This window comes from Stenotrophomonas genospecies 3 (assembly GCF_054473855.1).
The window spans coordinates 228,822-279,831 of record NZ_JBTMUR010000004.1 but is presented as its reverse complement, the minus strand read 5'-3'; the positions used below and the strand labels follow the sequence as shown (position 1 = coordinate 279,831).

The window sequence follows — 51,010 nt, the reverse complement described above, 5'->3', positions numbered from 1 at the left end:
GTTGGCGCACACCTGCCGACCAAGGTCGGCATCTACCCAACACATCCACGCAGGGCGTGGATCTACTGCACCCGCAAGATCAGTAGCGCCACGCCATGCGTGGCTTGGGGCTACCGGTAGTCGCCAACCTTGGTTGGCGCACACCTGCCGACCAAGGTCGGCATCTACCCAACACATCCACGCAGGGCCTGAATCTACTGCACCCGCAAGATCAGTAGAGCCACGCCATGCGTGGCTGGGGTTTACCGGTAGTCGCCAACCTTGGTTGGCGCACACCTGCCGACCAAGGTCGGCATCTACCCAACATATCCACGCATGGCGTGGATCTACTGCATCCGCAAGATCAGTAGAGCCACGCCATGCGTGGCTTGGGGCTACCGGTAGTCGCCAACCTTGGTTGGCGCACACCTGCCGACCAAGGTCGGCATCTACCCAACACATCCACGCAGGGCGTGGATCTACTGCACCCGCAAGATCAGTAGAGCCACGCCATGCGTGGCTGGGGGCCTACCGGTAGTCGCCAACCTTGGTTGGCGTGCGTGCCGACCAAGGTCGGCATCTACCAGGCGCATCCACGCATGGCGTGGATCTACTGGGTAAGCAGCAGGCCCAGCCGCAGCGGCTGACGCATGTCGGCTGGTGGCGCGGCCTGCAACGGCGCGGACTGCAATGTCGCGCGCAGGTCGGCGTCGATCTGGGCGTCGCCCAGGCTGTCGAATTCGAGTTTCGAAATGCGGCCATCCGCCGCGATCCACACGCTCACCGGCAACGGCGTCGGTGCATCAGGGTGTGCCTGCAGCCATTCCAGCACGCGCTGCGCCTGCGGGTTCTGCTCCTGCTGCAGGCGCTGCTGCAACTGGCCGCCCACGGCGGCGGCATAGGCCATCCAGTGTGCGGGAGCCTCCTGCGCGGAAACGCTGGCACTACCAAGTGCGAGCGCACCGAACAATGCGGCCAACGGCCGCCACCAGCGGCGCACGCCGGTCCTGTTTCCTGCCATGGCCATCGCCCGTCTCCTGCGCCTCCATCCAACGTCTGATGGTCGGCGCGGTAGATGACAGGCAGATGGCGGTCGGCACTGCCCGGCGCGATCAATCGCCCAGGTCGGCCAGCACCTTGCGCGAGGGCGCGAAGAAGGTCACGCCGGTGGTGGCGGTGGAGAAGTCGAGAATGCGGTCATGCAGCGGCGCGGGATTGCCGATGAACATGCGCTCGAGCATCTTTTCGATCACCCACAGGCGGCGCGTGTAGCCGATGAAGTAGGTACCGTACTCGCCACGCCCCGGGTTGGCGAACGGCATGTTGTCACGCAGGATCTCGTGCTCGCCGTCGGCGTCTTCGATGGTGCACAGGGTCTTGTGCGATTTCTGTGCATCGGCCGGTGCATCGTCCAGCTCGATGTTGTCGTGCTTGGTGCGGCCGATGATCGCTTCCTGCGCCTCGGTCTTCTGCGCGCGCCAGGCATCAAGATTGTGCAGGTACTTCTGCACCACGACGTAGCTGCCACCGGCATGCTCCGGATCTTCATCGCCCACGATGGTGGCTTCCGGCAACGACAGCCCTTCCGGATTGGCGGTGCCGTCGACGAAGTCGAGCAGGTCACGGCCATCGAAATAACGGAAGCCGGCCACATCATCGACCGTTTCCACCGCATCGCCGAACGCCATCAGCAGGTTGCGCTCGAATGCCACGATCAGGTCCATGGTGCGCGCACGGATGTGGTACAGCAGGTCGCCCGGCGTGGACACCGCGGTGTGGGTCGCGCCCTTGATCTCGCGGAACGGCGCCAGCTCACGCGGCGGGGTGGTACCCACCAGCGGCTGCCACACGCGGTGGCCAATGGCCACGTTGCAGGTGAAGGTGCGCTCGATCTCGCGGATGGCGGTGTTCTTGATCAGGTCGTCGGTGCTGGCCAGCACCTCGCGCGCCTTGGCGATCGACGCCTCGTCATCCTTCACTTTCAGCACCAGGAACGCCGCCGAATGGGTGAGCGGCGCGGTGATCTGCTGCGGCTCGTTGTCGAGCGTGTGGTTGAGGGCGGTGATCGGTGCGGGCTGGGAGTTCACGGCGGTTCCTGCTGGCTTGAGGCGGGCGCATCGCGCGTGGCGATGTGCGGGCGATCATAACGGAACCGCCTGACCGGGGACGGAGCGGTTCTCGTTCCGTCCACCGGCGAAGGTACGAAGACCTCAATCCATATCACTCCAGACCGCCAGCTCGTAGCCATCCAGATCGCGGAAGTGGAAGCGACGGCCACCGGGGAAGGCGAACACCGCCTGCACCACCTCGCCACCGGCGGCGACCACGCGCTGCTGTGCATCCGCCAGGTCCGTGCAGTAGAGGATCACCAGCGGCCCCCCGTGGGCACGCACCGCCGCGTCGGCCACGAAGCCACCTTTCAGACGGCCGTCGTCGAACTCGGTGTAGGCCGGGCCATAGTCGGTGAAGCGCCAACCGAACACCTCGCCGTAGAAGCGCGTGCTACGGTCAATGTCGGCGACGTTGAATTCGATGTTATCGATGCGGCGTTCGGCATCGTGGGGCGCGGCAGGATTCATGGCGAGGCTCCGTGGTGGGAGCCCAGCATCGATCAATGCAGCACAGTGGTCTTGAACAAAACGGCCATCATTGTCCCCACTCCAGGCGCAGCTCGCTGGCGGTCATGCCCGCCAGTTCACGCGCCTCGCGGCTGAGATGGGCCTGGTCGGCATAGCCGGCATCAGCGGCCAGCATCGCCAACGAATGCAGTGGCAGCGCGCGGCTATGGCGAAGAAAGCGTTGCAGGCGCAGGATGCGCTCCAGCGTCTTGGCGCCGTAGCCGAACTGCGACTGGCTGAAACGCCGCAGGCTGCGCGGGCTCAGGCCCAAGTGCGCCGCCAGCGTATCCAGCGTGGCGTGACCCCCGGCGAGCGCCTGGAACAGGACATGTGCACGCTGCGCCGGGGTGTCGAGTGCGGCCGCGCCCATATGCTGCTGCAGGCAGTACGCCATCCGCTGCAGGCGCTGCGCAGGCGCGGTGTCACCGATGGAAGCCGCAGCTTTCTTCGCCCACGTGCCCTTCAGATCGGCCAGTGGCACCGCCTGGCCGATGATCTCGGCCAAGGGCAGGCCAAGCGCGGCCAATGCCTGGCCAGGTCGGAAGCGTGCCCCCAGTACCTGTGCACCGGGTGCCAGTGCCGGATGTGCAGCCACCCGATCCGGGCCGACCACGAACAGCCCGCCGTCGCGCCAGAGGATATCCACGCAGCCATCGGGCAATACGGTGATGTGCCCATCGGCATCGGCAGGGAGCTGGCTCTGCCACAGCTGGCCGAAGTGGCCGCGCAGCGGCGCAGGCGCCAGATGCTCCTGGTAGGTCGTGCCGGTGCCTGCAAGAGAGGAAGGGTCGCCCATGCCGCATTGTGGCGCCACGGGGCCCATAAAAGTGAAGCCCGGCGCGAGGCCGGGCTTCGGTTGGCGTGTGGGAGAGAGAGAGAGTCACACGCCAGCACAACACGCACTAACGACAGGCGTTTGTTACCAGGTGAAGCGCGGGCCCACGAACCACTCGCGGTCGCCGGCCTTGGCCAGCTTCACTTCGCCACTCAGGCCCCAGTTCTGGTTGAACTTGGCGGTGGCGCCGACACGGCCATAGAACTCGCCGTCCGGGTTGATGCCGTGCTTCTTGCTGAAATCTTCGTAGCCGGCCATCACGTAGCCTTCCACGTACGGGTTGAACGCGGTGCGCACGCCCACTTCGGTGGAGTAGCCGTTGAAGTCCAGGCCGCGCTTCTCGTCGTACTTCTGGTACGCAACACGGGCCACCAGGTCGGTGTTCGGTGCGATGCCGTAGTTGTAGCCGACACCCAGGCGCCACTGGTCGACGTCATTCTTGAACTTGTCGGTTTCCTGGGCGCTGTAGTCGCCAAAGACGTGGAAGTTCGGGTGCACCGCAACGGAACCCTTCACCTTCCAGCCATCGGCGTCGCCGCCCTTGGCATCGGTGTTCACGTAGCCGCCTTCAACGTAGTTGTACGACAGGCCATCGGTTGCCGATGCAGCGAACGGCAGAGCAGCCAGAAGACCCAGGGCAAGCAGCGAATTCTTGTTCATCGGGACACACCTTTAATTATTTTGGTTTCGTCGACCGCCTCCCGGGAAGGGGGAGAGAGAGGAGGCGGTCGACAGGTGTGAATTATCCGTTAGGGGGTCTAATCAACCCTGAATATTGAACTGACTGGTGTATAAATAAGGCTGGCGTTCAGGGAACTCCGCATGGCATTGCTGTTAGACGGGCAACCATAGGTTTGCGTTTTGGCTGAACCTATGGTTGCGCAAGGGCTGAGAACCTATGGTTGCAGTGACTTAGGGGCAGAGCTGACGTCCGCGGCTGATTGGCCCTCGCCAACAGCCCAGGAGGCAAGCGCCGCCGTGACATCGGTCCAACCTTGTCGGTCCTTAACAAGTAAGGAGCCCCTTTAGGTGCCCTACGAGGGTTCGCGGGGAGTCGGACGAAGCATGCGGTTGGCCTTAGCGACTCAGGACTAGTAGTGGTCGACATCGCTAGAGTCTCGTCCGCTACGGGCCGTACGCTGACGCGCCTCGCTCCTCTTGAAGTTCACGGCTGCTTCATGCCAGAAGCTGACATCGCTAGGCTACCTCCGACGCTTCTCAGAGGCCTTAATATCAAGCCCGCCTTAACGCTGCATGCGGCTAAGACCGGCGGCACTCCATCTACTAAATGGGCCCTGCGTCGGGCCGGCATTGTGGAGCGCGTTGCCGAAGGGCTATGGAAGGTGCCGGACGACCTGGCCGAGCGTGGCCGCCAGTACGACGCGCAGCGCCTGGGCGGCGTGGCCGTGGAGCTGAAATCGCACTTGCCCATCGAGCGGCAGGCCCGCGTGATCGGGGCCACGTGGCTCGACCAGCAGTTGATCGGCGGCGGCTCGGGCCTGGGCGACCTAGGCTTTGGTGGCGAGGCCAGGCCATGCAACAGCGCGCCGACTTCCTGGCCGAACAGGCGCTGGCCGAGCGGCGCGGGCAGCGCGTGATCCTGGCGCGCAACCTGCTGGGCACGCTGCGCAACCGGGAACTGGCACAGGCCGCGAAGGACATTGCCGCTGAAACCGGCCTGGAGCATCGCCCGGTGGCCGACGGGCAGCGTGTGGCTGGCATCTACCGGCGCAGCGTCATGCTCGCCAGCGGGCGCTACGCGATGCTGGACGACGGCATGGGATTCAGGTTGGTGCCGTGGCGGCCGATGATCGAGCAGCGGCTGGGGCAGCATATCGCCGCCGTGGTGCGCGGTGGCGGCGTATCTTGGGAGCTTGGACGGCAGCGCGGGCCAAGTATTTCTTGAGACCCTTCATCTACTTGTCGAACGGCCGAGCGCCTTCATCAGCCCCGGCTTCTGGCTCGCAAAGGTGCCATAGAAGACCTCATTACCGATGAGCGTGATCGGAGCCACGCGCACGCCGGTTCGTGACTTGGCTTCCGCAGAAATCTTCGGGTCGGTCAGGTCGCGTTCTTCAAACACGATGCTCTGCTGGGACAGCCACTCCTTCAGCACCCGGCAGTCCGGGCAGGCTGGAGTGCTATAGATGATGATGCGCGGGGTGCTGGCTTGGTTCATGGTCGTGCCTTCACTTTCCCCGAGCGGCAAGCCAGCTCTTCATCATGGCGATCTCTCCTTCCTGCGCAGAGATAACCTCCTGAGCCAACTCGCGGACCTCCGGGTCCTTGCCGTACTGCAACGCCACCTTGGCCATGTCGATCGCGCCCTGGTGATGCGGGATCATGCCGCGCATAAAGTCCACATCGGCATCGCCGCTGAAGTCAATCATCATGTCGGCGTGCATGCGGTCATTGCCGGCACGGTAGGCGGTCGTCGAGGCGTCGCCCGAGCTGCCGGTCCCCGCCTGTTGGCCGCGTTCTCCAAGCCACTTATTCATCATGGCGATCTCGCCTTCCTGCGCAGAGATAACCTCCTCGGCCAACTTGCGGACCTCCGGGTCCTTGCCGTACTGCAACGCCACCTTGGCCATGTCGATCGCGCCCTGGTGGTGCGGGATCATGCCGCGCATGAAATCGACGTCGGCGTTTCCAGTGAACTGCGCTCCCATCCCCGCGTGCATCTGGTCGTTCACGGCGCGATACGCGGTCGTGGAAGGACTGTCATTGGCCGAGGCGCTGGAGGGCATCGCGTGCCCATGGTGACCTCCGCTCGCATTGGCCTGCATCACTTCACCCGACGGGACCACCTTCTTCTGAACGGCCCTCAGGCCGATGGCGACCACGACGGCGCCCGCAATGAACAACAGGCTGAACTTGTTGACTCTCATGAAAAACTCCTTGAATGAGGTTGATGGCGTCACTGTAGGGCCTCCCATTGTTGGAAGGTCAAGGCCCTCATTTCGCCGTTGATGCCGATGAAAACCCTCGGCGCAAGATCCAGTCCTTCACTTCCGCCGCCTACGACAACGCGCTGTCGAAGCTGCAGCGGTGGAGGCAGGTGATGTAGCGCCTGAGGTGACCGCTAGATGGAACACCTTCCGCATCGGCCCGATCAGCCCGGACCTAGCCGCACCGGCTTTCGCGCGGTCTGCCACAGCAGCGGCACCAAGATCAGCGCCAGGGCCGGGAAGATCATCCAGTTGACCGCCTGCCAGCCCGAGTTGTGCAGGATCGATCCCGCGAGGAACGACACGGCTGCCGTGGCGGCGAAGACGAAGAAATCGTTCATGCCCTGCGCCTTGCTGCGCTCGGCCGGGGTGTGGCAATCGGTGACCATCGCCGTCGCGCCAATGAAGCTGAAGTTCCAGCCGATGCCCAGCAGCGCCAGCGAGCCCCAGAAGTGGGACAGGCCGAGCCCGCCCAGGGCCACCACCCCGGAGGCGGCGAGCAGCACCATGCCCACGGCGGTCACGCGCTCCTTGCCGTAGCGCACCATCAGCCGCCCAGTGAAGAAGCTCGGCCCGAACATCGCCAGCAGGTGCCACTGGATTCCCAGGGCGGCGTTGTCCACCGAATGCCCGTGGTTGACCATCGCCACCGGCGCGGCGGTCATCACGAACGCCATCACCCCATAGGACACCACGCCTGCGGCCACGGCCAGCGCGTAGCGCGGCATCGCCAAGAGCTGCAGCACCGTGCGGCCGCTGTCGGCGGCGGCTTCGGCCGGGGTCTGGCGCGGCGTGCGCAGCATCAGCAAGATCGGCAGGGCGATCAGCGGCAGCAGCGCCTGGCTGAGGAAGCTGCCGACGTAGGGCGTGCCCGCTACCGCGTCGCGCGTGAAGATCACCAACTGCGGCCCGATGATGGCACCCGCGAGAGCCCCCACCATCACCCAGGAAATCGCCTTGGCCTTGAGCGCGTCCTCGGCGGTGTCGGCGGCTGCGAAGCGGTAGCTCTGCACATACGCGCCGTAGAAGCCCGCCAGGAAGGTGCCGGCGCAGAAGATCCAAAACGAGGCCAGCATGATGCCCAGCGCGGCGATCAGGCCCGAGGCCACGCCGAAGCCGACCCCGACCACGTATCCGTTGCGGCGGCCATGGCGCCGCATGATGAACGCCGCAGGCAAGGTGCCGATGGCAAGACCCAGGCCGAACAGGCTCACAGGCAAGGTGATCGAGGCCGAGTCCTTGGCAAGCTGCTGGCCGACCAGCCCGCCCAGCGACATCACGATGGGCGCGCTGGCGCCACCGAGCGCCTGCGCGGCGGTGAGAACGCCGATGTTTCGGCGCGTGATGCTCTGGTCGGTCATGGGCGGTCCTTCTTGTTCGTTTGTCTGGCCGGAATTATTACACACATGAATATATGTTCAGTTATTAGACCATGATTCGGCCATACGATGCTCATGAACCGCCGCAGCCTGGTCGCTCCTCGCAAATCTCCCGAGCGGCAGAAGGAACAGCCTGCCGTTCCAATGCGAGCAGGTGCTCTTTCACCCGGGTCAGTTGCGCCATGCGTTCCTCGACACAGGCGAGATGGTCCCGGACAGCCTGCGTCAGCAGCTCGGGTTCCGGGGACTCGCGATGCGTCCAGCCCAGCAAGTTGCGCATGTCATCCAGGCCGATGCCCGACGCGCGGTAGTTGCGAATCAGGTACAGCCGCTCGACATGGGCCGGGCCATAGCGCCGGTAGTTGTTGCGGGACCGCTCGGGAGCGGGCAGCAGGCCCTCCCGTTCGTAGAACCTGATGTTCTCAGGGGCGTGCCGGTCAAGCGCGCGAGTTCACCAATCCTCATCCAGCTCTCCGCGCGCAGCGATGGGGGACGCCACCGCTGCGCGCCGGCCCTCATCCCGGCGACCGGGCGGGCTGCTGCGCCGTGGCGCCCGATTGCACCGTGTGCTCAGTCCAGCCGCCGCCCAGCGCCTTGTACAGATGGATGAGGTTGTTCAGCCGCGTCAGGCGCGTGCGCACCAGGGTCTGCTGCGTGCCGTAATGCGTGCGCTGCGCGTCGAGTACAGTGAGGTTGTTGTCCACGCCCTCCTGGAAGCGCTGCTCGGCCAGCTCGTAGGCCTTCTGGCTGGCCGCCACCAGGAGCTGCTCCGCGCGGATCTGCTCATCGAGCGTGCGCTTGCCCGCCAGGCCGTCGGCCACCTCGGCGAAGGCCGCCTGGATGGACTTCTCGTAGTTGGCGATCTCGATGCGCTTCTGTACGTGCGCCACGTCCAGGTTGGCGCGCAGCGCGCCGCCGCGGAAGATGGGCAGCGTGATCTGCGGCAGGAAGCTCCAGGCCCGCGAGCCCGAATCGAACAGGCCGTCCAGCGAAGCGCTGGCCGTGCCCGCCGAGCCCGTGAGGCTGATCATCGGGAAGAACGCGGCCCGCGCCGCGCCGATGTTGGCGTTGGCGCCGATCAGCATCTGCTCGGCGGCGCGGATGTCCGGCCGGCGCGCGAGCAGTTCGGACGGCAGGCCGCTCGGCAGGCCGGTCGGCACGATGTCGTCCGGCAGCGCCATGGCCTCGTCAAGCTGCCGGGACAGCTCCGGCGTCAGCGGCTGGCCCAACAGCAGCACCAGCGCGTTGCGGTCCTTGGCCGCCTGCCGCGTGTAGGCGGCATGGTTGGCCTCGGCGGTGCGCAGCGCGATCTCTGCGCGGCGCAGGTCGAGCTGCGTGGAGTTGCCCACTTCCACCAGTTGGGTGGTCAGCCCGTAGGAGCGCTTCTGCGTGGCGAGGGTGTCGCTCGTCAGGCGCAGCAGTTCCTGGTCGGCACGCAGCGTGAGGTAGGCGCTGGCCACCTCGGACACCAGGCTCATCTGCGTGGCGATGCGGGTCTCGTCGAGGGCCAGGTAGGACGCCAGCGCCCGGTCGCTGAGGCTGCGGACGCGGCCCCACAGGTCCAGTTCCCAGGCGGCCGTCACCCCGGCCACGTCGTAGCGCCGGAGCACGTCGCTTTGCCCCGTGGTGCTGAGGTCGGCCGGTGCGCGCTCTGACGCGCCGCGGGCGGAAACGCCCAGGTTCGGCAGCATCTCGGCACGCTGGATACGGTACAGCGCCTGAGCCGCCTCCACGTTGAGCGCGGCCTTGCGCATGTCGCGGTTGTTCTCCAGTGAAATGCCGATCAACTGCTGCAGCAGCGGGTCGCGGAAGAAGTCCCGCCAGCCGATCTCGGCCGTGATCGCGTCGTCGGGCGTCGCGGCCGCCGGTTCCACATAGGCCGCGCCCGAGGGATAAGCCGTGTCGATCGGCGCTGCGGGCCGGTCATACTTCGGTGCCATGGAGCAGCCAGTCAACGCCGTCGCGAGGGCGAGCGGCGCCAGCGTCCTGGCGGGTCGTGTGAATGCGAAAGATGTTTTCATGTCGTATGTCCTCCTGGCCGTCATGCGTGCTGGTCGGTCATGCCGACACGGGCATGGCGCGCTTCGCGGCGCAGCGCCAGCTTGCGCACCACGACGTAGAACACCGGCGTCAGCACCAGGCCGAATACCGTCACGCCCAGCATGCCGGCGAACACCGCGATGCCCATCGCGTGGCGCATCTCGGCGCCCGCACTGCTGGCCAGCACCAGCGGCACCACGCCAGCGATGAAGGCGAACGACGTCATCAGGATCGGGCGCAGCCGCAAGCGCGCGGCTTCAAGCACGGCTGCCAGCGGATCGGCCCCTTCGCTTTCCTTCGCGCGGGCGAACTCCACGATCAGGATCGCGTTCTTGGCGGCCAGGCCGACCAGCACCACGAAACCGATCTGCGTGAAGATGTTGTTGTCCCCCCCAGAGAGCCAGACGCCGGCGATCGCCGAGAGCAGCGCCATGGGTGCAATCAGCAGCACAGCGAACGGCAGCGACCAACTGTTGTACTGGGCCGCCAGGAACAGGAAGGCGAGCAGCACCGCCAGCGCGAAGATATAGATAGCAGTATTGCCAACTCGCTTTTCCTGGAAAGTCAGGTCCGTCCATTCGTAGGTCATACCGTCCGGCAGCGATTCGCTCACGATCTTCTCAATCGCGGCGGTGGCCTGGCCGGATGAGTAGCCCGGCGCTGGCCCGCCGCTGATGTCGGCCGAGGGGAAGCCGTTGTAATGCATCACCCGGTCGGGGCCGGAACTGCGCTCGATGGTCGCGATCGCGCTCAGCGGGATCATGTCGCCCGCTGCATTGCGCACCTTGAGCATGCCTATGTCCTCAGCCTGCATGCGGAACTGCGCATCGGCTTGGGCCATTACCCGGTAGGTGCGACCGAAGCGGTTGAAGTCGTTGACGTAGAGCGAGCCAAGGTTGACCTGCAGGGTGTCGAACACCTCGGTCAGCGACACGCCCTGCGACTTGGCCTTCACCCGGTCGATGTCCACCTGCAACTGCGGCGCATTGGTCTGGAAGCTGGCGAGCATGTTCGCCAGCTCGGGCGCCTGCATGGCCTTGCCCATGATCTGGCCCTGTGCTTGTGCAAGCGCCTCGGGACCCAGGCCCGCCCGGTCCTCGATCTGCAGCTTAAAGCCGCCCATAGAACCCAGGCCCGGCACCGGCGGCGGCGGGAAGATGCCGACGAAGCCGTCCGGGATCTGGCTGAACTTGCCCATGAGCTTGCCCTGGATGGCGAAGGCCGACAGCGACGGGTCCTTGCGCTCATCGAAGGGCTTGAGCATGGCGAACATCAGCGCGGTGTTCGGCTGGTTCACCGGTCCATTGACCGACAGGCCCGGGAAGGCCACCACGCTCTCGACGCCCGGCTCAGCCAGTGCGATCTTGGTCATCTCCTTGACGACCGCCTCGGTGCGATCCAGCGAGGCGCCGGTCGGAAGCTGGGCGATGCCCACGAGGTAGTACTTGTCCTGGGCGGGCACGAAGCCCGCAGGCACCTTGTGGAAGCCCAGCCAGGTCAGGCTCAGGAAGCCGACGTAGAGCAGCAGCACGATGGCGCTGCCGCGCACCGCGCGGCGCACGCCCCCGACGTAGGAATTCGAGGCGCGGTCGAAGAAGCTGTTGAAGCGGCGGAAGAAGCCGCCGAACACGCCATCGATGATGCGCGTGACGCGATCGGGCTTGGCCGCGCCGTGGTGCGGCTTGAGCAGGATGGCGGCCAGCGCTGGCGACAGCGTAAGCGAGTTGATCGCCGACAGGATGGTCGAGAACGCGATGGTTAGCGCGAATTGGCGATAGAACTCGCCCTGCAGCCCCGACAGGAACGCCGAGGGGATGAAGACCGCTGCCAGCACCGAGGTGATGGCCAGGATCGGGCCAGTCACTTCATCCATCGCCTTGCGCGCCGCGTCCTTGGGTGATTCGCCCAGCGCTATGTGGCGCTCCACGTTCTCCACCACCACGATGGCGTCATCCACCACGATGCCGATGGACAGCACCAGTCCGAACAGCGACAGTGTGTTCAGCGAGAAACCGAACATGTGCATCACCGCGAACGTGCCGACCAGCGAGACCGGCACGGCGATCAGCGGGATGATCGACGCGCGCCAGGATTGCAGGAACAGCACCACCACGATCACCACCAGGAAGATGGCCTCCAGCAGCGTGACGGCGACGGACTGGAGCGAGGCGCGCACGAAGACCGTGGGGTCGTAGGCGACGCTATACTCAATGCCGTCGGGGAACTTGGCTTGAAGTCGGTCCATTGCCGCGCGCACCGCGCTAGACACATCCAGCGCGTTCGCGCCCGGGCTCTGGATGATCTGTATCCCCACCGCCGGCTCGCCATTGAGCAGGCTGCGCAAAGAGTAGGAATCGGCCCCCATCGAGATGCGGGCGACATCCCGCAGGCGAGTTACCTGGCCGTCGGCGCCCGTCTTCACGACGATCTCGCCGAATTGCTCCTCGCTCGACAGTCGGCCCAGAGTGTTGACCGTGACCTGGAACGCCGCCGAGGCATCCGGCTGCTGACCAACCGAACCAGCGGCAACCTGTATGTTCTGCTCGCGGATGGCGGCAACCACGTCGCTCGCGATCAGCCCACGAGCAGCGACCTTGGCGGGTTCGAGCCAGACCCGCATCGAATACTCCCCGGCGCCCCAGACTAGGACATCGCCGACGCCTGGCGTACGAGCCAGCTCATCCTTCACATGAAGTGTGGCGTAGTTGGAGACGTACAGCGGATCATATCGACCTCCAGGCGAAAGCAAATGCACCACCATGAGAACGTCCGGCGACGTTTTCTCGGTGACAACACCGATGCGCTGAACTTCAGGCGGTAGGCGCGGCAACGCCCGCGAGACCCGGTTTTGCACCTGGATCTGCGCAATGTCGGCGTTGATATGCTGCTCGAAGGAGACGGTGAGCACCATTTTCCCGTCGGTGGACATCTGAGACTGCATGTACATCATGCCTTCTACGCCGTTGATCGCCTGCTCCAGCGGTGATGCCACGGTATCGGCGATCACTTGCGGGTTGGCACCGGGATAGCTAGCGGTGACCTGCACCGTGGGAGGCGTGACCTGCGGGTATTCGCTCAGCGGCAGCTGGAAGTAGCTGATCGCGCCCGCGATCAGCATCAGCAGCGACAGGACGATGGCGAAGACCGGCCGGTTGATGAAGAAGCGGGGGAAATTCATTTGCGGGCCTCCGCCGAGCCGGCCGCGCCGTCAGCCTTGGCGGGGTCCGCGCCACCGGCCTTGGCAGGCGCCGCAGCGGGAGCCGGAGCGTTTGCCGCAGCCTTGGTCGCGCCGGCCGCGCCTGCGGCCGGTGCCGCGGGCGCCTGCATGGGCACCATGCGCGGCGTGACCGCCATGCCGGGGCGCACGAGGCCCTTGATGATGATCTTCTCACCGGCCTGCAGGCCGCCGTTGATGACGCGCAGCCCGTCCACCACCGGCCCCAGTTCGATGGGCCGGTACTGGGCCTGGTTGTTCTCGCCCACAACCAGCACGTAGTTGCGCCCTTGGTCGGTGCCCACGGCCTGATCGTCGATCAGGACGGCCTCGCGCGCCGCGCCGGTGGACAGCTTGGCCCGGACGAACATGCCGGGTGCCATGCGCCCATCCGGATTGGGCACAACGGCGCGCACGCGGATCGTGCCGGTGCTTCGGTCAATGGTGTTGCCCACGAAGTCGAGCGCGCCCCTGTGCGGGAAACCCTTGTCCGTGGTCAGCCCGACCTGCACGGGCAGCGAGGCCTTGCCGCCGGCGCCCGCAGCGGGCCGCGAGCGGCTCACGACGTTGAGGTACGTGGCTTCGTCGATGTCGAAGTACACGTGCAGCGGGTCGATGGACACGACCGTGGTCAGCAGCGTGGCCGCGCCGGCGACACCGCCGCTGACCAGGTTGCCCTCGGTCACGAGCACGCGGTCAACGCGCCCGGCGATGGGCGCCGTGACGCGGGCGTAGGACAGATCCAGCCGCGCCGCAGCGACGGCGGCCTTGGCCGCTTGCACCTGGGCCTGGCGCGCACTGCGCGCGGAGACGGCATCGTCGTAGGTCTTGCGCGCGACAGCGCCGGTCGCCACCAGGCGCTCGGCGCGGTCGAAGTCGGCCTGGGCCTGACTGGCCAGCACCTCGGCCTGTTGCAGTTGCGCCGCAGCCGTGTCGAGCGAGACCTCGAACGGCCGGGGGTCGATCTGGAACAGCAGTTGTCCCTTGCGCACCAGTCTGCCCTCGGGGACGCTCACAGCATCGACGGCGCCGCCGACCCGCGAGCGCAGCTCGACGGTCTTGGGCGCGGCCAGGAAGCCGGTGTACTCGGCCGATGGCGCGACCGTGCGGGTGATGACCTCGGCCACGGGCACCTGCGGCGCCATCGGCGCGTCCGCCGGGGGTGCCGCGGCCTTGCCTTCGTCCTTGGCGTCGCGGGCGGCAATCGCTATGCCCCCGACGGCTGCGATGACGCCTGCCACCACAACGATTCTGATTTTTTTACGCATGGAAGTGCCCCTTTCTTGGATGCAGGACTCCGGCCCTTCCGAAGCGCTCTGCAGAAATTTGTGTGGAGGCTGGGCGTTACAACGAAGGCAAGGTCAAGCCCTTTGGGTTGCCCTAGCGGGCAGGCTGCATGGACAAGGTGGTGGGGAACCCCGCGTCGTCGCCGTGGCCACTCCGACATCCAGCTCACGAATGCCGTTATGCGGTTGAACCGGTCGGTCTTGTGGGTGATTGCGAGCGCGGGAGGCTCAGGCGTCCAAGCTGCCGCCGCCCATTGCTGTGCCTGCGCGGCATCCCGGCGCCCAGGCAGGGCCCGCGATTCAGGCTGTTGCGCCCAGGCCGCATCGAGGACGTCCTTGAGGCTAACCGGCGGCGTGGGTACCGGCGCCTCGCAACCTGCCATTCGCCTGGGTGCTTGGGCCTGGTCAGTCGTCGGCTTTGTCCTCGGAAATGTGGACCGCCATGTCCTGCAGCACCTGGCTGACGTGCTGGTCCGCGATGCTGTAGAAGATGTGCTTGGCTTGGCGTTCGCCGCGCACGAGGCGCGCTCCGCGCAGCAGCCGCAGGTGATGGCTGACCAGAGACTGCGACAGGTCGAGCGCTTCGGCGATGTCCCCCACGGCGACCGAGCCATGCATGCACTGCAGCAGGATCTTCAATCGCGATTGGTCGCCCAGCAGGCGGAAGGTCTCGGCCAGAACAGCGACGTCACTTTGCGACATTGCGAGGGCATCGGTCGCCGCGTCGTGGCTGGTGGTCGAGCATTGCGAGGTGTCGGCGCTGGTGGTTTCGCGGGACGTCATGGATGCAAATCCTCAAGTGGAGTGCGAGCCGGCTCGCGCGGCCTCAATGCCTGTGACCAGGAGCGGAATGGTCGTGGTCATGGCCGTGGCTGTGCCCGCCGCCATGCTTGTGATTGCCATGATCATGGCCGCTGTGGTCATGACCGCTGTGATCGTGGCCGCTGTGGTCCTGACGCTCCGACGTGGGCTGCAAGCTGCAGACGTTCTCGTCGGTGCCCGAGTTCCAGTCGATCCCGACCGTGGCGTGTTCGATGCTGAATTGCTCTCGAAGCACCGCTTCGACGCGTTTGACCACGGCGCGTGCTTCCTCGTCCACGTTGGGGCGAACGTGCAGCGTGGCCATCGTGCGCCCGGAGGTGAGCTGCCACACGTGAACGTGGCTGACGGCCGCCAGGCCCGGCACGGCGCCCATCAGGCCTTGCTCCACCTTTTCCGGCGAAGCATCCTCCGGCGCGCCTTCCAGCAGGATGTGGATCGACTTGGCGAGCAGCTTCCATGCGCTGCGCAGGATCAGCGCCGCCACCAGGACCGACAGGATGGGATCTATCGGCGTCCAGCCCGTGAGGTAGATGACGATCGCAGCGACGATGGCGCCGACCGAGCCGAGCAGGTCGCCCATCACGTGCAGGATGGCCCCCTTCACGTTGACGTGATCGGTCTCTCCGCGGGTCATGATCCACAGCACGAGCACGTTCACCAGCAGGCCGAGCACGGCGACGATCATCATCGGGCCGGCCAGGATCACGGGCGGCGCCTGCAGCCGCTCCCACGCCTCGTAGGCGATCCAGGCGACGATCGCGAACAGGGTCACGGCGTTCAGGAAACCGGCGATGACCTCGAAGCGCAGGTAGCCGAAGGTGCGCTTGCTGTCGGCCGCGCGGCGGCCGAACCGGAATGCTGCGTAGGCCAGTGCGAGCGCCGCGGCGTCGGTCAGCATGTGGCCCGCGTCGGCCAGCAAGGCCAGCGAGCCCGACAGCACGCCTCCGACGGCCTCCACAACCATGAAGCCGAAGATCAGGAAAAAGGACAGCAGGACCTTGCGCTCGTTGGCGCTGGTCACGGTCGGGGTGTGGTCATGATCATGGTCGTGATCGTGACCATGGTCATGTGCGTGGGATTGGGACATGGGGCCTCGGGAAACTGGGTCTTTGACTGTGGCTCAAAATATAACACATGAATATGTGTTCATGTGAATTGATTTGCACATTTGTGTCCGCGTCTCACCACGGCCGGGATGCCGCTCCGGGCAATTGCCTTAGCCTGGCTCGGCGACCATTCCCCACGCTTGGCAAGCAGCCGTTGATCTAACATCCAGTGGCAATATCCCCCCCTAGGGGGATATGATTTCAGCATGGAAGACATGCATAAGCACACCACCCATCCCGACCTGGTGAAGCGGCTCAAGCGCGCCGAGGGGCATCTGCGGCACGTCATCGGGATGATCGAAGGGGGAGAAACCTGCCTCGACATCGCCCGCCAGCTCGCGGCGGTGGAAAGCGCGGTGACGGCGGCCAAGCGCGTCCTGATCCACGACCACATCGACCACTGCCTGTCCCATGACGAGGACTCCGTTCTGACCGAAATGAAGGCGCTGACCAAACTGCTCTGAGGCCGTCCGATGCTCTCCGTGCTGAAGAACCGCACCTACCGCCACCTGTTCACCGCCCAGGTGATCGCGCTCGTCGGCTCCGGCCTGATGACGGTGGCGCTCGGCCTGCTGGCCTACGAGCTGGCCGGCGCGGATGCAGGCGCGGTGCTCGGGACGGCGCTGGTCATCAAGATGCTGGCGTACGCGGGGGTCGCGCCGGTCGCGCAGGCCTTCGCCGACCGGCTCCCGCGGCGCTCGCTGCTCGTGGCGCTGGACCTCGTGCGAGCGGCCGTCGCGCTTTCCCTGCCCTTCGTCACCGAGGTCTGGCAGATCTACCTGCTGATCTTCGTTCTGCAGGCGGCGTCCGCCGGCTTCACGCCGACCTTCCAGGCCACCATCCCGGACATCCTTCCCGACGAAGAGGACTACACGAAGGCGCTGTCGCTGTCCCGGCTGGCCTACGACCTGGAAAGCCTGATTTCCCCGATGCTGGCCGCCGCGCTGCTGACCGTCATCAACTTTCACAACCTGTTCGCAGGAACGGTGCTCGGTTTCCTCGTTTCAGCCGCTCTCGTGGTCAGCGTGCGGTTGCCCACGTCCGTCCCCGGCCGGCGCCGCGGCATCTGGGAGCGAACGACGCGCGGCACGCGCATCTACCTCGCCACGCCACGCCTGCGGGGCCTGCTGGCGATCAGCCTGGCCGTCTCGGCGGCAGGCGCGATGGTGTTCGTGAACACGGTGGTGCTCGTGAAGGCGCGTTTCGGCCTGGGCGAAGTCGAGGTGGCGTGGGCACTGGCGGCGTTCGGAGGCGGCTCGATGGTGGCCGCCTTCGTCTTGCCGTCCCTACTGGAGAAAGTAGCCGACCGACCCGCGATGCTCACCGGCGCCGCTGTCCTCGTCGTGGGCACGGCGATCGGCGCACTGCTGCCGAGCTATGTGCTGTTGCTGCCGCTGTGGCTGGTGATCGGCTTTGGCTACAGCGTGGCGCAGACGCCATCCGGCCGTCTTCTGCGCCGCTCGGCCCACGCCGAGGACCGTCCAGCGATCTTCGCGGCCCACTTCGCGCTGTCGCACGCCTGCTGGCTCATCTGCTACCCGCTGGCCGGACGCTTCGGCGCGGCCACGGGGCTGCAATCGACGTTCGTCGTCATGTCCTTGATCGGCCTGGCTGGCGTGGCGCTGGCGCTTCGGCTGTGGCCGGCCAGCGACCCGTCGGACTTGGCCCATGACCATCCGAACCTGTCGGCGGATCACCCCCACTTGCGTCAGCACGCGAACCAAGGCGGGCACCATCACGTGCTGGTCGTGGATGACTTGCACCGGATCTGACCGAAAGGATAGGCCTCACGGGACGCGGTAAGGGCTGTTTCGCACCAAGGCTAGTCGTCGCTGTTGTCCTCAACGATGTGGATGGCCATGTCCAGCAGCACCTGGCTCACGTGCTTGTCCGCTACCTCATAGAAGATCTGCTTGGACTGGCGCACGCCCCTGACCAGACGGGCTCCACGCAACAGTCGAAGGTGATGGCTGACCAACGACTGCGAGAGTTCGACGGCTTCCGCGATGTCGCTTACCGACGTGGACCCCTTCATGCAGCACAGCATGACCTTGAGCCGCGACGGATCGCCCAGGAGCCGGAAAGTCTCGGCCAGGATGGTCACGTCATTCTGTGACAGGGAGGCCAGATCGGTGCTTGGGCCCTTCGGTGGGGCACTGACTGGTTTGCGTGGAGTCATCTCTCAAAAATTCCTACCCTCGAACGGCTGTTCGTGCCCTTCAGGATCAACGAGGCTGCGACCGCTTGAGCGCGCGCACAGCCCGGGACCAGGGCGAGCCTGGCGACCAAGGCCCCTCGTTTCCCCCGTGCGCCGGGCCATTTCTGAAACCTGACAGTACCCGAAAAAAGCGCTTGACCTTCCCACGATGGTAAACCCCAAGCTCCCCCCGTGTCGAATATCAACTATGGGAAACAACCATGAGCATGCCAATAACGAGTGATGCTCGTGCCACCGCAGCAGCGATCAGCCTACCCATCGAGGGCATGACCTGCGCGAGCTGCGTCGGCCGAGTCGAGGCCGCCCTGGCCAAGGTGCCGGGCGTGGACAGCGTTTCCGTCAATCTCGCCAACGAGCGGGCGGACATCCGCCTGGCCGGTCCTGTCGATCGCATCGCGTTGATCCAGGCGGTCGAGAAGGTCGGCTACGACGTGCCGGCTGGCACCGTCGAACTGGCGGTCGAGGGCATGACCTGCGCCTCCTGCGTGGGCCGCGTCGAGAAGGCACTCAAGGCCGTGCCCGGCGTCACCGAGGCCACGGTCAACCTCGCGACCGAGCGTGCCACCGTGCGCGGCGTGGCCGCCGTGGCGGACCTGATCGCGGCCATCGAGAAGGTCGGCTACGAGGCCAACCCGGTGGATACCGGCGCGCAGGCCGACGAGGAAGCCGCCGAGAAGAAGGACGCCGAGCGCGCCGAACTCAAGCGCGACCTGACCCTGGCCGCCGTGCTGGCGCTGCCTGTGTTCGTGCTCGAAATGGGCTCGCACATGATTCCCGGCATGCATGAGTGGGTGGCTTCCACCATCGGCATCCAGCAGAGTTGGTATCTGCAGTTCGTGCTGACCCTGCTGGTGCTCGCCATTCCGGGCTGGCGCTTCTACGAGAAGGGCTTCCCGGCGCTGTTCCGCCTGGGTCCCGACATGAACTCGCTGGTCGCGGTCGGCACGGCCGCGGCCTTCGGCTATTCGATGGTCGCCACATTCGCGCCCAGTCTGCTGCCGGCCGGCACGGTGAACGTGTACTACGAGGCGGCCGCCGTCATCGTGGCGCTGATCCTGCTGGGCCGCTTTCTTGAGGCACGGGCCAAGGGCCGCACCTCCGAGGCCATCAAGCGCCTGGTCGGCCTGCAGGCCAAGGAGGCGCACGTGCTGCGCGACGGCCGCATCGTGGACATCCCGATCAACGACGTGGCGCAGGGCGACATCGTGGAAGTGCGCCCCGGCGAGCGCGTGCCGGTCGATGGTGAAGTGACCGAGGGCCGCAGCTTCGTGGACGAGTCGATGATCACCGGCGAGCCGATTCCCGTCGAAAAGGCGGAAGGCAGCACCGTGGTCGGCGGCACCGTCAACCAGAAGGGTGCGCTGACGCTGCGTGCCACCGCCGTGGGCGGTCAGACCATGCTGGCGCAGATCATCCGCATGGTCGAGCAGGCGCAAGGTTCCAAGCTGCCGATCCAGGCCGTGGTGGACAAGGTGACACTGTGGTTCGTGCCCGCCGTCATGCTGGCCGCCGTGCTGACCTTCTTGGTCTGGCTGGTGTTCGGCCCGTCGCCCGCGCTGTCCTTCGCGCTGGTCAATGCCGTGGCGGTGCTGATCATTGCCTGCCCGTGCGCCATGGGTCTGGCGACGCCGACCTCCATCATGGTCGGCACGGGCCGCGGCGCCGAGATGGGCGTACTGTTCCGCAAGGGTGAAGCCCTGCAACTGCTCAAGGACGCCAAGGTGGTGGCCGTGGACAAGACCGGCACGCTGACCGAGGGCCGCCCGGTCCTGACCGACCTGGAGATTGCCGACGGCTTTGACCGCAACCAGGTGCTGGCGAAGGTCGCCTCTGTCGAATCGCGCTCGGAGCATCCGATCGCACGCGCCATCGTCGAGTCGGCCGTGGAAGGTGGCATCGCGCTGCCGACGATGACCGACTTCGATTCGGTCACGGGCATGGGTGTGCGTGCCACCGTGGACGGCGCGCGTGTCGAGGTCGGTGCCGATCGCTTCATGCGTGAGCTGGGGTTGGACGTGAGCGGCTTCGCTCGCACGGCCGAGCGCCTGGGCAATGAGGGCAAGTCGCCGCTGTACGCCGCGATCGACGGCCGACTGGCCGCCATCATCGCGGTGGCCGATCCGATCAAGTCCAGCACGCCCGCGGCCATTGCCGCGCTGCACCAGCTCGGCCTGAAGGTGGCGATGATCACCGGCGACAACGCGCGTACCGCGCAGGCCATCGCCAAGCAACTGGGCATCGACGAGGTGGTGGCCGAAGTGCTGCCCGAGGGCAAGGTCGAAGCCGTGCGCCGCTTAAAGGCCACCCACGGCCAGATCGGCTACGTGGGTGACGGCATTAACGATGCGCCGGCGCTGGCCGAGGCCGACGTGGGCCTGGCGATCGGCACCGGCACCGACGTGGCGGTGGAGTCGGCCGACGTGGTGCTGATGTCCGGCAACCTGCAGGGTGTGCCCAATGCCATCGCGCTGTCCAAGGCCACCATCGGCAACATCCGCCAGAACCTGTTCTGGGCGTTTGGCTACAACACGGCCCTGATCCCGGTAGCTGCTGGCGTCCTATACCCCGCATACGGTGTGCTGCTGTCCCCAATTTTCGCGGCCGGAGCGATGGCGCTGTCCAGCGTGTTCGTGCTCGGCAACGCGCTGCGCCTGCGCCGCTTCCAGCCGCCGCTGGCGGCGGATACCGCTCATTGAGAAAGGAGGAACACCATGAACATCGGTGAAGCATCCAAGGCCTCGAAGGTCTCGGCCAAGATGATCCGCTACTACGAGCAGATCGGCTTGATTCCCCCGGCCGACCGGAACGATTCGGGCTACCGCGCCTATAGCCAGGACGACGTACACCGGCTGCACTTCATCCGGCGTGCGCGCGACCTCGGCTTCTCGGTGGCCGAGATCACGGACCTGCTGGGACTGTGGAACGACAAGTCGCGCCAGAGTGCCGACGTCAAGCGCCTGGCGCAGCAGCACATCTCCGAGCTGGACCGGCGCATCGCGAGCATGTTGGAGATGGCCGAGACGCTCAAGGCGCTGATCCGGTGCTGCGCCGGCGACGAACGGCCCGACTGCCCGATCCTGCACACGCTGGAGCAACTCGATACCAGCGACGACGAGCCCGAAGCGCGCACCGGCGCCGTGCCACGGCGTACAAGTGGCAACGCAGCGGCAACGAAGCCGCGTGCGCACTGAGCAGCCGGGAGAGACATGCCCAAGATCACCGTCTTGCCCCATCCTGAACTGGCGCCCGAGGGCGCCGAGCTGAACGTGCCGGTCGGCACCTCGATCTGCGAGGCGCTGCTAGACAACGGCATCGAGATCGAACATGCCTGCGACATGAGCTGCGCCTGCACGACCTGCCACTGCATCGTGCGCAAGGGGTTCGATTCCCTCAACGAGGTCGAGGAGTGCGAGGACGACCTGCTTGACCGGGCCTGGGGGCTAGAGGCGCAATCGCGCCTGAGCTGCCAGGCCATCGTGGCGAACGAGGACCTGACCGTCGAGATCCCGAAATACACGATCAACCATGCCAAGGAGAACCACTAGGACCCAGCGTGCCGCCGCGGGCGCGCCGGCCTGCGGCGGGGTTGCTCTGGCAGACGGAGGACTGACGGCGTTGCAGCCTGACGACCGACCCGCGAGCCAGATGTCTACACCCCCTTGCACCACCGCCGGTTAGGCTGGAAATGTCGTCAAAGTCCTTCAATCCGTGATAGTCGGCGCTGCGGCCGGCCCATGAAAAGTCCCACAGGAGAAGTCCAGCATGTCTGCGCCCAAACAAGCCACGCTCTACCGGATGGTCATGCCCGGCCATACCTGCCCCTACGGGCTGAAGTCGCTCGATCTGCTCAACCGCAAGGGCTACGAGGTCGAGGACAAACACTTGGCGAGCCGCGAGCAGACGGATGCGTTCAAGAAGGAGCATGGCGTCGAGACCACGCCCCAGGTCTTCATAAACGGGCGGCGCGTGGGCGGCTACGACGACCTGCGCAAATTCTTCGGCATGTCCGTGAAGGACAAGAACGCCGTGACCTACATCCCTGTGATCGCGCTGTTCGCCATGGCGGCCGCGATGGCGCTGGCGGCGAGCTGGGCGGCCTTCGGCCAGCTCTGGAGCATTCAGGCGGCAGAGTGGTTCGTGGCCTTTGCCATGTGTCTCCTGGCGCTGCAGAAGCTCAAGGACGTGGACGGCTTCGCGACGATGTTCCTCAACTACGACCTGCTGGCCAAGCGCTGGGTTCGGTATGCCTATTTCTACCCGTTCGCGGAGGCCATCGCAGGCGTCCTGATGGTCGCGGGCGTGGGGATGTGGGTGTCGATTCCGTTGGCGCTGTTCATCGGGACCGTCGGGGCCGTGTCGGTTTTCAAGGCGGTCTATGTCGATCGCCGGGAACTCAAGTGCGCCTGTGTGGGCGGGGACAGCAACGTGCCGCTGGGCTTCGTGTCCCTGACCGAGAACCTGATGATGGTGGCGATGGCCCTGTGGATGTGGGCCAAGGTCGCCTACCTTGGGATGCACTGAGCGCCGCGCCAGGTACGGCACAGCGCACGTGCTCGCATCGGTTGTCCTGTGTGCAGGCCGGCCACGACGCGGTGTTACTACGCGCGCGGCGGGAAGCCAGCTTCGCTCAGGGCCGCGGCGATCTGCTCTTGCGAGGCCGAGGTCTGGACCTCGACACGGCGGGTCGGCGGGTCCGTGACGATCTTAGCGTTGGGGTCGATCGTTTGGATCGTTTTCGTAACGGTGCGGGCGCAGCCGCCGCAGGTCATGTCTTCGAGATGGAATTGCATGGAAAACTCCTTTCGGGTTTGGGTGTTTGAAGTCTGGTCCTTGCCAAGGTTGGAAGGTCAAGCGCTATTTGCATCCCCGCTACACCAATCGGCCGAATGCTCATAGGGGCAAGGCCGTGGTGCTCTTTACCCGATCCAGCACGAAGCTTGTCTTGCAGTCCTGCACGCTGGGGTGCTTGAGCAGCGTGTCGAGCACGAAGCGAGAGTAGTGAGCCATGTTCTTGACGACCACCCGCAGCAGATAAGGCGTGTCCAAATCCAGCATCGTCGCCGCCGCCTTGGCGTCCTGGCTGTCGCCGGACGCGGCCGACCAGCGCGAGGCAGCCATCGCCAAGCGATTGGATCGGCTGTCGCGCCAAGCCGAGCGCATGGAGCGCGATCAGAACATCGCCATCGAAACGCTGGCGCTGTTCATCCGCTACTACCTCACCGTCAGCACGCCGGTTCCCGAAGCGCACCAAGACGCGGCCCGCGCGCAGGGCAAGGCGCGATTCGAGCAGTTCACCGAGCAGCTTGGCCGCCACCTGATGCGCGGGCGCAGCCTGGTGCGTGACGTGGTGGAGGAACTGCACCCCGACCCGATGCGGATGGAGGACGCAGCGGCAGCCGCTCAAGCACGGGAGCGTGCGTCATGAGCGCCGTTCCCCAATCCATGAGCGCCACGTCGCTCGACCGGCGCATCCAGATGCTGCGCACGGCAATGGGGCCGCTGATCGCCACCGCGCTCGAAGACCCCGACGTCGTGGAAATCATGCTCAACCCGGACCGCACCCTTTGGGTGGATCGCCTGTCTGTAGCCACCTCGCATCCATGGCAGTGTTCGCTTCGGGTCGAATAGGGGCCCTAGCATTCCTGATCGCGTCGTCGGCGCCAGCTCGTCTGCTTTCGGCCGGAACCTACGCGTATGCTAGCAATCACAGTCCACAAAACCTTGTGGCGATTCAACTTGAATGAACTGCTATGCGCCAGCTTTGGATTGAAGACGAGTGATGTGGTCGAAGGCAGCGAGTTTCGCCTCCGCTTGAGACTTGTAGTTGCGGCGAGCGTGCAGGACAGTTGAGTCGTCTAGCGCAGCCAAGGTACAGGCCCATTCTCCGCCGCGCGGGTAAACGGTAATGCGGAATCCATCCGAAGTGATATGCGGATTCCCCTTTGCCGAAACTTTCCACGCACGCGCAGTCCAACGCTTGCGCTTTGCTGCGCTGCTTTTCATAGAGGCTTCACGGGCTCGCGAGGCCGCCAGGTCGCCTTCCATGTGGCCGGCACATACACACCCAACCTCGAGAACGTTCGGGTAATCTGGGTGCTCCATGTGATGGACGTAGCGGATGGTTTGCGACTCGCACATCTCGCAATCGATCTGCGGCTCTCCAAGATCCTCAATATCTACGCAAGTCCAGCCGCGATGCGGCACTCCGGCTACAGACCACTTGCCTCGCCTATGCGCGACCAGCTCTTATTCTGTCAGAGGATTAGTTACTGCCATAGACCCTGACTACCTAGTAGCCGGACCCTAGAGTCCGGTCAAATGAATTATTCACAGCGCACCTTGTGGCAGGCTATCCCCTGATACCGCTCGATCTTATGTCCGCTGCGTCCGGGTATCAAGCACATGCATACCCCCACCACGAACAGGGCGGGAGCGAGCCCTTCAGCGGAGGTCTCCCTGGAGTCGAAACTGGAGGCTAGCATCGCTCGGGCCGAAACCTGCCTCAGTGCCCGCTTCTGGCCAGAACCGGACGTTCTGCACGAGTAGCGAGCATGTCTGCAGAGAGATGGCGGTTAGGTGGTCGGGTCCCGACGCTGTACCTTACTTGGCTCCAGCGGGCTGATCCGACGAAGCGGTGGTTGGGGCCTCGGCCAGTTCAGGCGAAATGAAGTTGGCATGCACCAAGGCAAGCTGCCCACCTTCAGCAGCGTAGTACTCGGTGACCCCGCAGTTGGGCACATCGCCTTCGCGGTCAAGGTCGAGGATGGCATCCTCGTCCATGCCTTCTAGAAGGTATCGCATGCAATTCACAATCACTTGGTGCGCGACGATCATCACGCGTGCACCGGCGTGGTTCCGTTGGAGATCCCCGACAACGCCGCGTAGCCGCAAGATGACATCACACCAGCTTTCTCCGCCCGGTGGGCGAAAGTAGAACTTTCCGACCAGCCGTCTCTGCGCGGCCAGTTCCGGGAAGGTAGCGACGATGCCACTGGAGGTGTAGCGGTCCAGAACGCCGAACTCCTTCTCACGCAGGCGCTCATCAATGATTAGACGGTGGCCAGGGCCAAGCGCGTCGGCCACGGCTTGGGCGGTCTGCCTTGCACGCATGTATGGAGAAGTCAGCACGATTTGCGGGCGTTGGTGCTCGGCAAGTCCCAGTACCCAAGCACCCAGTGCTTGCGACTGGCGCTCCCCCAGCGAGGAGAGAGGCACGTCCGCGTCGCGGTGTTCCAACTCGATTAAGGTGATGTTATTTGCCTCAGCGTGGTCTCGCGCAACGTTTCCGGCGCTTTGGCCATGCCGTACCACCCAGATCCGCTCTGGCCACCGCGCGGCAACCCCCTCCATCGCACTGTTCTGCTGCATATCAATCTCCCGCTTATCTGTCCGGGCGTTGTAGCGGGCATAAAGTCCTGCAAACGACTGGGTTGAGACATGGTTGAGACCTTGTCGACGACCGAGCCACCTTATCCCCGCTTGACGAAAAGCCGATGTCCGCTGCAAGGGCTCCCTTTCGCAGCGAAGCGCTATGCCTTTGCCTAAGCCTCCACATCGCGCATTGTTAGCGCCGTTTCAAGGCCGGTTTAGTGTCGGCTGCATCGGGCACATGCGCGGCGCAAGAAGGAAGTTCTGTATGTCATTGGGGGAGAGCGCGACACTGTCATAGCATTCGAATTGACTGCACCCCAAGCGAAACCTTTCAACTTTGAAGTCTTCCCGAGCTGCTTCAATGCCCTCCCCCAAGCGAGAGCTGAGCTAGTCGCTCATCGATTCTTAACCGCGCCAGATCCAACCCCGTGTCATCGTTGGCGTAGGGTGAGCCAAACAACGGGACCTCTACCCACCAGCATTCCTGACCGGGGTGTACGTAAGGCGCATGATCGTCTAGCAGAAGGGCCTCCCCGGCGTGAGATGTAACAAATCGCAGGTCCTTAGTTGGTCCGTACCATGAAACGTAGTGAAGCTTCCCAAACCAGCTCGGGGCCACACCCTCCGCTACGAGAAGCCTACAGATTTCTCGCACTCTTGACTCCGGAACAGTCGTAAAGAGTACTAGCTGACTGAACTTGATCCGCATCGCTTCCAGGAACGCGAACAGGCCAGGGCGTGGGATCTGGCTGACCGCATTTGAGATCAGCGTTCCTTCTAGGTCCATTGCAAGAATGGTTGGTCTCATACATCCCTCTGATCTTTAGCCAGACCTGCACGAAAGTCAGACCGCTTCAGGTGCGCATGAACAACAGTCAGCAGTACGACCGTATTCCAGCGTCCATGGTAAATGGCACCCCTTGCCTAGGTGCTGACGTGCTGCCCATCCAAGTAAGATCGCACATCCCGAAGTTCGCGCAAGCCTCCGCGACAAATAAAATCCAGCACGGTGTTACCAGAAAACATGGGCGCCATGTTAGGTCGCCTTATCCAGCCATCCGCCTGAATGGGGTCAGGCAGAAGGATATGAAGAGCTTTGTAAATGCCGAGTAGATAGCTAATCCGCACCAGGACCTCGGCATCGATATGCTCGTAGGCCCCTCGCGCCCATGCCTCATAAAAAGCATCGGGTGGGCTTCCAAGCAAAGCTCTCTGCTGAGGTCCGGACAGTTGCCATCGCGCAGCGAGGTTGAAGAACGCTCTCAATGCTGAGCCTGAAAGCTCTTCGCGACTGAGCTCATCTGTAGGGATGGTCATCATGTACTCATCTTCCAATCAACCTCCCTTAGAGGCACATCGTGGCGCAGCACAACCCCACGCCTACAGGTGCGCCGACATCTCTTTCAACAGTCGGCAGCATGCCCATGCTAGCGCAATCCACAAACTGTATTGCGTACTAAATCATCTGACATGCCAGCCGCTGTAGCAGCATGCATATCAGATGATCTGATACGTGATCAGATAATCTGCGCCCCACAAGCAAGAAGATGTGCTCGCTGTTTGCAATATGAAAGAGAGTGAGTGATGCTCGCCTACATGGTGCCCTTGTCGATACAAACGCTAGCACTTCGCGCAACGACTCCTGACCAGCTCGCCGAGCAGGTGGCGGAGGAGTACGGGCTCTATGTCCGGCTCTCAGAAGTGTGGATGCTGCTTGGCTACAACAGCATCAGCGCGGCCAGGCGCGCGGCGTATGACAACCGCCTGGGAATAGCAACCTCGACCATTCCCGGCAGGAAGGGGCGCATGATCCGATCCAGGGATCTCGCCCAATGGTTGTTCAATGCATCACGCGGCGCAGATCCCGTAACCAGTCGGCGGACCGCTCAATGATCCCAATCTGCCCATGGAGGTCCTCCAGATGAGCTAAGAAGACTCTCTGGGGCAGAAAAGACAAACCCCGGCTGGCAGGCCGGGGTCTGTTTAAGGCGCAGCGATGAGAACCGCTATGCCGAATCTACCCCCTTACCCCGATAAGAATCAACCCCTAGGCATTCCGGGAGGGAGGCGGCTGCCCGCCTCCCAGTAGATAGGCAGGGTTCCATGAATCAAGAAGAACTGGCCCAGCGTCTGCGGGAGCATGAGGGCCTAACTGTCGAACAGCGACAGCACATCCTTGAGATGGCTAGCTCGAGTCCAGCGCGGAAGCCAGGAAAAGGCGCGCTGAACAACGTTGTGACCCACTTCAACTCAGTCAAGTGTGGCCAGCTCATCACGCTGGAGAGTCATACCGTTGAACATATGTTCGCGCTGACTCTGGAGCTGGATCCGGATGTGCTTGGCTACTTCCCGCAGGTTGCCTGTAAGGGAGTGAGACTTGGCAATCATGTAAGGAGCGGCACCTTGGATTTTCTGGTCGTCCGCACCCGTCGCATTGAGCTGGTCGAATGCAAGGCCGGCTCCGCTCGTGACAGCTTGCTTGCGGCAAAGTCCGGTGAATGGGTCGACGTCGATGGAAATCTTCAGAACCTTGCCTATGGCCCTTGGGCAAGGCAGCGCGGCATGGAGCACGTCCTGTGGCTCAGTCCCTCCCGCGTCGACACGCCACTCCGGAACCTGCAGGTCATCTATAACGAGGTGCGTATGGTACCCGCCAACGAGGCTCAAGCCTTGGGCAGACGCATCCATGCGCATCTCGCCGACGGCCCCAAGAGCCTCGATTGGATGATCGAGACTATCGAGGGATTCAACGTGAGCCAAGCGGCGCTTCTGCTTGGAACCCGCTGGGCCTTCGGTCCAGTTGAGCATGTTCCGCTCACGGACACGAGCAACTTCTTTTTGACCTTGAGTCAGGCTCAGGCTATTGAGATAGGAAGCAACTTCTTTGAGGTTGCCAGGCACTCTCGCAATCAACTGAACTCTGCGTTCGCAACGGCGACGCTAGTCGACGCCACCAACGCCGAAAAGCGGCTCGCATTGATTCAATCCGCGCATGCGAAGGGTACAGCCGTCCCCAAACACCTGCGTGAGATAGCGCGGAAGGTGATCGAGGCGCGAAGCAGAGGTGACAACGAACTCGAGCAGTGCCTTACCAGGTTTCATGCAAGCGGAAACCGAATGAGCCGGCTTACCCCCGTTCAGGAGAAGCGGACGGCTGAGGCAATTCGCGCATACGCCGCAGGCAAGTATTCACAGAAGAAGGACGCATACGCTGCGCTCAAGGAGGCCTGTGAATCTGACGGCGAGTCGCCACAGAGCCGCCAGGCCTTCGAACGCAGGCTCGCTGATCCGCGCCTGGAGCTGCGTAAGGTCCTTGCAACGCAGGGAATGCGTGGCTACCAAAAGCAAAGGCCGCGCTCGGACGCGCGCGACCGGTCGGGTACAGCCTTAGCTAAACATGCAGTCCTGCACGTGGACAGTACCAAAGTCGACGTGAGGGTGGTGAGCGACGATGGAATGGAAGCAAGCGCAGAGTCCCCTCTGATTTATCTAGGGACAGATGAGGCGACTGATCTGCCGATGGCGCATTCCATTGTCTTCGGGCCAGCACGGCGCGATGGTTTGGCCATCCTGATACGTGACTACGTCCGCAGACATGGACGACTGTTCAACAGCATCTTTGTCGATCGAGGAACGGAGAATCAGTCACACTTTCTCACTGCTCTGGCTTTGCGATATCAGTTCTCAATCCATATCTGCCCAACGGCAGGTTCGAGGTTCAACTCGGACGTAGAACGCTACTTTGGAAGGTTCAATTCCCAGGTCAGCCATGAGCTTGTCGGTAGCACCGATCCCGACAAGGCGGGCCGAGGCGTGGATGGGAAGTTCAAGAGCTACAAAACTGCCAAGCACCGCTTTGAAACCGTTCATACGGTTGCCAGGGAAACGCTTTATGAGCACTTCCCGAGCGTCCCTGTACAAGGCTTCGCAAGTCCGGCCGAACGGGCAGCCCACGCAGATCTTCTCTTTCCTAGTGCCGGCCTGCGCGCATTGGTTGACGAAGAATTCCTCTTCAGAACCGCGATCCCGCACAGCAATAACAAGTATGTACCCGGACGAGGGTTCGAGGTGAATGGTCGGTACTTTCACTCCAATGAACTGAGGGAGCTCGACGCGTCATTCGATGTTGAGCAGCTTCGAACAGACCCGGAGGACCCGAGCTTCATCTGGGTTAGGACGAATCGTGGACTGTTCAAGGCGTTCTGCAACTTGATCGGGCCTCTAGCTAATTCCACCCTGATTGAGCGGTCATTCAGAGGTATGTATGACCAGCTCTACGCGCCATCGCTCCGCGAAGCAAAGCAGAGCGCGAGGCACGCTCAGGCGATGCGTACGGCAGCCGCGAACGCGAAGCCCAACACCGCGGCTCAACCCAAGCCGGGGGAGGCGGACTCCAGCAGCCTCCCTTCTCAATCAAATGACGCTCTTGACGAGATCGCTCTGCGCGGAATCAAGAAGCGAGCGATGGATGACTTTGACGATATTGAGTCGCCGTAGCTTGTGCAATTGGGGGCAAGCCCGCGCCAGTCATTCAAATTCACAGGAACCGATAGTGGACAGCAACTCTGGAATTCCTTTTGTGAATCATAGCCGCATGAGGACGGCTTACTCCGAACTCTTGAATGCCATCCAAGGTGCGCGCCCAGGTACGTTCGTCTGGGCATTGGCTCCTTCTGGCTCGGGCAAGAGTGAGATCAGACAAGCTATTCTTCCCGTCCTTGCCGGGAAGCAGAGCCTCTGGCCAGCTGGCACGCTTCCTTTGATATCGGTGCGTGCAATGGCCAATGATCGGGGAAAGTTCAACTCCAAGGATCTCACGCTGCGCCTCCATCACGCCGTGGTGGAACCAGACTTCGGCTGGCTGGAGAACAAGGACCGATCGGTCAGTACTGATGCGCACCATGTCCAGGCGGAGGCAGAGGTAAACAATCAGCTGTGGAAGAGAGTGAGGGCAACGCAGTCGCAGCCGAGATTGCAGCACAGCTTCGAATCTGTGGCGAAACAACGTCAACTTAAGTACATCTTCCTGGAAGAAGCGGCAACCTTGACGATGGTGCATCTTCATCAAACCAGCTATGGGTACATGTCGAACCTTGTGCGACTGATTGAAGAAATCGGCTGCGTCATAGTGATGCTGGCTACCCACACTGCGGAGAGTTTGTGGGCGGGACACCCCGACGTCTGGAATCGATCCCGGTTCGTCTACATCCGGCCGTATAACCTGAAGAATTCCCAAGACGAGCGGGATTTCGTTGCAGTGCTGAAGGGTATCGGGCAGAGCTTCAACCTGTCCGATCCCAAGCTCCTCGTTAAGAATACTGATTTGATGTACGCCAATGGTGCTGGCGTGTTCGGCCCCACTATCGACGTCGTCCATAGGGCTGAGCTCCGCCGAAAGAATGAGGGAGCGAACAGCATCACTGAAGCGCACTTGCACGCCAGCTCCTCAAGCGAGAAGGAGCTTGGAACCGTGTGGAGCAGCGTGCTGGCCTTCAACAAGCTTGCGGATCAGAGGCCCTTGAATGGTGAGAAGAGAATTGCTGACTTCCTGAAGCGCATGGGTACGGGGGAGTAGAGCGAAAATGACTACGGCACACATGCGGTATCGGTGGACAGCACTGCCGCCAATTGCACCGATCGACGGAGCCACCGCCCAGACTGAGTCACTTGGAGGGTACTTCCAGAGGATGTGCGAAACGACCGGGTTTACAAAGACACACCTCGCAGGAGTGCTTGACAAAGTTGCGGGTCAGCCAAGAAATGGACTGAGTGAGCGAAATAGCTTCGTGGGACCAGGGCAGGTGAGCCTTAACCGCGCGCGCGCGCTAGAGCAGCTGACTAACCAACGCCTGGTCGGCTGCACGCTCTCGCCTTTCATTAATGTCCTGCAGATGCGGGATGGCGGCCTTGCTGGCATCAATCGCCGCTGGTGTCCTGAGTGCCTGCTGGAGGCTGGCGAGAGTAACGGTCTAAGTGAGAGGCTCATCTGGAACTTCCTTCACTACTCGCATTGCTCCTTGCACTCAGTCAGAATCATTGATCGCTGCCAAGAATGCGGCAACAGTCAACAGTTGCGAAGGGGCAACGCGGCCTCGTGCGCCTATTGCGGTTGCAGCCTAGCGCGCGCAACCACGCACGAGAGGCCGAGCGCACTTCAGTCCTGGGCCAACGCCTCGATCGAGGACGTCGTACGCTGGACCGCAACCAACCCTGATGTGGTTATTCCTGCGGAGAACTATCAACGTTTCTTTGATGGGCTCCTTCAAGATGGGACATTGGATAGGCTGAAGATCGTTCATAACAGGTTCTGGAGGGATGCAATTCGCTTCAGACGAACTACTACCACTTTCAGAACGCTACTCAACCTATCCGCCATCAAATCTGTTGACATTATCGGAATTTTGACCGAACCAGTTCCGGCCTCATCGACTTCATTGTTTCCAAGCCATGAGGTGGACGGTGAGATCGCCTTTGATCTAGAGGACTGGGGGGCTCAGGCGAGGAAATTCGAAGTCGTGCTCCACGCGCTCTGCAAGGCCAATACGCGTGTGTTCCCTAGCCAGCAGTTCCTTAGCTTATTGTTGGTTTCTAAACGAAAAAGTTCTATCCACCGTGCGCCGTCATTCAGCGTCTACCTAGATCTTCAGAGGCAACCTGGCCAGGACCTTCTTGCGGGTCGGAACATGGCGAGCAGAATTATGGCCCTGTCCATGACCCTGCTTAAGAGCGGCATGCGCGAGCGGGGCGTAGCAAGTGAAGTTCTGAAGAGATTCGCCATTTCGGCAGAGATCGCTAGAGAGTGCGCCCGGACCGCAGTTGTTATTACAAAGGCCATGCGCTCTCCGGCCTTCCGAGCTTCCGGTGATCCCTTCCCGTGCCGCTGAAGAAGGCCAGAAGAAGACATCACTTCCCTGCGCAGCCGAGCGGGTTGTTCAACCGCCGGGTTCTACCCCGATATCACGGACGGTTCTAAAAGAGCTGCAACCTTCTGGTCCTGCCTGGCGACCCTTCGTCGCATCCTTGGGTTATGGCGTCGCTCTATGTAGTCAAACGCATCCGCTCGTGCTGCATACTTTGTGGCGCAGTTCGTTCGATAGATCCGCTCACGCTTGAGTGGCCCAAAGAGGGCTTCGCAGGCCGCGTTGTCGCCACAATGACCCACAGCGCTCATCGAGCAGATCAGCCCGTTAGCCGCTAGATGCCCTTGGTAGTCGGGCTGCGGAACTGGCTGCCTCAATCCGAATGCAGGATTACCTCATCGCTTCCTTGACGCTGCCACACCGCCATCTGCACAGCCCGGGTCACCATCTGGCGATCCTGTCGATCGTGTATTGACCAGCCCACGATGCGCTGGTCGTACAGATGCAGCTTGCCCTGTCGGGTCTTGATCTCGGTAATATCTGTCACCCACTCGGTTTCCGGCTCCAGCGCGAGAAAATCGCGTTCAAGCAGTTTGACCACGCCCGGCGCTGTCATGGCCGGAGTTGCGCACCGCCCGCGACGCTTGCGCTGGGGCCAGCCCTGCAGGCCGTCGGCGGCCATCAGGCGCGCATCCGTCAGTCATGAGAGCGTGGCCTGAATGACAGGCTTTGAAATTCCGAGAACACTGCAAATTCGATTGGTGGCCACAGCCCAGTTTCCAGATATGAGAAGTTGATTGACTCAGGGCAGCCGATGGGCAGCACCGCTGGAAGAGAAGGCTACGCCAGGCCGTTCCCGAAAGAATTGGCGATCCGGGGACATCAGTGTTACGAATTGCAATAACAAACTGTTGTCCTTCATGAGGGCCGTCGCCAATCAAACTCCGCCACCATGTACAAGCGCCATCACTGCATTGACCGAATAGGGCCTGCCACTTCATCGCGCGTCGGTGCGCTGAAAGGCACTGCTACCAGACGTACCCCCCTGCCTTCGCTTGGGGGACGGATCCGACGTCGCCCCTTACTTGCCTGAGGGGCCGGGGAACCAAAAGGCGATGCGCGTACGAGGGTTGCCGGAACGTCCAATTCCCCTGATTTGATTAGAATCTGCCCAGGTAGATAGGGGCTGTCAGCCGGCCATCGTCGTGCTGCAGCTAGGGACAGGAGGCGGCTACGCCGCCATGAGCACAAGGAGACATCAGGGTGTACTTGGCAGAGCTGTCTATCTCGAACTTCCGCAAGATCAACAACGCAGTACTGCACTTCCAAAGTGGACTGAACGTTCTGGTTGGTGCGAATAACGCGGGCAAGACCGCCATTGTCGATGCGTTGAGGTCTCTCCTTGCCGGGCACGATGAACCGTACCCGCGGTTGGACTCGGACGATATTCATCGGCCGAAGACAGGATCGCCTAGCGGCAACATCGTGTTCAAGTACATCTTCCGAGGGTTGAGCCCCGATGATGAAGCTGACTTCATGACTGCCCTGAAACCTGCCAAGGACGGGCAGATGGAGGCGCATATCACCATCAGCTTCTCCGAGGCGGATAAGACGGGGCGACTTAGAGCGAAGCGCTGGTGCGGAGACCATGATGATGTCGGCTTGACAACGGACATGATGGAGAACCTTCGTGGCGTCTATCTACAGCCCCTGCGCGATGCTTCTCAGGCTCTTAGACCCGGCCGCACAAGCCAGCTGTCCCGACTGTTTCAGCTGCTCGTTGATGACGATGGCAAGATCGAGATCAATAAGGCACTGAAGCTGCTGGATGATGAGCTCAAGACGAAAGCGCCGATTGTGAGCACCCATAAGGCGATAACCACTCGCCATTCCGAGATGTTGGGGCCACAGCTGTCCCAGCTGCTCGAGCTGGGGGTTAGCGTCAGCGATTTCCAACGCCTGGCTTCGCGTCTCTCCCTTACCGTTGATCTGTTCGAGCTTGAGCAAAACGGGCTCGGATTCAACAATCTGATCTTCATGGCGGTCGTTCTCAGCGAGCTGACCAAGAACCCGCAAGCCAGCTATCGAGGCCTGATCATTGAGGAGCCCGAGGCACATCTGCATCCCCAATTGCAGGCTGTGCTCCTGGGATACTTTGAGACCATCAAGGCAGTGGACAAAGAGAAGCCTGTCCAGCTGTTCGTTACCAGCCACTCACCCAACTTTGCCAGCATCGCCAACCTCGACAGTCTCACCTGTCTTGTCGACACCGGAATCAGGGTGGAGACTTTTTTTCCCCGAGACATCAAGTTTTCTGTCGGAAAGCGTGAGAAGCTTGAGCGCTATTTGGACGTCACTCGGGCTGAGCTCTTCTTTGCACGCCGCGCAATCCTGGTCGAGGGCGCTGCGGAATTGGTCCTTGTCAGTGTGCTCGCCGAGAAGTGCGGTCGCGATCTACGTAAGCATGGGGTAAGCCTCATCAGCGTTGAAGGCCTCAACTTCGACTCATTCATTCCACTGTTCGGCGAGAAGGCGCTGAAGATTCCTGTTTCCGTGCTTACGGATGCAGACCCAACAGGTCCGAGTGAAGAGGATGAAGAGGAAGAGGGCGATGGCAGCGCAGAAGCGGACGACCATGCGCCGGAAGATGGGACCTCTAGTGGAAAGAAGAAGGCGGCTCCTGTCTACCCTTCGATCGGCGACAAGGTGCAGGTGTCCGCCAATACCTTGAGTATGCTCAAGTTCGAGGATTCATATCTCAAGATCTTCCATGGGCTAAAGACGCTTGAGTATGACTTGGCCTTGTACGCCAGCAATCGCAAGATCATGCTTGCGGCGCTTAAGGAGCTACACCCGAAGATCTCTGCGAACCTGGAGAAGAAGGTAGACGCCGCTACGGGAGATGCAGAGAAGGCTCGCGTACTGTTCAGCGGAATGTTCGAGCGGAAGAACGGAAACGTCCAGAAGGGGCGCTTTGCACAAGCTTTGGCGTACCTGATCGCCAAGGCGAAAAAGGAAGAATTCACTGTTCCGGAGTACATCCAGTCTGCAGTCGAACACGCTTGTCAGCTTGGCCCGAAGAAGGCTGAAGACGAATGAGCACGGATACTACTCCTTCAGCTGAACAGCGTGAGATCATCACGGCACCATTGCATCCGATGTCGGTCATCGCTTGCGCGGGAAGTGGGAAGACCTTCACGGCTGTACGCAGGCTGGCCCACATACGTCAATGCCTCGGTGATCACCGGGGCCGGGTTGCGCTCCTGTCCTTCTCGAACATCGCCGTGGAGACCTTCAGGCGCGAGTACCAGGCACTCGCAATGGGATCGCTCAAGATCCCGTCCCACCAGCGTGTCGAGATCGACACATTGGACGGGTTCATTACGACAAATATTCTGCGACCCCACGCCCATCGGACGATGGGGTGTACCACGACCCCGTTCTTGCTATCAGGGAGCGAGTCATTCCTTTTAGGAAAGGACTATCGCTTCTGGGTGGAATCGCCGAGAACCGATAACTACCCAGTGCCCCAAGGGCATATCCATCGCGTTGTCATAGGCCCTTCTGGGGCTGAAACGGGCTTTTTCTATCAGAACTCCGGCATGCTGGCGAGGATCAACAATGGCCCAAAGGTTGCCGCAGCCTTGGGAAAACTGGGGGCTTACACCCATGAGCTGGCCCGCTACTGGGTCGACCTTACCCTCCGCGAACAACCCGAGATCCTCCGAGTCCTTGCGCGTCGCTATCCCCATATCCTCATTGATGAAGCCCAGGATATCGGCATCCTGCACCAGGTGATCATTGAGAGGCTCAGCCAAGCAGGCTCTCAGATTTCCCTTATTGGGGATCCCAATCAAGGCATCTACGAGTTCATGGGCGCGACCGGCTCGTTCCTGTCCAGCTACCACAGCAAACCCGGTGTTTCTGCGGCCGCCCTGACGAGGAACTATCGGTCCGTACCGGCCGTACTCGATCTCGCCAACGCAATCTCGGCGCGCACGGACGATCCGGATAGGACAGCGCCACCTACGCTCCACGGGGCCTACTTCGTTCCGTACACGACTGCCGATACGAAAAAGGTCGTGGCGGCCTTCCAGGCAACACTGGTCTCCGCTGGGTTGGACCCAGCACGCTCCGCCGTGCTCTGCCGCGCACGCAAGTGGGCCAACGAGCTGGCTGGGCATGAGGGTGCGCCTGGCGTGGGAACGACCAAGATCCTTGCCCAGGCAGCGATGGCGCGCGATATCCACTCCGACTACTCAACAGCATTCAGACTCGTGGCAACTGCCATCATGGGTTTGATCGACAACGCGCCCAAGGGCATCGTTGCTCGCCTGACTCAGCCTGTCAGGTACCCAGAGGAACGAGCACTTCGTCGTGTCATCTGGGCTTTTACGCGAGATCCGGTCTCGGGCCTGCCCAGCGCGGCGCTGCCCGCTATTAGCGATTGGCAGCCGGCAATGTTGCAACGTGTAAGGGTCCTGATGACCAATCTGAGCACAGCCCACGGTCTCAACCATACATCGTCCACGCTCGGTGCTCGGCTCTCGAAGAGGAGTTTGCCCGGCTCACCGCTAATGAGCCCGCCTGACCTAGGTGCCGATCAGCCCTTGCGGGTCAGAATCAGTACCGTGCATCAGGTCAAGGGCGAAAGCCTGGATGCCGTCCTCTACATGGCAACGAAACCGCATGTATCTGCACTGCTAGGCGGAGGTTCCACCGAGGACGGGCGAATCGGGTACGTGGCTGTGACCCGGGCAAGGGATCTGCTGTGGTTGGCTGTCCCTGTAACAGCTTTGAAGAGCCTTCGTGCCGATCTCCATGCAAAGGGCTTCAAGGACGCAACCGCTACGGCTGCAGCCCCAACGGCCGGACAGGGCAACGGTTCCCCCTGAATGGGCGCATTGGATAGCAACCCAACGCGGCACTGGAATCAACGTCAGCGCAGGAGATGAAGCTGAATGGGAGCAAGCATAGGTTTTCGCTAGATCGGACTTGAATACTTTTCCCTTGATGGAACTGGGTTCCTGCCGGTCAGCGGGGAGACTATGAGTGCTTGGCAACCATAGTTGCGCCAATGGATGCAGGAAATTTGCTCAACCTATGGTTGCGGATGGCGACAAACCTTTGGTTGCCCGTCTACTGTCGGCTTCTTACGCGCATCACGCTCGATGCCTGATGCGGGCACTGATCCTGATCGCCTCGCCGATCGCGCTGCTGCAGGCACAGGCGGCTGAGCGTGTCGGTCCTGCCGGGCACATCGTCGTACAGACAGACGATGTCACGCGCTTCTTCAAGGTGCTGGACGCCAACCATGGGCGCCCAAGCGCCGATGATCTGCAGCACGGCTATCTGGATGCGGGTACGGATGCCCTGCGCAGCTTCACCGACAGCCGTATCGGCTCGATGGAGCGGCTGGCCAGGGCCATCCAGGACAAGCCGGCATTGTTTGCGAAAGCGAGAACCTGCGCGACCGCATTGCCATCGATCCGCACGCGCGTCGCCGCTGCCGTCGATCAGCTCGGCGCCTTGTTGCCGTCTGCGCGCTTTCCTCCGGTCACCGTACTGGTGGGCCGCGGCAACAGTGGTGGCGTTACCACCGAAGCAGGTGTGGTCATTGGACTGGAAGCGCTGTGCAATGCCGACTGGATGCAGGCCGATGCAAGCGACCGCTTCGTGCACCTGATCGCCCATGAGTACGTGCACGTGCAACAGCCCGGCGCGCGCGTTGATGTCGAGCAGCCCAACCTGCTCTATCAGACGCTGCTGGAAGGCGGCGCCGAATACGTGGCCGAACGGATCTCCGGGCAACCGGCCAACGCGCATCTGCAGCGTTGGGCGCAGGGTCGCGAGTGTGCGCTGGAGCGCGCGTTCCTGCAGGACAGCATGGGTACCGATCTTTCGAGGTGGCTGTACAACGGCCCCGGCGACGATACGCGCCGCGGAGATCTCGGCTACTGGATCGGCTACCGCATTGCCCACGCCTATGTTGCGCGCGCGCCCGACACGCCCAACGCCATCGCCGAACTGCTGGATGTCCAGCCTGGAAACGCTGCAGCGCTGCTGGAAGCAAGTGGATGGCAGCCTGCGTGTGGAGCAGGCGAAAGCACACAGACGCACATGCCGTGATGCCGGCTTCATGCAGGTGAATGGGTGATATTGAACAGGCACAAGGCGATACGCCGGTGCAGATCAGCCCGCTTGATCCCGCTTGTTAAGGTTCGTTGATTTACAGGCCTTCACAGCCCATCCACGTACTCAAATTCCAGCTGAAAGCGCTTGGTAGCGCCGGGAACAAACGCCGCTATATTCCAGCTTCCCCAGACGAAGGAGGGAGTGGAATGAAACTGACCTCGCAACACATGAAGATGGCCCGTGCACTCAGCGTGGCGCTCATCGCCACCGTGAGCCTTGGCGCTTGCGCCTCTTACAAGAACGAGTTTGCAACGATCAACTCGCGTCTCGACCAGCTCGATGTAAAGGTGCAGGGCGCCGCCCAGAGTGCCGAGTCCGCCAACCAGTCGGCGCAGCAGGCCAACCAGCGTCTGGACCAGATCGAAGGTCGCGTGCAGCAGCTTGAAAGGGCACCAGCGGGCCGCAAGCCGCGCGGCTGATCCTCCCTCACCGTTTGAACTGATCCATCTCTGTATCGGGAACCAGTGGCCTTCGCCGGCCACTGGCATCCTTCCACCAAGATTGCACTGCAAGGAGCCGTCCCATTCGTACCTCCTCCTCCCCTGCGCGCCGCGCCCTCCATGCCGCACTGGCCATGGCACTGGCCGTTGCGTGCAGCGGCGTAGCCAACGCCAGGGACAAGGACGCACCTGCACCCCCGGTCGCCGCAGTCGATGAACTGCCCGCTGACCAGAGCGTGTCCGAGACGGTGATCGAACTGGCCGGCTGGGTAGTCGCCAGCAAGGACAACCAGGGTTATCCGTTCGCGATCATGGACAAGGCGGCTGCGCAGGTACTGGTCTTCGGTGGAGACGGCAAGCTGCGCGGTGCCGCACCGGCGCTGTTCGGTTCGGCCATCGGCGATCACTCCGCACCCGGCGTTGCCAAGCTCGCGCTGAGTGCGATTCCAGGCCATGACCGCACTACCCCGGCGGGCCGTTTCATTGGTGGCTATGGCCCCTCCGACGATGCCGGTCGCGTGCTGTGGGTGGACTACGATTCCGCCGTGTCGATGCACCCGCTGCCGCCAGGCACTCCGAAAGAGAAGCGCGCCGAACGGCTGGCATCACCTTCGCCGGACGACAACCGCGTTACGCACGGCTGCATCAACGTCACGCCTGCGTTCTACGAGCAGATCGTGCAATCCACGTTCGAAAAGGGCGGCGTGTTCTACATCCTTCCGGACAAGGATTCGATCGCGAAGACGTTCCCGGAGTTCGCGCAGAGCCGGGGCGATGCAAAGGACGAAGACGAGAAAGGCGCGCGGCGCGCGAGCAAGTAACAGACGCTTTGCCTGCGGCCATGGCTGGTTGTGGCCGGGGTGCGGCCAGGCCTGTTGACGTTGCGAGCCTGCGCTGCAGGCAGAGGTTCCCGGGCACGCTCCTGGCAGGCCCCACCTGGACCCCACTCATCGCGGACGTCCCACCCTCGTGGCGCTGCCCATATGGACCGGATGAGGCATCGCGCTCCCACGACGTCAAAGAATCCTTGAGTTCATGAGGATTTTTTGGGCGCTGGACGCCTTTGCAGATAAATCCTTATTTCAATGAGGATTTTCTTGCATCCAGCTCTTTTGCCAAGAAATCCTCAAGACCGAAAGGATTCTAAGGAATCCTGGGCTTTGCGCGAAGAATCCTCACTGCAGTGAGGATTGTATGGTATAGACGATGGGTCGAATCCAGAGCGTCAGGCTCTGCTGGGGGAGTTCCCATTGAAGATCAGGCTTGAGAAGGCTGAGGCCTTGGGACCACTGGTGAGAGCCGCCCGCAAGCATCAGGGACTGCGCCAGGATGCAACCGCCGAAGGCATCGGGGTCAGCGAGAATTTCCTGGCCAAGGTCGAACGCGGCGGTACCACGGTGCAATGGGGCAAGTTGTTCACCGTGCTTGACGAGCTGGGGCTGCATGTCGAAATCGACGTGCCGGACGAAGCGATGGCCCTGCTGGCCAAACGTGCCAACGGGAAGGTGCCATGAGCGCCCCCCGTATCGATCTCAAGGACGTCATTACAACGACCGTCCTGTCTGGACTGCACTATCCGCTTCCACCACGCGAACTGCAGGTCAGCATCGACGAAGCGCCGGTGGGCCGCCTGACCGAAGCAGCAAACCTGTGGCGCTTCACCTATACGCCGGAGTGGCTCGGCAGCGCACATCGGTTTCCACTGGCGCCTGCGTTGCCACTGCAAGACACCGCCATCCTCGATGGCTCCAGCCAACGCCCCGTGCAGTGGTACTTCGACAATCTGCTGCCGGAAGAGCAGCAACGCACGCTGATGGCAACCGATGCCAGGGTGGATGGCGCGGACGCGTTCGCATTGCTGGCCGCCTATGGCGCGGAATCGGCAGGCTCGTTGACGCTGCTGCCTCCAGGCGAGCGCCTGCCACCCGGCGGCAGAAAACCACTACCCGATGCGGAACTCTCCACGCGTATCCAAGGCCTGCCACGCACGTCGCTTGCGGCGGGTGCCGCCAAGCGCATGTCACTGGCAGGTGCCCAGCACAAGCTGGCAATCATCGAGACAGGGGGAGAACTCTACCAACCTCTGGGCGCCGAGCCCTCGACCCACATCCTCAAGCCTGACAGCACCAGCAGCAGTTATCCCCACAGCGTGGCCAACGAGTGGTTCGTGATGCGCCTTGCACAGCGCTTGGGGCTGCAGGTGCCGAAGATCGAGCGCCGCTACGTACCGGAGCCGGTCTTCATCATCGAGCGCTTTGATCGCGAAATCACCGCCGATGCCATCCATCGCCGTCATGCCATCGACGCCTGCCAGCTGCTCAACCTCGACCGGCAGTTCAAGTACACGCTCGGCAGCATCGACACCCTGAAGGTCATCGTCGAGCAATGCAGAAGCAAGCTCAAGACGCGCGTCCGCCTGTTCGACTGGTTGATCTTCAATGTACTCACCGGCAACAACGATGCGCACCTGAAGAACCTGAGCTTCCTGGTCGACAGCAGGGGCATCGAACTGGCCCCCCACTACGACCTGCTGTCCACCGCATGTTACGAGACCCGCGCGTATGCCGACGAGGGCGCACGTTGGCCAGAACGCTCGGAACTGTCGTGGCCCATTCTCGGTGTCGCGCGCTTCCACGACCTTCGTTTCGAGCATCTGGTTTCTGCCGGTGAAGCCCTGGGCCTGGGAAGACCAGCCGCCACCCGGCAGCTGCGCCATCAGATCGACCGCATCGCAGGCGAAGCCCAGGCGCTTTACGCGGAGGTGCTGCAGGAAAACCAGCAATGGTTGACCCGTTTCGACATCGGCCCAACCCTGGAAGGCGAGGTGCATTTCCTGAGAACGCTGGTCCACGTGATCATCGCCGACATGGTGAGGCAGCTTTCACCCGCATGATGCGGCCGCCGGAACATCATCCGGCGTCACCACCGATTACTCGCAGGACTCGCCTTCTTCCTTCAGCATCGCTTTGTCCACCGGCTGCTCGCGCTCGATCAGCGCGCGCTGCTCGTCGCTGGGTTCACCCAGCCACCAGATTCTGCAGCGCGCGGTAAGACGGCCGACCATCTTCGACTGATCGGGCGAGTACAGCATCGCCAGCGCGGTGCCGGGGCAGTCGTGGGCCTGGCAGGCGGTGTAGAACCACCATGGCTCGCCCTGCAGCACCACCAGCTCGCCGGGCCCGCTGGGCCCGCTCAACAGGCGTTCGCGCAGCGACGGAATCTCCTTGTCAGCAGATTCGGCCGCGGCTGTGTTCTTCATCAGGGCGTTGAACGCGGCCAGCACCTTCGGGTCCTTGCGGCCGCAGTCGTCCACGGTGTTGCCGCCCACCAGGGTGAAGAAGTGGGTCGCCAGCGGGTTGTCCGCACAGGTGAGTTCTCCGCCGGCGCTCGGGTCTTCCGGTTCGCCTTCGTTGTCCCACACCGAAGGGTCTACGCCGTCTTCGATGGACGGTTCCTTCTCGACCACCGTTGCCGTGGCGGCCGGTGCTTCGGTGGCCGGTGCCGGTGCGGCTGGTGCTGCATCGGGTGCCGGTGCCTGCCCGCAGGCGGCCAGCAGTGCGACCGTCAGTACCATCCCTGTGATTCGAATCTTCATTCCGTGTCCTTGTCTGATCTGCGGTGCATGCAGCTGCGCGGGCGCCTCCGTGATTCTAACCAGCGCCGCGCTAGGATGCGTTCGTCGACTTCCTGTCATCCCAAGGGCCTGGACGCATGCGCCGCACACGACTCGCCGTGATTTTCTGCAGTGCCCTGCTGCTGGCAATTCCGGCAATCGCCCACGATGCCGAAAGCACGAAGGCGGCACAGCCGCTTCCCGATGCGGCCCTGCCCGCGACACTGGATCGCGTACTGCGCGACTACGAGCAGGCCTGGCGCACGGGCGATGCCAGGGCACTGGCTGCGCTGTTCGCCGAGGATGGTTTTGTGCTGCAGAGCAACCAGCTACCGGTGCGTGGGCGCAGCGCGATCGAAGTCGCGTATGCCGGCCAGGGCGGCAGCCCGTTGCGGCTGCGCGCGCTGGCGTACTCGGTGGAGGGCAGCACGGGCTACATCATTGGTGCCTACCGCTACGGCAACAACGTGGGGGACACCGGCAAGTTCACGCTGACGCTGAAGCGCGTGGGCGACGGGCCGTGGTTGATCTTCTCGGACATGGACAACGGCAACGCACCGCCGCGGGCGCGGTGATGGATTCCGCCGGGCATGGCCCGGCGCTACCGGGCGCCAATCAAGGTTGGCTGCTACCAGAAGCGGATTCCGGAGTAGATCCACGCCATGCGTGGATGGGGCGCACACATAAAAAAACCCCGGCACGTAGCCGGGGTTTTTCGATTCACTTGAACAGCGTATCCGGATACTCCGGTTTCTGTTCCCGCGCCAGCAGCGCGCGCAGGCCTTCCTCAGGCGTCTGCTCGCCGTGCAGCACGGCACGCACGCGGTCCGAGATCGGCAGGTCGATGCCATGACGGCGTGCCTGTCGCATCACTTCGTCGGCGGTCTGCACCGACTCGACCACCTGGCCGATTTCGCGCACGGCATCCTGCAGCGTCTGGCCACGGCCCAGGGCCAGGCCCAGGCGGCGGTTGCGCGACAGGTCGCCGGTGCAGGTCAGCACCAGATCGCCCAGGCCCGCCAGGCCCATCAGCGTTTCCGGCTTGGCGCCGATCGCCGCGGCCAGGCGCAGCATCTCGTTGAGGCCACGGGTGATCAGGCCGGCACGGGCGTTGAGGCCCAGCTGCATGCCGTCGGCCACACCAGTAGCCACGGCCAGCACGTTCTTCATCGCGCCGCCCAGCTCGGCACCGACCATGTCGTCGCCGGTGTAGGCGCGGAACGCCGGGCCATGCATTGCCTCGGCCACCGTCTGCGCGAACTCGGGCACGTCGCCGTGCACGGTGATCGCGGTCGGCAGGCCCTGGGTCACTTCCTTGGCGAACGACGGACCGGTGACGACGGCCAGCGGCACGTCCTCACCCAGCACTTCGCGCGCCACTTCATGCAGGAAGCGGCCCGAACCAGGTTCGAAGCCCTTGGTGGCCCAGGCCACGCCGGCACCGGCCGGACGCAGCGGCGCCAGCGCACGCACGGTTTCACCGAAGGCATGCGACGGGGTGACCACCAGGATCCAGGCGGCGCCCTCCACTGCCGACGCCAGGTCGGTGGTGGCACGCAGGCTGTCCGGCAGCGGGATGCCCGGCAGGTAGCGCGGGTTCTCGTGGCGCTGGTCGATGGCCTCGACCACGGCAGCGTCGCGCCCCCACAGCACGGTCGGGTGACCGTGCCGTGCGAGCAGGCTGGCCAGCGCGGTTCCCCAGGAACCGGCGCCAAGCACGGCGATCTTGTCAGCGGTAGTGCTCATCCGTGACATCGCGGCAGGAATCAGGCGTTGCCAGCCGGCTCGGAGTCAGCCAGCGACGGTGCGTCGCCCTGCTCCTGGCGCTGGCGCAGGGTTTCTGCGTACAGGCCTTCGAAGTTGATCGGCTGCAGGAAGAACGGCGGGAAGCCGCCGGCCTGGATCAGGTCGCTGATCAGCTGACGCACGTACGGGAACAGGATGTTCGGGCACTGGGTGCCGAGCAGCACGTCGATCGACTGCGGGTCCAGGCCGACCAGGCCGAACACGCCGGCCTGCTTCACTTCGGCCACGTAGGCGGTGCGCTCACCGGCCTGGCAGGTCAGGGTCACGGCCAGCACCACTTCGAAGGCGTTCTCGCCCAGGCGCTGCACCTGCTGGTTCAGGTTGAGCTGCAGTTCCGGCTGCACCTGGTCATTGAAGATGGTCGGAGCGTTCGGCGACTCGAAGGAGACGTCCTTGACGTAGATCTTCTCGACGGTGAAAGCAGGGCCGGTAGCGGCATCGACCGGCGCAGCGGCGCCGTTGGTGATCTCTTCGGACATTTCCAGTAACTCCAGGTGAATGCAATGAAAACGATGGTCGAACTACTGCGATGGGGGCGGGATCAGGCCCATACAAGGCCGGATCCGCCACCTGCGGCAATCAGTTGCGGCCCTTGACCAGCGGCAGCTCGGCCTGCTGCCAGGCGGGAATGCCGCCGTCGAGCACGTAGACCTTTTCGAAGCCGGCCTTCTTCAGCGCCTTGGCGGCGGTTTCCGAGGCGTTGCCGCTGCGGCACACCAGCACCACCGGCGACTGCTTGGCGTTGGCCACCAGCTTGTTGTCCGGGCCGAAGGCACTGGCCTGGGCATTGCGGCTGCCGGCAATATGGCCCTTCTCGAAGTCACCGCTGGCCGACAGGTCGACCACCACCGTGCCACCCGCGTTGATCAGCTGGGTCAGTTCGACGGGCTTGATGCCCTTGAAGCCCCGGAACAGGCGGCGGATCTCGGTGACGATGATGGCCACGGTCAGGCCGACCAGGGCCGCGGACAGCATCGGGTTTCGGCCTGCAAAGGCCAGCAACTCTTCGTAATTCACTCAGGTCACGGGTCGATTAAGCGGGCGCCGATTGTCGCACAAGCCGGACGCGGCCCGTCACTGCCCCTTCCACAGGTCCGGCAGGCCGGCGGTCTGCCACCAGCGCTTGGCCTCCGGATCCCAGCGCCAGCGCTCGACCACCACCACGGTGCGTTCGGCCTGGGTGTTCTGGTTGATCACCCCGATTTCGACCCGGCGCTCGACCAGGCCGCCTTCCAGCGCGGCGCTGCTGCGCTCGCGGTAGGACGACACGCGCAGCTGCGCGTAGCGGTTGAGCTCGAACTCGGTGGGCGGCTTTTCCTTGCGCAGCTTGGGGTCCAGATAGCCGATGGCATCGTCCATGCTGCCCCAGCGGATGGTGGCGCCGTAGGCGATCTGGGTCTCTTCCAGCAGCTTGCGCTGCTTGCGGCTCAGGTCGTCGGCCGAAGCCACGGCGCTGGCCAGCAGCAGGGAACACATCAGGAACTGGATGAGGCGGCGCATCGGTGGTTTCCCCAGAACGTCAGCCTGCCATCCTACCCTTTGGCGAAGGCAACGAAGCGACCGCTGAACTCGGCGGCGGGCTTGCCATCGGCACCGGGCTGGGTGGCGATGATGCTGATGCGGGCCTTGCGGCGCTGGCGGAAGGTGTTCAGGAAGGCATCCCAGCCAGTGGCCTCGGCCGCTTCGGCATGGGCGTGCAGGTCTTCGTAGACCGGTGCCAGGTAGCGCAGGTTGCTGTCGGCCACGTAGACCTCGGCATCGTGGCCGGCCAGGCGCAGGCGCAGGCTGACCAGCGCCCAGCCGGACAGGGTCAGCACCGAGGCCAGGCTGCCACCGAAGGCGTTGCCCTTGTCGTTGACGTTGGCGGCCAGCGGCGCGGTGATGCGCAGCACGCCATCGGCATAGCCGTCGAGCTGGATCTGCATGGCGCGGACCGCCGGCATGCAGTCAAGCACGTCCTGCAGGGCGGCCAGCGAGGAAGTCAGAGCATCAACGGACATCGGAGCAGGGACCACGACAACGAAGGGCCCGCATAATGCAGGCAATGGCCGACCATACGATACCCACTGGCGCCGCCGGTTCCGAGCCGGGCTGGACCTTCATTTCGCTGCGACCGCAGGGCCAGAATTCCGCGCTGCGCCGCGCCGTTGCTGGGCTGGGCGGGCATGTGCTGGCCCTGCCACCCTGGCGCCTGCAGCGCCTGAACGGCACGCCAGTGGTGCACCAGCTGCAACGCGCGCTGAACTGCGATCGGGTGGTGTTCACCAGCCCGGCCGCCGTTACCGCAGCCGCCACCCTGTTGCCACTGGCCGAGGCACAACGCAGCCCGTGGCTGACCGTGGGCGAAGGCACCGCGCGCGCGCTGCGGGCGCAGGGTGTCGCCGAGGTGCATGCGCCGCAGCGGATGGACAGCGAGGGCCTGCTGGCGCTGCCGGTACTGGCGGACGTACGCGGCCTGCGCATCGGGCTGGTGACCGCCCCCGGCGGGCGCGGCCTGATTGCTGCGCAACTGCAGGCGGCCGGCGGCAGCATCGAGCGCGCCGATGTCTATCAGCGTCGCCTGCTGCGCCTGTCGCCACGCACGCTGGCTCGATTGGCGCATTCAGCGTATCCGTGGGTGCTGGCGGTCAGCAGTGGTGAGGCGTTGCTGCATTTCTGGCAGCAGCTTCCGCCGGCATTGCAGCAACGCTGTCAGGCACATGCCACCGCCGTCGTGGCCAGCGAACGGCTGGGCGAACAGGCGCACGCATTGGGGCTGCAGCGCGTGGTGCGCGCGGCCGGGCCCACCACCGCGCAGCTGGTGGCGGCTGCACACGCCACGCTCACCGTCCCGGCAGCGAACTGAACAGGGACGTGGGTCACGCTTGCCGCTGTGGTCGGCAACAGTGATGCTGTGCACAACGCGGCCTGCCGGAACCTGACCGGCGACGGTGCCGACAAGGAAGCCCCATGAACGAGACTCCGCCCGTTTCCCCGCCCCGTCGACCCGTGCGCTGGCTGCTGCCGCTGGCCGGGGTGGTCGTGCTTGGCGTGGGCGGCTATGCCGGCTGGTACGTCTGGCAGCAGCAACAGCACGAACAGGAAGCCCAGGCGCAGACCACGGCCGTACAACTGCAGGGCCTGCAGGCGACGCTGGATGCATTGCGCCGCGACCAGCGCGCAACCAGCCAGCGCCTGCAGGATGCGGCGACCACCAACCGCGTGCTGCGCGACGAGATGCTGGGCCTTTCCCAGCGCAGTGCGCTGCTGGAAGAGAACCTGGCCAAGCTGGCCGACAGCGCCAACCAGGGCCGTCAGGCGGTACAGCGCGATGAGGCCGAACTGCTGCTGACCCAGGCGGCGCAACGCCTGAACTACGCCGACGACGTGGAAGGCGCACGCCGCCTGTATGCACAGGCCGCCACCGCGCTGGCCGATCTGCCCGACAGCGACGGCCTGAACCTGCGCCAGGCACTGGTACAGGAACGCGATGCACTGGATGCGCTGGGCACCGGCCCGCGCGTGCAATCGCTGCAACGCCTGGATGCCCTGGCCAAGGCCCTGCAGGGCCTGCCCTCGCAGGTGACGGGTGGCACCGCGCCCGGCGCCGGCAAGCCCTGGTGGCAGGCCACGCTGGCACCGTTCGTGGATATCACCCCTAGCCGCCAGAATGGCCCGCTGACCGCCGCCGAACGCCGCAATGCCGACGATGCGCTGCAGCTGGAACTGACCCTGGCGCGTGCCGCAATCGAACGTGGCGACCGCACCGGTCGCGATACCGCGTTGGCGCGCGTGGAACACTGGGCACAGCGGCGTTGGCCGGATTCACCGGCCCTGCGCGCGCAACGTGCTGAACTGAAGGCCTTGCGCGAGCTTCCGCTGCAGGCCAGCAACAGCGTTCTTGGCAGCACCCTGCAGCAACTGCGCACCCAGACCGACCGGAGGTAATCCCCCATGAAACCCCTGCAATCCCTGGTCGTGCTGTTGCTGGCCGTGGCCATCGGCGTGGTGGCCGCGCAATGGCTCGGCGCCGATGACCTCAACCGCTTCGGCGAAGTGACCCTGCGCTACGGCGGCTACGACTACCACAGCAACCTGCCCAAGGTGGCACTGCTGTCGGTGATCGCGGTGCTGGTGCTGTGGCTGCTGTGGAGCCTGATCGCAGCACCGTTCCGCGCCTGGGGCCGCTACCGCCGCAAGCAGGGCCGGGTGCGCCTGATCGACGGCCTGCAGGCCTATGAGCACGGTCAGTGGCAGCGTGCCGAAAAGCTGCTGGACGGTGCCGCCAAGGATCCGGAAGTGAGCGCGGTGGCGCTGGCCAACGCCGTGCGCAGTGCGCAGGCACGTGCCGACGGCCCCGCCGGTGAAGCCCTGCTGCAGCGCCTGGGCGAGAGCGATGCCACCCTGCAGGCGCTTCTGCGCGCCGAACAGCTGCTGGCGCGCGATCTGCCGGTGGATGCGATCAACGCGTTGGATGTGGCGACGATCCAGCCGCTGCCGCCGCGCGGCCTGTGGCTGCGTACCGAAGCGCTGGCACAGGCCGGCCGCGCCCACGAGGCGTATGGCCAGCTGGGTGCACTGCGCCAGAGCAAGGTGCTGCCGGCCGACGCCAACAGCGAACTGGAAGCACGCCTGGCCGCACAGGCGCTGCTGGAAGCAGCCGACGTCAATGCGCTGGCCGCGCAGTGGGAAGCCACGCCGAAGGCGCTGCGGCCAACCCCGGACGTGGTGGGTGCGTATGCCAGCCGTGCGGTTGCATTGAACTGGGACGAACCGGCGCTGCTGGCGTTGGAACAGGCACTGGACCAGCGTTGGGATGACGAACTGGTGGCGCTGTATGGCCGCCTGCCGGCCGAGCGCCTGGCCACGCGTCAGGCCAACCTCGCGCGCTGGCGCAACGTGCACGACAGCTCGGCTGCGCTGCGCCTGGCACAGGGCCGCGTGGCCCTGGCCCAGCAGCAGTGGGATGCCGCCGATGCGTTCCTGCACGAGGCCATCGCCGCGGGCGCCGGTGCCCCGGCGTGGGAGGCACTGGGTGAGCTGTTCGCACAGCGTGGCGAGCACGCGCTGGCCGCGCAGTGCCTGGCCAATGCGCTGCGACTGCAGCGTGGCGAGGACAGCGTGGAACTGGTGCGCGGCACCGAAGCGCCGCTGCGTGCCACGGTGGAGGAGCAGCCGGTTACGGTGCAGCCGCCGGTGTATGACGCCAACGAAGAGCGCGACGAATTCGGCAATCCACGGTTGCCGTGAAGCGTGCCGACCCACGGTCGGCACCCACTTGAGCAAGAAAAAACGCCGCCCGATGGGCGGCGTTTTCATCTATGGAACCCGGTAGTCGCCAACCTTGGTTGGCGCTCTGACATCTTCCGAACGATGACATCGCATGGCCGACCAAGGTCGGCATCTACCAAAGCAGATCCAGCGTGCATTCCCGGTAGTCGCCAACCTTGGTTGGCGCGCGGTCGCAACGATCAGCGCTCGACGATCGCCACTACGCCCATGCCGCCGGCGGTGCAGATCGACACCAGCGCGCGGCCACCGCCGCGTTCGGCCAGCTGCTTGGCTGCGGTGGCGATGACGCGTGCGCCAGTCGCCGCGAACGGGTGGCCAGTGGCCAGCGACGAGCCCAGCAAGTTGATCTTGTCCGGGTCGATGCGACCCAGCGGTGCATCCAGGCCCAGGCGATTGCGGCAGTAATCCTCGCTCTCCCACGCACGCAGGGTGCACAGCACCTGCGCGGCAAAAGCTTCGTGGATCTCGTAGATGTCGAAGTCCTGCAGGGTCAGGCCGTTGCGCTTGAGCATCTCCGGCACGGCCACGGTCGGCGCCATCAGCAGGCCTTCGCCATGCACGAAGTCCACCGCCGAGACGTGCGCGTCACGCAGATAGGCCTGCGGCTCATGGCCGTGGGCACGCGCCCACTCTTCGCTGGCCAGCAGCACGGCGGCGGCGCCGTCGGTCAGCGGCGTGGAGTTGGCGGCGGTGAGCGTGCCGCGGCCGGAAACCTTGTCGAACGCCGGCTTCAGCGTGGCCAGCTTCTCCAGCGAAGTATCCGGGCGCAGGATGTTGTCACGCTCGACACCACGGAACGGTGCGATCAGGTCGTTGAAGAAACCGCGCTCATAGGCGGCAGCCAGCTTCTTGTGCGACGACACCGCCCACTCGTCCTGCGAGTCACGCGAGATGTTCCATTCCTTGGCCATGTCCTCGCAGTGGTCGCCCATGCTCTTGCCGGTGCGCGGCTCGGCCACGCCCGGGAACTCGGGCTTGAGCTCGGAGAACTTGAAGCCAGCGGTCAGCG

Annotated in this window: 47 protein-coding genes and 4 pseudogenes (1 of these 51 running past the window's edge); 24 read left to right on the top strand and 27 right to left on the bottom strand. The window is 63.7% G+C overall.

What is annotated here, in order from left to right; genetic code table 11:
• Nucleotides 1-589: 589 nt before the first annotated feature.
• The 5 genes from ACX9OT_RS07835 to ACX9OT_RS07815 form a co-directional block, all read right to left on the bottom strand.
• Nucleotides 590-1,006: a hypothetical protein gene (locus tag ACX9OT_RS07835; RefSeq protein WP_049460947.1), complete on the bottom strand. Its 417-nt coding sequence runs from the start codon at nucleotides 1,004-1,006 to the stop codon at nucleotides 590-592.
• Between the two features lie 85 nt (nucleotides 1,007-1,091).
• Nucleotides 1,092-2,066, bottom strand: coding sequence for a Dyp-type peroxidase (locus tag ACX9OT_RS07830; RefSeq protein ID WP_049460946.1), 975 nt, complete (start codon nucleotides 2,064-2,066; stop codon nucleotides 1,092-1,094).
• Between the two features lie 123 nt (nucleotides 2,067-2,189).
• Complete coding sequence (locus ACX9OT_RS07825) at nucleotides 2,190-2,558, bottom strand: VOC family protein (protein ID WP_049460944.1); 369 nt, start codon at nucleotides 2,556-2,558, stop codon at nucleotides 2,190-2,192.
• 67 nt (nucleotides 2,559-2,625) lie between these two features.
• The gene (locus tag ACX9OT_RS07820) at nucleotides 2,626-3,393 is read right to left on the bottom strand and encodes a helix-turn-helix transcriptional regulator (RefSeq protein ID WP_049460942.1); all 768 of its coding nucleotides are present in this window, start codon (nucleotides 3,391-3,393) and stop codon (nucleotides 2,626-2,628) included.
• 123 nt (nucleotides 3,394-3,516) lie between these two features.
• Nucleotides 3,517-4,092 (bottom strand): OmpO family porin, encoded by a 576-nt coding sequence (locus tag ACX9OT_RS07815; protein WP_043034956.1) that lies wholly within the window; start codon nucleotides 4,090-4,092, stop codon nucleotides 3,517-3,519.
• Between the two features lie 518 nt (nucleotides 4,093-4,610).
• On the opposite strand from ACX9OT_RS07815, the pseudogene ACX9OT_RS07810 reads away from it, so the two are divergent.
• A pseudogene (locus tag ACX9OT_RS07810) lies at nucleotides 4,611-5,338 on the top strand (DUF3363 domain-containing protein).
• A 6-nt stretch (nucleotides 5,339-5,344) separates the two neighbouring features.
• Here the strand turns inward: ACX9OT_RS07810 and ACX9OT_RS07805 are convergent.
• From ACX9OT_RS07805 to ACX9OT_RS07765, 9 genes are all read right to left on the bottom strand, one after another.
• The gene (locus tag ACX9OT_RS07805; protein WP_008786730.1) at nucleotides 5,345-5,611 is read right to left on the bottom strand and encodes a glutaredoxin family protein; all 267 of its coding nucleotides are present in this window, start codon (nucleotides 5,609-5,611) and stop codon (nucleotides 5,345-5,347) included.
• 10 nt (nucleotides 5,612-5,621) lie between these two features.
• Nucleotides 5,622-6,320 carry a CopM family metallochaperone gene (copM, locus tag ACX9OT_RS07800; RefSeq protein WP_071228802.1) on the bottom strand — a complete coding sequence of 233 codons (699 nt, stop codon included), beginning with the start codon at nucleotides 6,318-6,320 and terminating at the stop codon, nucleotides 5,622-5,624.
• A gap of 224 nt (nucleotides 6,321-6,544) precedes the next feature.
• Nucleotides 6,545-7,741 carry an MFS transporter gene (locus ACX9OT_RS07795; protein ID WP_049462200.1) on the bottom strand — a complete coding sequence of 399 codons (1,197 nt, stop codon included), beginning with the start codon at nucleotides 7,739-7,741 and terminating at the stop codon, nucleotides 6,545-6,547.
• 91 nt (nucleotides 7,742-7,832) lie between these two features.
• The gene (locus tag ACX9OT_RS07790; RefSeq protein WP_430543207.1) at nucleotides 7,833-8,177 is read right to left on the bottom strand and encodes a MerR family transcriptional regulator; all 345 of its coding nucleotides are present in this window, start codon (nucleotides 8,175-8,177) and stop codon (nucleotides 7,833-7,835) included.
• A gap of 97 nt (nucleotides 8,178-8,274) precedes the next feature.
• Nucleotides 8,275-9,780, bottom strand: coding sequence for an efflux transporter outer membrane subunit (locus ACX9OT_RS07785; protein WP_277778848.1), 1,506 nt, complete (start codon nucleotides 9,778-9,780; stop codon nucleotides 8,275-8,277).
• A 20-nt stretch (nucleotides 9,781-9,800) separates the two neighbouring features.
• Nucleotides 9,801-12,977 carry an efflux RND transporter permease subunit gene (locus ACX9OT_RS07780; protein WP_134952122.1) on the bottom strand — a complete coding sequence of 1,059 codons (3,177 nt, stop codon included), beginning with the start codon at nucleotides 12,975-12,977 and terminating at the stop codon, nucleotides 9,801-9,803.
• Nucleotides 12,974-14,281 carry an efflux RND transporter periplasmic adaptor subunit gene (locus tag ACX9OT_RS07775; protein ID WP_277778849.1) on the bottom strand — a complete coding sequence of 436 codons (1,308 nt, stop codon included), beginning with the start codon at nucleotides 14,279-14,281 and terminating at the stop codon, nucleotides 12,974-12,976. The genes ACX9OT_RS07780 and ACX9OT_RS07775 overlap by 4 nt, the downstream gene beginning before the upstream one ends.
• A gap of 423 nt (nucleotides 14,282-14,704) precedes the next feature.
• Nucleotides 14,705-15,082 (bottom strand): ArsR/SmtB family transcription factor, encoded by a 378-nt coding sequence (locus ACX9OT_RS07770; protein WP_049462204.1) that lies wholly within the window; start codon nucleotides 15,080-15,082, stop codon nucleotides 14,705-14,707.
• 43 nt (nucleotides 15,083-15,125) lie between these two features.
• Nucleotides 15,126-16,208 (bottom strand): cation diffusion facilitator family transporter, encoded by a 1,083-nt coding sequence (locus ACX9OT_RS07765; RefSeq protein ID WP_149909467.1) that lies wholly within the window; start codon nucleotides 16,206-16,208, stop codon nucleotides 15,126-15,128.
• Between the two features lie 234 nt (nucleotides 16,209-16,442).
• Here ACX9OT_RS07765 and ACX9OT_RS07760 point away from each other — a divergent pair, with 234 nt between their 5' ends.
• On the top strand, nucleotides 16,443-16,691 hold the full coding sequence (locus tag ACX9OT_RS07760) for a metal-sensing transcriptional repressor (RefSeq protein ID WP_169708473.1): 249 nt from the start codon (nucleotides 16,443-16,445) through the stop codon (nucleotides 16,689-16,691).
• A 9-nt stretch (nucleotides 16,692-16,700) separates the two neighbouring features.
• On the top strand, nucleotides 16,701-17,999 hold the full coding sequence (locus tag ACX9OT_RS07755; RefSeq protein WP_277778850.1) for an MFS transporter: 1,299 nt from the start codon (nucleotides 16,701-16,703) through the stop codon (nucleotides 17,997-17,999).
• Nucleotides 18,000-18,049: 50 nt separating this feature from the next.
• Here ACX9OT_RS07755 and ACX9OT_RS07750 read toward each other — a convergent pair whose 3' ends face one another.
• Nucleotides 18,050-18,331 (bottom strand): ArsR/SmtB family transcription factor, encoded by a 282-nt coding sequence (locus tag ACX9OT_RS07750; protein WP_425523792.1) that lies wholly within the window; start codon nucleotides 18,329-18,331, stop codon nucleotides 18,050-18,052.
• Between the two features lie 314 nt (nucleotides 18,332-18,645).
• Between ACX9OT_RS07750 and ACX9OT_RS07745 the strand changes: the two genes are divergently transcribed.
• The 4 genes from ACX9OT_RS07745 to ACX9OT_RS07730 all read left to right on the top strand — a co-directional run bounded on the left by ACX9OT_RS07745 (nucleotide 18,646) and on the right by ACX9OT_RS07730 (nucleotide 22,966).
• Entirely contained in the window at nucleotides 18,646-21,141 is a 2,496-nt protein-coding gene (locus tag ACX9OT_RS07745; protein WP_049462208.1) for a heavy metal translocating P-type ATPase, read from the top strand.
• Nucleotides 21,142-21,156: 15 nt separating this feature from the next.
• Nucleotides 21,157-21,636, top strand: coding sequence for a Cu(I)-responsive transcriptional regulator (gene cueR / locus ACX9OT_RS07740; protein WP_049462209.1), 480 nt, complete (start codon nucleotides 21,157-21,159; stop codon nucleotides 21,634-21,636).
• A gap of 15 nt (nucleotides 21,637-21,651) precedes the next feature.
• Nucleotides 21,652-21,990: an ISC system 2Fe-2S type ferredoxin gene (gene fdx, locus ACX9OT_RS07735; RefSeq protein WP_008786744.1), complete on the top strand. Its 339-nt coding sequence runs from the start codon at nucleotides 21,652-21,654 to the stop codon at nucleotides 21,988-21,990.
• Between the two features lie 217 nt (nucleotides 21,991-22,207).
• Entirely contained in the window at nucleotides 22,208-22,966 is a 759-nt protein-coding gene (locus tag ACX9OT_RS07730; RefSeq protein WP_049462210.1) for a MauE/DoxX family redox-associated membrane protein, read from the top strand.
• 77 nt (nucleotides 22,967-23,043) lie between these two features.
• Here the strand turns inward: ACX9OT_RS07730 and ACX9OT_RS07725 are convergent, their stop codons facing one another.
• Nucleotides 23,044-23,235, bottom strand: coding sequence for a heavy-metal-associated domain-containing protein (locus tag ACX9OT_RS07725; RefSeq protein ID WP_049462211.1), 192 nt, complete (start codon nucleotides 23,233-23,235; stop codon nucleotides 23,044-23,046).
• A 100-nt stretch (nucleotides 23,236-23,335) separates the two neighbouring features.
• A complete protein-coding gene (locus tag ACX9OT_RS07720) occupies nucleotides 23,336-23,500 on the bottom strand; it encodes an Lrp/AsnC ligand binding domain-containing protein (RefSeq protein ID WP_161802498.1) in 165 nt (54 codons plus the stop codon).
• Between ACX9OT_RS07720 and ACX9OT_RS07715 the strand changes: the two are divergent.
• Nucleotides 23,481-23,870 (top strand): annotated as a pseudogene (locus ACX9OT_RS07715) (CopG family transcriptional regulator); the annotation flags it as partial. The gene ACX9OT_RS07720 and the pseudogene ACX9OT_RS07715 overlap by 20 nt on opposite strands.
• A gap of 50 nt (nucleotides 23,871-23,920) precedes the next feature.
• Nucleotides 23,921-24,028 (top strand): annotated as a pseudogene (locus tag ACX9OT_RS07710) (P-type conjugative transfer ATPase TrbB); the annotation flags it as partial.
• A gap of 1,017 nt (nucleotides 24,029-25,045) precedes the next feature.
• Here the strand turns inward: ACX9OT_RS07710 and ACX9OT_RS07705 are convergent.
• Nucleotides 25,046-25,813, bottom strand: coding sequence for a histidine phosphatase family protein (locus ACX9OT_RS07705; protein ID WP_134950774.1), 768 nt, complete (start codon nucleotides 25,811-25,813; stop codon nucleotides 25,046-25,048).
• A gap of 927 nt (nucleotides 25,814-26,740) precedes the next feature.
• Nucleotides 26,741-27,136: a hypothetical protein gene (locus tag ACX9OT_RS07700; RefSeq protein WP_277778851.1), complete on the bottom strand. Its 396-nt coding sequence runs from the start codon at nucleotides 27,134-27,136 to the stop codon at nucleotides 26,741-26,743.
• Between the two features lie 264 nt (nucleotides 27,137-27,400).
• On the opposite strand from ACX9OT_RS07700, the gene ACX9OT_RS07695 reads away from it, so the two are divergent.
• The 4 genes from ACX9OT_RS07695 (at nucleotide 27,401) to ACX9OT_RS07680 (ending at nucleotide 32,700) form a co-directional block, all read left to right on the top strand.
• A complete protein-coding gene (locus ACX9OT_RS07695; protein ID WP_049462213.1) occupies nucleotides 27,401-27,709 on the top strand; it encodes a hypothetical protein in 309 nt (102 codons plus the stop codon).
• Nucleotides 27,710-27,919: 210 nt separating this feature from the next.
• Nucleotides 27,920-30,313, top strand: coding sequence for a transposase (locus ACX9OT_RS07690; protein ID WP_277778852.1), 2,394 nt, complete (start codon nucleotides 27,920-27,922; stop codon nucleotides 30,311-30,313).
• Nucleotides 30,314-30,368: 55 nt separating this feature from the next.
• Nucleotides 30,369-31,391, top strand: coding sequence for a P-loop NTPase family protein (locus tag ACX9OT_RS07685; RefSeq protein ID WP_223224734.1), 1,023 nt, complete (start codon nucleotides 30,369-30,371; stop codon nucleotides 31,389-31,391).
• A 7-nt stretch (nucleotides 31,392-31,398) separates the two neighbouring features.
• A complete protein-coding gene (locus ACX9OT_RS07680; RefSeq protein WP_080356541.1) occupies nucleotides 31,399-32,700 on the top strand; it encodes a TniQ family protein in 1,302 nt (433 codons plus the stop codon).
• A 62-nt stretch (nucleotides 32,701-32,762) separates the two neighbouring features.
• On the opposite strand, the pseudogene ACX9OT_RS07675 reads toward ACX9OT_RS07680, so the two are convergent.
• Nucleotides 32,763-33,367, bottom strand: a pseudogene (locus ACX9OT_RS07675) (IS3 family transposase); the annotation flags it as partial.
• Between the two features lie 572 nt (nucleotides 33,368-33,939).
• On the opposite strand from ACX9OT_RS07675, the gene ACX9OT_RS07670 reads away from it, so the two are divergent.
• The 7 genes from ACX9OT_RS07670 (at nucleotide 33,940) to ACX9OT_RS07640 (ending at nucleotide 42,204) form a co-directional block, all read left to right on the top strand.
• Complete coding sequence (locus tag ACX9OT_RS07670) at nucleotides 33,940-35,775, top strand: ATP-dependent nuclease (RefSeq protein WP_049462214.1); 1,836 nt, start codon at nucleotides 33,940-33,942, stop codon at nucleotides 35,773-35,775.
• Entirely contained in the window at nucleotides 35,772-37,571 is a 1,800-nt protein-coding gene (locus ACX9OT_RS07665) for a UvrD-helicase domain-containing protein (RefSeq protein WP_277778853.1), read from the top strand. The genes ACX9OT_RS07670 and ACX9OT_RS07665 overlap by 4 nt, the downstream gene beginning before the upstream one ends.
• 283 nt (nucleotides 37,572-37,854) lie before the next feature.
• Nucleotides 37,855-38,805, top strand: coding sequence for a DUF2268 domain-containing putative Zn-dependent protease (locus ACX9OT_RS07660; RefSeq protein ID WP_049462216.1), 951 nt, complete (start codon nucleotides 37,855-37,857; stop codon nucleotides 38,803-38,805).
• Between the two features lie 212 nt (nucleotides 38,806-39,017).
• Nucleotides 39,018-39,290, top strand: coding sequence for a hypothetical protein (locus tag ACX9OT_RS07655; RefSeq protein ID WP_012509703.1), 273 nt, complete (start codon nucleotides 39,018-39,020; stop codon nucleotides 39,288-39,290).
• A 155-nt stretch (nucleotides 39,291-39,445) separates the two neighbouring features.
• Nucleotides 39,446-40,132, top strand: a complete 687-nt coding sequence (locus ACX9OT_RS07650; RefSeq protein ID WP_032130168.1) for a L,D-transpeptidase — start codon at nucleotides 39,446-39,448, stop codon at nucleotides 40,130-40,132.
• 369 nt (nucleotides 40,133-40,501) lie between these two features.
• The gene (locus ACX9OT_RS07645) at nucleotides 40,502-40,825 is read left to right on the top strand and encodes a helix-turn-helix domain-containing protein (protein WP_317608642.1); all 324 of its coding nucleotides are present in this window, start codon (nucleotides 40,502-40,504) and stop codon (nucleotides 40,823-40,825) included.
• Nucleotides 40,822-42,204: a HipA domain-containing protein gene (locus ACX9OT_RS07640; protein WP_080356542.1), complete on the top strand. Its 1,383-nt coding sequence runs from the start codon at nucleotides 40,822-40,824 to the stop codon at nucleotides 42,202-42,204. The genes ACX9OT_RS07645 and ACX9OT_RS07640 overlap by 4 nt, the downstream gene beginning before the upstream one ends.
• Nucleotides 42,205-42,240: 36 nt before the next feature.
• Here the strand turns inward: ACX9OT_RS07640 and ACX9OT_RS07635 are convergent, their stop codons facing one another.
• Complete coding sequence (locus ACX9OT_RS07635) at nucleotides 42,241-42,906, bottom strand: Ivy family c-type lysozyme inhibitor (protein ID WP_049462217.1); 666 nt, start codon at nucleotides 42,904-42,906, stop codon at nucleotides 42,241-42,243.
• 116 nt (nucleotides 42,907-43,022) lie between these two features.
• Between ACX9OT_RS07635 and ACX9OT_RS07630 the strand changes: the two genes are divergently transcribed.
• Nucleotides 43,023-43,499 carry a YybH family protein gene (locus tag ACX9OT_RS07630; RefSeq protein ID WP_049462218.1) on the top strand — a complete coding sequence of 159 codons (477 nt, stop codon included), beginning with the start codon at nucleotides 43,023-43,025 and terminating at the stop codon, nucleotides 43,497-43,499.
• Nucleotides 43,500-43,644: 145 nt separating this feature from the next.
• On the opposite strand, the gene ACX9OT_RS07625 is transcribed toward ACX9OT_RS07630, so the two are convergent.
• From ACX9OT_RS07625 to ACX9OT_RS07605, 5 genes are all read right to left on the bottom strand, one after another.
• Nucleotides 43,645-44,670 carry an NAD(P)H-dependent glycerol-3-phosphate dehydrogenase gene (locus ACX9OT_RS07625; protein ID WP_005407597.1) on the bottom strand — a complete coding sequence of 342 codons (1,026 nt, stop codon included), beginning with the start codon at nucleotides 44,668-44,670 and terminating at the stop codon, nucleotides 43,645-43,647.
• Between the two features lie 20 nt (nucleotides 44,671-44,690).
• Complete coding sequence (secB, locus tag ACX9OT_RS07620) at nucleotides 44,691-45,209, bottom strand: protein-export chaperone SecB (protein ID WP_005407596.1); 519 nt, start codon at nucleotides 45,207-45,209, stop codon at nucleotides 44,691-44,693.
• A gap of 100 nt (nucleotides 45,210-45,309) precedes the next feature.
• Nucleotides 45,310-45,747 carry a rhodanese-like domain-containing protein gene (locus tag ACX9OT_RS07615; RefSeq protein ID WP_049462219.1) on the bottom strand — a complete coding sequence of 146 codons (438 nt, stop codon included), beginning with the start codon at nucleotides 45,745-45,747 and terminating at the stop codon, nucleotides 45,310-45,312.
• A 57-nt stretch (nucleotides 45,748-45,804) separates the two neighbouring features.
• Nucleotides 45,805-46,230 (bottom strand): hypothetical protein, encoded by a 426-nt coding sequence (locus tag ACX9OT_RS07610; protein WP_049462220.1) that lies wholly within the window; start codon nucleotides 46,228-46,230, stop codon nucleotides 45,805-45,807.
• Nucleotides 46,231-46,262: 32 nt separating this feature from the next.
• Complete coding sequence (locus ACX9OT_RS07605; protein ID WP_005407593.1) at nucleotides 46,263-46,730, bottom strand: YiiD C-terminal domain-containing protein; 468 nt, start codon at nucleotides 46,728-46,730, stop codon at nucleotides 46,263-46,265.
• A gap of 35 nt (nucleotides 46,731-46,765) precedes the next feature.
• On the opposite strand from ACX9OT_RS07605, the gene ACX9OT_RS07600 reads away from it, so the two are divergent.
• The 3 genes from ACX9OT_RS07600 (at nucleotide 46,766) to ACX9OT_RS07590 (ending at nucleotide 49,959) form a co-directional block, all read left to right on the top strand.
• Nucleotides 46,766-47,575 (top strand): uroporphyrinogen-III synthase, encoded by an 810-nt coding sequence (locus ACX9OT_RS07600; protein ID WP_049462221.1) that lies wholly within the window; start codon nucleotides 46,766-46,768, stop codon nucleotides 47,573-47,575.
• A 104-nt stretch (nucleotides 47,576-47,679) separates the two neighbouring features.
• Nucleotides 47,680-48,657, top strand: coding sequence for a uroporphyrinogen-III C-methyltransferase (locus tag ACX9OT_RS07595; protein ID WP_049462222.1), 978 nt, complete (start codon nucleotides 47,680-47,682; stop codon nucleotides 48,655-48,657).
• A 6-nt stretch (nucleotides 48,658-48,663) separates the two neighbouring features.
• On the top strand, nucleotides 48,664-49,959 hold the full coding sequence (locus ACX9OT_RS07590) for a heme biosynthesis HemY N-terminal domain-containing protein (protein WP_032130162.1): 1,296 nt from the start codon (nucleotides 48,664-48,666) through the stop codon (nucleotides 49,957-49,959).
• A gap of 221 nt (nucleotides 49,960-50,180) precedes the next feature.
• On the opposite strand, the gene ACX9OT_RS07585 is transcribed toward ACX9OT_RS07590, so the two are convergent.
• Nucleotides 50,181-51,010 carry the 3' portion of an acetyl-CoA C-acetyltransferase gene (locus ACX9OT_RS07585; RefSeq protein WP_099551602.1) on the bottom strand. 466 nt of this gene lie beyond the right edge of the window, so 830 of the gene's 1,296 nt are visible here — the last part of the coding sequence; its start codon lies beyond the right edge, outside the window; it ends in the stop codon at nucleotides 50,181-50,183.

Bases quoted from the DNA above. Each gene is read 5' to 3' on its own strand.
- cueR (WP_049462209.1), top strand. From the start codon at position 21,157: ATGAACATCGGTGAAGCATCCAAGGCCTCGAAGGTCTCGGCCAAGATG.
- fdx (WP_008786744.1), top strand. From the start codon at position 21,652: ATGCCCAAGATCACCGTCTTGCCCCATCCTGAACTGGCGCCCGAGGGC.
- ACX9OT_RS07780 (WP_134952122.1), bottom strand. From the start codon at position 12,977: ATGAATTTCCCCCGCTTCTTCATCAACCGGCCGGTCTTCGCCATCGTC.
- ACX9OT_RS07770 (WP_049462204.1), bottom strand. From the start codon at position 15,082: ATGACGTCCCGCGAAACCACCAGCGCCGACACCTCGCAATGCTCGACC.
- ACX9OT_RS07765 (WP_149909467.1), bottom strand. From the start codon at position 16,208: ATGTCCCAATCCCACGCACATGACCATGGTCACGATCACGACCATGAT.
- ACX9OT_RS07610 (WP_049462220.1), bottom strand. From the start codon at position 46,230: ATGCGCCGCCTCATCCAGTTCCTGATGTGTTCCCTGCTGCTGGCCAGC.
- ACX9OT_RS07655 (WP_012509703.1), top strand. From the start codon at position 39,018: ATGAAACTGACCTCGCAACACATGAAGATGGCCCGTGCACTCAGCGTG.
- ACX9OT_RS07705 (WP_134950774.1), bottom strand. From the start codon at position 25,813: ATGCAGCAGAACAGTGCGATGGAGGGGGTTGCCGCGCGGTGGCCAGAG.
- secB (WP_005407596.1), bottom strand. From the start codon at position 45,209: ATGTCCGAAGAGATCACCAACGGCGCCGCTGCGCCGGTCGATGCCGCT.
- ACX9OT_RS07730 (WP_049462210.1), top strand. From the start codon at position 22,208: ATGTCTGCGCCCAAACAAGCCACGCTCTACCGGATGGTCATGCCCGGC.
- ACX9OT_RS07680 (WP_080356541.1), top strand. From the start codon at position 31,399: ATGACTACGGCACACATGCGGTATCGGTGGACAGCACTGCCGCCAATT.
- ACX9OT_RS07725 (WP_049462211.1), bottom strand. From the start codon at position 23,235: ATGCAATTCCATCTCGAAGACATGACCTGCGGCGGCTGCGCCCGCACC.
- ACX9OT_RS07815 (WP_043034956.1), bottom strand. From the start codon at position 4,092: ATGAACAAGAATTCGCTGCTTGCCCTGGGTCTTCTGGCTGCTCTGCCG.
- ACX9OT_RS07785 (WP_277778848.1), bottom strand. From the start codon at position 9,780: ATGAAAACATCTTTCGCATTCACACGACCCGCCAGGACGCTGGCGCCG.
- ACX9OT_RS07745 (WP_049462208.1), top strand. From the start codon at position 18,646: ATGAGCATGCCAATAACGAGTGATGCTCGTGCCACCGCAGCAGCGATC.
- ACX9OT_RS07690 (WP_277778852.1), top strand. From the start codon at position 27,920: ATGAATCAAGAAGAACTGGCCCAGCGTCTGCGGGAGCATGAGGGCCTA.
- ACX9OT_RS07825 (WP_049460944.1), bottom strand. From the start codon at position 2,558: ATGAATCCTGCCGCGCCCCACGATGCCGAACGCCGCATCGATAACATC.
- ACX9OT_RS07755 (WP_277778850.1), top strand. From the start codon at position 16,701: ATGCTCTCCGTGCTGAAGAACCGCACCTACCGCCACCTGTTCACCGCC.
- ACX9OT_RS07660 (WP_049462216.1), top strand. From the start codon at position 37,855: ATGCGGGCACTGATCCTGATCGCCTCGCCGATCGCGCTGCTGCAGGCA.
- ACX9OT_RS07635 (WP_049462217.1), bottom strand. From the start codon at position 42,906: ATGAAGATTCGAATCACAGGGATGGTACTGACGGTCGCACTGCTGGCC.
- ACX9OT_RS07835 (WP_049460947.1), bottom strand. From the start codon at position 1,006: ATGGCCATGGCAGGAAACAGGACCGGCGTGCGCCGCTGGTGGCGGCCG.
- copM (WP_071228802.1), bottom strand. From the start codon at position 6,320: ATGAGAGTCAACAAGTTCAGCCTGTTGTTCATTGCGGGCGCCGTCGTG.
- ACX9OT_RS07625 (WP_005407597.1), bottom strand. From the start codon at position 44,670: ATGAGCACTACCGCTGACAAGATCGCCGTGCTTGGCGCCGGTTCCTGG.
- ACX9OT_RS07605 (WP_005407593.1), bottom strand. From the start codon at position 46,730: ATGTCCGTTGATGCTCTGACTTCCTCGCTGGCCGCCCTGCAGGACGTG.
- ACX9OT_RS07695 (WP_049462213.1), top strand. From the start codon at position 27,401: ATGCTCGCCTACATGGTGCCCTTGTCGATACAAACGCTAGCACTTCGC.
- ACX9OT_RS07630 (WP_049462218.1), top strand. From the start codon at position 43,023: ATGCGCCGCACACGACTCGCCGTGATTTTCTGCAGTGCCCTGCTGCTG.
- ACX9OT_RS07760 (WP_169708473.1), top strand. From the start codon at position 16,443: ATGCATAAGCACACCACCCATCCCGACCTGGTGAAGCGGCTCAAGCGC.
- ACX9OT_RS07720 (WP_161802498.1), bottom strand. From the start codon at position 23,500: ATGCTGGATTTGGACACGCCTTATCTGCTGCGGGTGGTCGTCAAGAAC.
- ACX9OT_RS07805 (WP_008786730.1), bottom strand. From the start codon at position 5,611: ATGAACCAAGCCAGCACCCCGCGCATCATCATCTATAGCACTCCAGCC.
- ACX9OT_RS07595 (WP_049462222.1), top strand. From the start codon at position 47,680: ATGAACGAGACTCCGCCCGTTTCCCCGCCCCGTCGACCCGTGCGCTGG.
- ACX9OT_RS07640 (WP_080356542.1), top strand. From the start codon at position 40,822: ATGAGCGCCCCCCGTATCGATCTCAAGGACGTCATTACAACGACCGTC.
- ACX9OT_RS07650 (WP_032130168.1), top strand. From the start codon at position 39,446: ATGGCACTGGCCGTTGCGTGCAGCGGCGTAGCCAACGCCAGGGACAAG.
- ACX9OT_RS07775 (WP_277778849.1), bottom strand. From the start codon at position 14,281: ATGCGTAAAAAAATCAGAATCGTTGTGGTGGCAGGCGTCATCGCAGCC.
- ACX9OT_RS07600 (WP_049462221.1), top strand. From the start codon at position 46,766: ATGCAGGCAATGGCCGACCATACGATACCCACTGGCGCCGCCGGTTCC.
- ACX9OT_RS07665 (WP_277778853.1), top strand. From the start codon at position 35,772: ATGAGCACGGATACTACTCCTTCAGCTGAACAGCGTGAGATCATCACG.
- ACX9OT_RS07590 (WP_032130162.1), top strand. From the start codon at position 48,664: ATGAAACCCCTGCAATCCCTGGTCGTGCTGTTGCTGGCCGTGGCCATC.
- ACX9OT_RS07700 (WP_277778851.1), bottom strand. From the start codon at position 27,136: ATGATGACCATCCCTACAGATGAGCTCAGTCGCGAAGAGCTTTCAGGC.
- ACX9OT_RS07820 (WP_049460942.1), bottom strand. From the start codon at position 3,393: ATGGGCGACCCTTCCTCTCTTGCAGGCACCGGCACGACCTACCAGGAG.
- ACX9OT_RS07795 (WP_049462200.1), bottom strand. From the start codon at position 7,741: ATGACCGACCAGAGCATCACGCGCCGAAACATCGGCGTTCTCACCGCC.